Source organism: Exiguobacterium sp. s145 (genome assembly GCF_018618835.1).
Taxonomy (GTDB): domain Bacteria; phylum Bacillota; class Bacilli; order Exiguobacteriales; family Exiguobacteriaceae; genus Exiguobacterium_A; species Exiguobacterium_A artemiae.
In genome coordinates, this window is the sequence record NZ_JACSMV010000001.1 from 519045 (window position 1) to 565912 (window position 46868).

The 46868-nt window shown below is 46.9% G+C and carries 49 protein-coding genes and 1 tRNA gene (1 of these 50 only partly in view); 30 read left to right on the forward strand and 20 right to left on the reverse strand.

Annotated elements, in window-relative coordinates:
- The 23 genes from gltB to KNQ07_RS02705 form a co-directional block, all read left to right on the forward strand.
- A protein-coding gene (gene gltB / locus KNQ07_RS02595; RefSeq protein ID WP_214764601.1) for a glutamate synthase large subunit crosses the window boundary here: on the forward strand, nt 1-1336 show its 3' portion. It extends 3143 nt beyond the left edge of the window; only the last 1336 of its 4479 coding nucleotides appear in the window; its start codon lies beyond the left edge, outside the window; the stop codon is at nt 1334-1336.
- Nucleotides 1333-2802, forward strand: a complete 1470-nt coding sequence (locus KNQ07_RS02600; protein WP_214764608.1) for a glutamate synthase subunit beta — start codon at nt 1333-1335, stop codon at nt 2800-2802. Before gltB ends, KNQ07_RS02600 begins: the two co-directional genes overlap by 4 nt.
- A 171-nt stretch (nt 2803-2973) precedes the next feature.
- Nucleotides 2974-3267, forward strand: a complete 294-nt coding sequence (locus tag KNQ07_RS02605) for a PTS sugar transporter subunit IIB (RefSeq protein WP_041261636.1) — start codon at nt 2974-2976, stop codon at nt 3265-3267.
- A complete protein-coding gene (locus KNQ07_RS16300) occupies nt 3260-5293 on the forward strand; it encodes a BglG family transcription antiterminator (RefSeq protein WP_214764622.1) in 2034 nt (677 codons plus the stop codon). The genes KNQ07_RS02605 and KNQ07_RS16300 overlap by 8 nt, the downstream gene beginning before the upstream one ends.
- Nucleotides 5294-5465: 172 nt before the next feature.
- Nucleotides 5466-6899, forward strand: coding sequence for a PTS mannitol transporter subunit IIBC (locus KNQ07_RS02615; RefSeq protein WP_214764630.1), 1434 nt, complete (start codon nt 5466-5468; stop codon nt 6897-6899).
- A 24-nt stretch (nt 6900-6923) separates the two neighbouring features.
- Nucleotides 6924-7361: a PTS mannitol transporter subunit IIA gene (locus tag KNQ07_RS02620; RefSeq protein ID WP_012370590.1), complete on the forward strand. Its 438-nt coding sequence runs from the start codon at nt 6924-6926 to the stop codon at nt 7359-7361.
- 3 nt (nt 7362-7364) lie between these two features.
- Nucleotides 7365-8510: a mannitol-1-phosphate 5-dehydrogenase gene (locus tag KNQ07_RS02625; protein ID WP_214764644.1), complete on the forward strand. Its 1146-nt coding sequence runs from the start codon at nt 7365-7367 to the stop codon at nt 8508-8510.
- 242 nt (nt 8511-8752) lie between these two features.
- Complete coding sequence (locus tag KNQ07_RS02630; protein ID WP_214764646.1) at nt 8753-9550, forward strand: hypothetical protein; 798 nt, start codon at nt 8753-8755, stop codon at nt 9548-9550.
- A gap of 85 nt (nt 9551-9635) precedes the next feature.
- Nucleotides 9636-10157, forward strand: a complete 522-nt coding sequence (locus KNQ07_RS02635; protein WP_214764657.1) for a TraR/DksA C4-type zinc finger protein — start codon at nt 9636-9638, stop codon at nt 10155-10157.
- A 210-nt stretch (nt 10158-10367) separates the two neighbouring features.
- Nucleotides 10368-11888 (forward strand): aldehyde dehydrogenase, encoded by a 1521-nt coding sequence (gene adh / locus KNQ07_RS02640; RefSeq protein ID WP_214764666.1) that lies wholly within the window; start codon nt 10368-10370, stop codon nt 11886-11888.
- A 21-nt stretch (nt 11889-11909) separates the two neighbouring features.
- Nucleotides 11910-12278 (forward strand): DUF779 domain-containing protein, encoded by a 369-nt coding sequence (locus KNQ07_RS02645; protein ID WP_214764668.1) that lies wholly within the window; start codon nt 11910-11912, stop codon nt 12276-12278.
- A gap of 130 nt (nt 12279-12408) precedes the next feature.
- The gene (locus KNQ07_RS02650) at nt 12409-12750 is read left to right on the forward strand and encodes a thioredoxin family protein (protein ID WP_214764675.1); all 342 of its coding nucleotides are present in this window, start codon (nt 12409-12411) and stop codon (nt 12748-12750) included.
- A 29-nt stretch (nt 12751-12779) separates the two neighbouring features.
- Nucleotides 12780-13796, forward strand: a complete 1017-nt coding sequence (locus KNQ07_RS02655) for a S66 family peptidase (protein WP_012370583.1) — start codon at nt 12780-12782, stop codon at nt 13794-13796.
- A gap of 20 nt (nt 13797-13816) precedes the next feature.
- The gene (locus KNQ07_RS02660) at nt 13817-14158 is read left to right on the forward strand and encodes a hypothetical protein (RefSeq protein ID WP_114595634.1); all 342 of its coding nucleotides are present in this window, start codon (nt 13817-13819) and stop codon (nt 14156-14158) included.
- Between the two features lie 22 nt (nt 14159-14180).
- Nucleotides 14181-15125, forward strand: coding sequence for an alpha/beta hydrolase (locus tag KNQ07_RS02665; protein WP_214764682.1), 945 nt, complete (start codon nt 14181-14183; stop codon nt 15123-15125).
- A gap of 62 nt (nt 15126-15187) precedes the next feature.
- Nucleotides 15188-15271: transfer RNA gene (locus tag KNQ07_RS02670), tRNA-Leu, on the forward strand.
- Between the two features lie 193 nt (nt 15272-15464).
- Nucleotides 15465-16229, forward strand: coding sequence for a transporter substrate-binding domain-containing protein (locus KNQ07_RS02675; protein ID WP_214764691.1), 765 nt, complete (start codon nt 15465-15467; stop codon nt 16227-16229).
- Between the two features lie 36 nt (nt 16230-16265).
- On the forward strand, nt 16266-16910 hold the full coding sequence (locus tag KNQ07_RS02680) for an amino acid ABC transporter permease (RefSeq protein ID WP_012370579.1): 645 nt from the start codon (nt 16266-16268) through the stop codon (nt 16908-16910).
- The gene (locus KNQ07_RS02685) at nt 16907-17635 is read left to right on the forward strand and encodes an amino acid ABC transporter ATP-binding protein (protein WP_012370578.1); all 729 of its coding nucleotides are present in this window, start codon (nt 16907-16909) and stop codon (nt 17633-17635) included. Before KNQ07_RS02680 ends, KNQ07_RS02685 begins: the two co-directional genes overlap by 4 nt.
- A 355-nt stretch (nt 17636-17990) precedes the next feature.
- Nucleotides 17991-20852, forward strand: coding sequence for a 2-oxoglutarate dehydrogenase E1 component (locus tag KNQ07_RS02690; RefSeq protein ID WP_214764698.1), 2862 nt, complete (start codon nt 17991-17993; stop codon nt 20850-20852).
- A 51-nt stretch (nt 20853-20903) separates the two neighbouring features.
- Nucleotides 20904-22169, forward strand: a complete 1266-nt coding sequence (gene odhB / locus KNQ07_RS02695; RefSeq protein WP_214764709.1) for a 2-oxoglutarate dehydrogenase complex dihydrolipoyllysine-residue succinyltransferase — start codon at nt 20904-20906, stop codon at nt 22167-22169.
- A gap of 177 nt (nt 22170-22346) precedes the next feature.
- The gene (locus KNQ07_RS02700; RefSeq protein WP_012370575.1) at nt 22347-23237 is read left to right on the forward strand and encodes a glycerophosphodiester phosphodiesterase; all 891 of its coding nucleotides are present in this window, start codon (nt 22347-22349) and stop codon (nt 23235-23237) included.
- Between the two features lie 190 nt (nt 23238-23427).
- Nucleotides 23428-23874, forward strand: coding sequence for an Rrf2 family transcriptional regulator (locus tag KNQ07_RS02705; RefSeq protein ID WP_214764710.1), 447 nt, complete (start codon nt 23428-23430; stop codon nt 23872-23874).
- Nucleotides 23875-23924: 50 nt separating this feature from the next.
- Here the strand turns inward: KNQ07_RS02705 and mnhG are convergent, their stop codons facing one another.
- The 7 genes from mnhG to KNQ07_RS02740 are packed head-to-tail and all read right to left on the reverse strand — an operon-like array spanning nt 23925 to nt 29717.
- On the reverse strand, nt 23925-24305 hold the full coding sequence (gene mnhG / locus KNQ07_RS02710; protein WP_012370573.1) for a monovalent cation/H(+) antiporter subunit G: 381 nt from the start codon (nt 24303-24305) through the stop codon (nt 23925-23927).
- Nucleotides 24289-24573: a Na(+)/H(+) antiporter subunit F1 gene (locus KNQ07_RS02715; RefSeq protein ID WP_012370572.1), complete on the reverse strand. Its 285-nt coding sequence runs from the start codon at nt 24571-24573 to the stop codon at nt 24289-24291. Before KNQ07_RS02715 ends, mnhG begins: the two co-directional genes overlap by 17 nt.
- The gene (locus tag KNQ07_RS02720; RefSeq protein ID WP_012370571.1) at nt 24573-25049 is read right to left on the reverse strand and encodes a Na+/H+ antiporter subunit E; all 477 of its coding nucleotides are present in this window, start codon (nt 25047-25049) and stop codon (nt 24573-24575) included. The genes KNQ07_RS02715 and KNQ07_RS02720 overlap by 1 nt, the downstream gene beginning before the upstream one ends.
- Before the next feature lie 3 nt (nt 25050-25052).
- Nucleotides 25053-26537 (reverse strand): Na+/H+ antiporter subunit D, encoded by a 1485-nt coding sequence (locus KNQ07_RS02725; RefSeq protein WP_214764711.1) that lies wholly within the window; start codon nt 26535-26537, stop codon nt 25053-25055.
- The gene (locus KNQ07_RS02730; RefSeq protein WP_012370569.1) at nt 26530-26871 is read right to left on the reverse strand and encodes a Na(+)/H(+) antiporter subunit C; all 342 of its coding nucleotides are present in this window, start codon (nt 26869-26871) and stop codon (nt 26530-26532) included. Before KNQ07_RS02730 ends, KNQ07_RS02725 begins: the two co-directional genes overlap by 8 nt.
- Before the next feature lie 3 nt (nt 26872-26874).
- Entirely contained in the window at nt 26875-27315 is a 441-nt protein-coding gene (locus KNQ07_RS02735) for a Na(+)/H(+) antiporter subunit B (RefSeq protein ID WP_012370568.1), read from the reverse strand.
- Nucleotides 27312-29717 (reverse strand): Na+/H+ antiporter subunit A, encoded by a 2406-nt coding sequence (locus KNQ07_RS02740; RefSeq protein ID WP_214764712.1) that lies wholly within the window; start codon nt 29715-29717, stop codon nt 27312-27314. Before KNQ07_RS02740 ends, KNQ07_RS02735 begins: the two co-directional genes overlap by 4 nt.
- Nucleotides 29718-30067: 350 nt before the next feature.
- On the opposite strand from KNQ07_RS02740, the gene KNQ07_RS02745 reads away from it, so the two are divergent.
- Nucleotides 30068-30340, forward strand: a complete 273-nt coding sequence (locus KNQ07_RS02745) for a hypothetical protein (protein ID WP_012370566.1) — start codon at nt 30068-30070, stop codon at nt 30338-30340.
- 45 nt (nt 30341-30385) lie between these two features.
- On the opposite strand, the gene KNQ07_RS02750 is transcribed toward KNQ07_RS02745, so the two are convergent.
- Both KNQ07_RS02750 and KNQ07_RS02755 read right to left on the reverse strand, forming a co-directional pair.
- A complete protein-coding gene (locus tag KNQ07_RS02750) occupies nt 30386-30679 on the reverse strand; it encodes a hypothetical protein (RefSeq protein WP_214764713.1) in 294 nt (97 codons plus the stop codon).
- A gap of 321 nt (nt 30680-31000) precedes the next feature.
- Complete coding sequence (locus tag KNQ07_RS02755; protein WP_012370564.1) at nt 31001-31714, reverse strand: YebC/PmpR family DNA-binding transcriptional regulator; 714 nt, start codon at nt 31712-31714, stop codon at nt 31001-31003.
- A gap of 203 nt (nt 31715-31917) precedes the next feature.
- Between KNQ07_RS02755 and KNQ07_RS02760 the strand changes: the two genes are divergently transcribed.
- The gene (locus KNQ07_RS02760) at nt 31918-33702 is read left to right on the forward strand and encodes a glycoside hydrolase family 13 protein (RefSeq protein WP_214764714.1); all 1785 of its coding nucleotides are present in this window, start codon (nt 31918-31920) and stop codon (nt 33700-33702) included.
- 68 nt (nt 33703-33770) lie between these two features.
- Here the strand turns inward: KNQ07_RS02760 and KNQ07_RS02765 are convergent, their stop codons facing one another.
- From KNQ07_RS02765 to KNQ07_RS02805, 9 genes are all read right to left on the reverse strand, one after another.
- Entirely contained in the window at nt 33771-34973 is a 1203-nt protein-coding gene (locus KNQ07_RS02765) for a DUF1015 domain-containing protein (protein WP_214764715.1), read from the reverse strand.
- 12 nt (nt 34974-34985) lie between these two features.
- On the reverse strand, nt 34986-36143 hold the full coding sequence (locus tag KNQ07_RS02770; protein WP_214764716.1) for a phosphoglycerate dehydrogenase: 1158 nt from the start codon (nt 36141-36143) through the stop codon (nt 34986-34988).
- The gene (gene serC, locus KNQ07_RS02775) at nt 36144-37208 is read right to left on the reverse strand and encodes a 3-phosphoserine/phosphohydroxythreonine transaminase (RefSeq protein WP_214764717.1); all 1065 of its coding nucleotides are present in this window, start codon (nt 37206-37208) and stop codon (nt 36144-36146) included. It lies immediately after the preceding gene.
- A 195-nt stretch (nt 37209-37403) separates the two neighbouring features.
- Nucleotides 37404-37790, reverse strand: a complete 387-nt coding sequence (locus KNQ07_RS02780) for a nuclear transport factor 2 family protein (protein WP_214764718.1) — start codon at nt 37788-37790, stop codon at nt 37404-37406.
- 88 nt (nt 37791-37878) lie between these two features.
- A complete protein-coding gene (locus tag KNQ07_RS02785) occupies nt 37879-38079 on the reverse strand; it encodes a cold-shock protein (protein WP_012370558.1) in 201 nt (66 codons plus the stop codon).
- Nucleotides 38080-38283: 204 nt separating this feature from the next.
- Entirely contained in the window at nt 38284-38484 is a 201-nt protein-coding gene (locus tag KNQ07_RS02790) for a cold-shock protein (protein ID WP_012370557.1), read from the reverse strand.
- A gap of 204 nt (nt 38485-38688) precedes the next feature.
- Nucleotides 38689-38889 carry a cold-shock protein gene (locus tag KNQ07_RS02795; RefSeq protein ID WP_012370558.1) on the reverse strand — a complete coding sequence of 67 codons (201 nt, stop codon included), beginning with the start codon at nt 38887-38889 and terminating at the stop codon, nt 38689-38691.
- A 376-nt stretch (nt 38890-39265) separates the two neighbouring features.
- Complete coding sequence (locus KNQ07_RS02800; RefSeq protein ID WP_012370557.1) at nt 39266-39466, reverse strand: cold-shock protein; 201 nt, start codon at nt 39464-39466, stop codon at nt 39266-39268.
- 283 nt (nt 39467-39749) lie between these two features.
- Entirely contained in the window at nt 39750-40004 is a 255-nt protein-coding gene (locus KNQ07_RS02805) for an RNA polymerase sigma factor (RefSeq protein WP_214764719.1), read from the reverse strand.
- Between the two features lie 157 nt (nt 40005-40161).
- On the opposite strand from KNQ07_RS02805, the gene KNQ07_RS02810 reads away from it, so the two are divergent.
- From KNQ07_RS02810 to egtD, 4 genes are all read left to right on the forward strand, one after another.
- Nucleotides 40162-40704 carry a GNAT family N-acetyltransferase gene (locus tag KNQ07_RS02810; RefSeq protein WP_214764720.1) on the forward strand — a complete coding sequence of 181 codons (543 nt, stop codon included), beginning with the start codon at nt 40162-40164 and terminating at the stop codon, nt 40702-40704.
- Nucleotides 40705-40957: 253 nt separating this feature from the next.
- Nucleotides 40958-41941, forward strand: coding sequence for a GMP reductase (gene guaC, locus KNQ07_RS02815; protein WP_285801089.1), 984 nt, complete (start codon nt 40958-40960; stop codon nt 41939-41941).
- A 135-nt stretch (nt 41942-42076) separates the two neighbouring features.
- Nucleotides 42077-43348 carry an ergothioneine biosynthesis protein EgtB gene (gene egtB, locus KNQ07_RS02820; protein ID WP_214764722.1) on the forward strand — a complete coding sequence of 424 codons (1272 nt, stop codon included), beginning with the start codon at nt 42077-42079 and terminating at the stop codon, nt 43346-43348.
- Nucleotides 43349-44311: an L-histidine N(alpha)-methyltransferase gene (gene egtD / locus KNQ07_RS02825; protein WP_214764723.1), complete on the forward strand. Its 963-nt coding sequence runs from the start codon at nt 43349-43351 to the stop codon at nt 44309-44311.
- A 95-nt stretch (nt 44312-44406) separates the two neighbouring features.
- On the opposite strand, the gene KNQ07_RS02830 is transcribed toward egtD, so the two are convergent.
- Together KNQ07_RS02830 and KNQ07_RS02835 are read right to left on the reverse strand one after the other, a co-directional pair.
- The gene (locus KNQ07_RS02830) at nt 44407-44745 is read right to left on the reverse strand and encodes a hypothetical protein (RefSeq protein WP_214764724.1); all 339 of its coding nucleotides are present in this window, start codon (nt 44743-44745) and stop codon (nt 44407-44409) included.
- A 100-nt stretch (nt 44746-44845) separates the two neighbouring features.
- On the reverse strand, nt 44846-45946 hold the full coding sequence (locus KNQ07_RS02835) for an NAD(P)/FAD-dependent oxidoreductase (protein WP_251139428.1): 1101 nt from the start codon (nt 45944-45946) through the stop codon (nt 44846-44848).
- Between the two features lie 270 nt (nt 45947-46216).
- On the opposite strand from KNQ07_RS02835, the gene KNQ07_RS02840 reads away from it, so the two are divergent.
- Entirely contained in the window at nt 46217-46765 is a 549-nt protein-coding gene (locus KNQ07_RS02840) for a hypothetical protein (protein WP_214764726.1), read from the forward strand.
- Nucleotides 46766-46868: the final 103 nt, after the last annotated feature.

Here is a 46868-nt window from a genome sequence, read left to right on the forward strand (position 1 = left end):
ACTGGCCTTAAACGGATTACGGGACCGTGTCGTTTTGGAAACGGACGGAAAGTTATTGACGGGACGCGATGTCGTCATCGCTGCGATGCTCGGTGCCAATGAATACGGCTTTGCAACGGCACCGTTAATTGCCGTCGGTTGCATCATGATGCGGGCCTGCCATCTCGATACATGTCCGGTCGGCGTGGCAACACAAGATCCGAAGCTTCGTGAGAAATTTACAGGGTCAGCGGATCATGTCGTTCACTTCATGGAATTTGTCGCCGAAGAAGTCCGCGAATATTTAGCGCAACTCGGTGTAAGACGGTTAGCCGATTTAGTCGGCCGGACGGATCTGTTGCAATCATCGGACCGGTTAAAGACGCACTGGAAAGCAGCCAGTCTCGATTTATCCCGCCTGTTCGTCATGCCGGGATATTCACCCGAAAACCGGCAGTACCAGGAGCATCACGTCTCAGCTTCTTTTGACGGGCGTGAACTGGAAACGCTCATCACGGATCAATCGTTTACAGAACAACAAACCTTTACCTTCCCGGTCACCAATACGGACCGGGCAATCGGAACGAATACCGGATCCCGTTTGACACGGCTGTATGGAGCGATGGGGCTTCCGACGGATCGGTTAACGCTCAATCTGACGGGTTCAGCCGGTCAAAGTCTTGGTGCATATATCCCGCGTGGTATGACATTAAATGTGTCGGGAGATGCCAACGATTATGTCGGTAAAGGATTATCCGGCGGGGTCATTGCCGTGCGCCCGCAGGCAAAATCCAGTTTCGTCTCCTCGGATCAGGTCATCATCGGAAATGTGGCACTGTACGGGGCAACGAGTGGAGAGCTTTACGTCAACGGTCAGGCCGGGGAACGATTCGCTGTCCGGAACAGCGGAGCGACAGCAGTCGTCGAAGGAATCGGCAACCACGGTCTCGAGTATATGACGGGCGGAAGTGTCGTCATATTAGGAGATGTCGGACTGAACTTTGCCGCCGGAATGTCCGGCGGCGTCGCGTACGTCTTACCGAAAGATGTCACCCGTTTTGAGGCCCGGATCAACCGGGAGCTTGTCGTAACGGGAGCCGTTTCGGACCCTGAAGAGGCAACCCGCTTAAAAACATTCATCGAGCGGCATGTCGCCCGGACGAACAGTGAACAAGGTCATGCGATTTTAGCAAACTGGGATCATGTCCTCAGCTCATTCATTCGTGTCATTCCGTCGACATATCAAGCGGTGACGACTTTAATGGCGGGATATGCGCAACAGGGACACAATACGGAAGAAGCGATGCTGTTGGCATTTGAAACGCATATCGGACGCGGAACAGGAGGGAAACAATGAAGAGACGGGATCAATTCATGAACGTTCCCCGCCAGGCAGGCAAGGAACGTGACAGCAGTGAACGAATTGGTGATTTTAACGAGTATAAAGAACGTTTTTCTGAAACGGAAGCTTCGGAACAGGCGAGCCGTTGTATGGATTGCGGGACACCGTTTTGCCATGTCGGTGAGACGTATGGTCAAGTCAAAATCGGTTGTCCGGTCTACAACTTAATTCCTGAGTGGAACGTACTGGTCGAACAGGGCAACTTCCAGGAAGCCCTTGAACGGCTGCAGGAAACGAATAATTTTCCTGAATTCACGGGCCGGGTCTGTCCCGCGCCCTGTGAAGGATCGTGTACGCTGTCCATCAATGAACCTGCTGTCACCATTAAACAGATCGAACGGACCATTATCGATATCGGTTTTGAGAACGGGTGGGTCCAACCGCGTATTCCGTCAGTCAGAAGCCAGCACCGGATTGCGATTGTCGGTTCTGGTCCGGCCGGCTTAGCGGCAGCCGATCAATTGAATCAAGCAGGGCATCACGTGACCGTCTTTGAACGGGAAGATCAAGTCGGCGGTCTGTTGACGTACGGGATTCCGGCGATGAAGCTTTCAAAAGATATCGTCGCCCGCCGTGTCCGGTTGCTTGAAACGGAAGGCATCACATTTAAAACCGGCGTCACGATTGGTCTCGACGTCTCACTGGATCAACTGGAAGCCGATTACGATGCCGTCATCCTCTGTGTCGGTGCAACCGAGCCCCGCAAAATACCGGACGCACCGGGTCAGGGCGTCGGATACGCGATGGACTATTTGACGAGTGTGACACGGCAACTCCTGACCGGACAATCTTTGATTGACCTGCATGATACACGGGGGAAAGATGTCCTTGTCATCGGAGGCGGAGATACAGGCGCCGACTGTGTGGCGACGGCACTGCGGCAAGGTTGCCGCTCCGTCGTTCAGTTCGGCAAACACGAGATGCCGGGCTCAACACGGACAGCGGACAATATGTGGCCGGATACACCGAACCTGTTCACTCTCGATTACGGGTATGAGGAAGCACACGTGCAGTTTGGTCGCGATCCCCGGGAATACTTGATTGCGATCGAGCGTTATACGACGGATGAAGCAGGCCGATTGACCGGTGTCTGGACGATTTATAATGACAAAATCCGTCATGCCGACGGACGGGTGGAGTTTCAGAAGCTTCCCGGAACCGAAAAATATTATCCGGTTGATACAATGTTGATTGCCATCGGCTTCAGCGGCGTCGAGCAGGATGTTCTGCGGCACCTACCGGTTGCGTCACAAAACGGTAAGATTAAAACGATGGCATATGCGACCGACCGATCGGGGGTCTTTGCCGCCGGCGACGCCCGTCGTGGTCAGTCCTTGATTGTTTGGGCGATCCGCGAAGGACGGGAAGTCGCTGAAAAAGTCGAACAACATCTTTTAACCGTGCATAAACAAACCGGGTGACCCGGATTAGACATGGAAAACGTTCGAACCTCCTCAGGCGGGAGATTCGAACGTTTTTTTGATCTGTCAGGAATTTTGGACAAGATTAAAAAAAGAAATTAAATAAACCGGTTTATCATCGCCCCGTTTTTAAGCGCTTTCAGATAGGATAAAAGGGAAGGGGTGAATAGGATGGATATGATGACCATTATCTTTGTCTGCGACTCGGGCCTAGTCAGCAGTGTCATGGGGGCAAAAGTCTTACGGGATCGATTACAAAAAGAGCGATTATCTGTCACGGTTGAAACGTGCCGGGCCAAAGAAATTCCGGCAGATGTCAGCTTTCTGGTCGGTCCCCGGCAAATCGTTGTAAATCTTCCGGTTAATGCCTCGTGTCGGGTATTTGCCATTGATCATTTGTTGGCAACGGCATCCTATGATTTTTTAATTGAGACCATTAGAAATGAGTTGATGCAAAGTGACTGATTTTACGGCCCGTGAGCGAGAAATCTTGTTTTATTTACTGACGAAATCAGAACCGGTTCAGATTCAGGAAATCGCAGAAGCACTCGAAACTTCGGAACGGACGATTCAACGGGAACGAGACCGGCTTGGGCAAACCGTAGCACCGTTTCAGTTGGAACTGGTTTATGTACGGGGGCGCGGTTTACAGCTGAATGGGGATGAGGGACAGAAGCGGGAACTGCGTGAAGCGCTATTGTTATCCCATCGTCAGTTACCCTCAGCGGAAGACCGGCAAGTCGAACTCGCATACCGCCTTTTGCAGGAACAAGGAATGATCAAACTGCAGGCTTTGGCACATGCCATGTACATCGCGCCAAGTACGATCAGTCAAGATTTAGAACGGATTGATGAATGGTTCTGTCAGTATGCACTGGAATTAAAACGTAAAAAGGGGTTAGGGGCTGAAGTCATCGGCGAAGAAATCAACAAACGACGGTTGCTGGTCTCGTTGATTTTTACGCAATGGGATGTCTTGTCCTTTTACCGGTTCCTGCAAGGTCATGTCGATCAACTGCCGCATCTGCTTCAGATTCAGCAGCGGGAGTGGATTGAAGCGATTAACCAATCGTATGCCGTGATTGCTCCTTTGACGAAACAGCAGGATATCAGTGATCGACTTCTCATGCGGGCGACGCTGAGTTTAGCCGTTCAAGCGATTCGGATGGACCAGTTTCCGATGGTCTATGAATTAAAAGCATATCCGCTCGAAGTCTTGCATCACGTCGATACGCTACAGCAACGGTTGCCGTACCCCTTATCGATTGCCGAGCGGCAATGGATTTCTGAAGAGTTGCGGAATTTTCAACAAGATCAGCTGGAGACCGGCGAAGAACTGGTTATTCGTCTGCGTGTCAAACGACTGATCGAACAGGTCTCCTTATTGTACGGAGAAGGTTTCACAGAGGACCGGGCGCTCGAACACGGGTTGGTCAGTCACATCATGTCGTATACGAAACAAAACATCGTGAATCCGTCTTATGTCATTAAACAGATCGAACGGGAGTACCCGCGTTTGTTTGACGCTGTTAAACAAGCCGCTGAATTCGTCTTCAACGATCAAACGTTTGCGGATTATGACTTAGCCTTTTGGGTGATGCACTTTGGCGCTGTTTTAAGTAAACCGTTGCCGAAAACACCCTACCGTGTACTCGTCGTCTGTTCGGCGGGACTCGGATCGTCGAAATTACTGATGAACCGGTTACGGCAGGAATTTACCGAACTCGAGCAAGTCGAAAGTTCGTCTCTCTTTGGCATTGGACGTCTCCAACTGAAGGATTATGACTTTGTGTTATCGACGGTGCCGTTGCCGGACATTAGTCAACCGCATCTGCTCGTCAATCCGTTACTGCCGAAAGAAGAAGTTGACCGAATCCGGAAATTACTTGTCTCCCTACCGAAATCGTTCCAATCTCCCGTCCGTCAGGAGTCATCGGGATGGCTGGATTTAGTTCGATTGGAAGAATTGGTCAAGACGGCCCGCCAATTGAGTGACGCGTTTTCCATTGAAACGATTGCTTCGCAAACGGAAGGGTTGGAAGAAATCCTTCTTGAAATCAGCAATGGGCTGGTCGAAAAAAACGTCACCTCGTCGGCCGTCCAATTATCGGCGCAATTGTTACGGCGTCACGAGATGTCTGGACTCGGCATTCCCGGGACACGGTTGGCTTTATTCCATGGTCGCGACGAATCGATTCATCGTGGAGGGTTCTTCATCTATGAGCTGGATCAACCGATTGATCTTTTGGGGATGGATCAGCTCATTCAACCGGTCGAACGGATTTTAGTACTCGCGGCACCAGAAGAATCGACGGATCAACTGCTGCAACTGCTCAGCTCAATCAGTGGTGCGATCATCGAAAATGATGAACAAACCCATCAATTTGAATACGGGGATGTTCATCAACTGCAACAGATTTTGAACCGGACATTCCGGAAGGTCATCGAAAGAGAGCTCGAGGCGGTCGAGCAACCGATTAATTTCTCATGAGGACAACAAATCAGAAGAACCATTCGTTGATACGGATGGTTCTTTTGGTCTTGTCCAAGTAATCTGACAAAACGTGAACTAGGAAAGATTGAGTAAGCGTTTCCATAGCGCATACAATAAGGGCATAGCAAAGCACTTATCATACAATGCAAACGAAATGGAGGGTACACCAATGACAACAACACAAGAAGGAAAACGTGGACTCCGTGTCCAGGTACAACGGTTTGGAAGTTTCCTCAGCGGGATGGTCATGCCGAACATCGGTGCATTCATCGCCTGGGGGATCATCACGGCGTTATTCATTCCGACCGGGTGGGCACCGAATAAAAGTCTGGCGGAGTTAGTCGGTCCGACGATTACGTATCTGTTGCCGCTACTGATTGGGTTTACCGGCGGGAAATTGATGCATGACGTTCGCGGGGGAGTCGTCGGGGCACTGGCGACGATGGGGGTCATCGTCGGAACAGAAATTCCGATGTTCCTCGGCGCAATGGTCATGGGACCACTCGGCGGATTTACCATCAAGAAATTTGATCAACTAATTGAAGGCAAAGTTAAACCGGGTCTTGAGATGCTCGTTAACAATTTCTCGGTCGGGATTATCGGTGGTTTGTTGATGATCGGTGGCTTTAAACTGTTTGGTCCGCTGATGACGGGACTGGACGATATCATGGCAGCGGCTGTTGGAGCGATCGTCAGTGCTCATTTGCTGCCACTTGCGAGTCTGTTCATCGAACCGGCTAAAATCTTGTTCCTCAACAATGCCATTAACCACGGCATCTTAAGTCCGCTCGGTTTGGACCAAGTTAGTGAAGCCGGAAAATCGGTTCTGTTTTTACTCGAAGCGAATCCGGGACCGGGTCTCGGCTTGTTACTCGCTTATTCGGTCTTCGGTTCAGGTGCAGCGAAAAAGACAGCACCAGGGGCAGCCTTTATCCAGTTCATCGGCGGGATTCATGAAATCTACTTCCCGTATGTGCTGATGAAACCGGTTCTCTTGCTCGCCATGATTGCCGGCGGTATGAGCGGTATCCTCACTTTCGTCTTATTTGATGTCGGTCTGGTCGCACCGGCTTCACCAGGAAGTATCATTGCTGTCCTTGCGATGGCATCTCGCGGTTCATATGTCGGTCTTGTTGCCGGTATCCTGATTTCTGCATCCGTTACGTTTGTTGTTTCGTCTGTCTTGCTCAAAACGAGTAAAGCAAAAGAGACATCGCTTGAAGAAGCAACGGCTAATGTCAGCGCGATGAAAGGTAAAAATTCGATTGCTTCCTCGCTTGTTTCAGCGGAATCTGCAACTTCATTAGCAGAAGTCGAACACATCATTTTTGCCTGCGACGCCGGAATGGGATCGAGTGCAATGGGCGCATCCGTCTTACGCAACAAAATTAATAAAGCCGGACTGCCGATTAAAGTAACGAACACGTCGATCAGTCAACTCCCGACAGATGCCGAATTCATCATCACGCACCAGGATTTGACGCAACGGGCGAAGGAACGAGTACCGCAAGCTGAACATCGGTCCGTCGAAAACTTCTTGAATGCAGGTTACTATGATCAACTGGTTCACGAAATCGAAACAGCACGCAATAAAATTTCTTAAAAAATAGACAGGAGTGAATGAAGGATGGCAACTGCGATGAAACTGGAAAAAGAAATGGTGTTACTGAATCAACAGTTTAATACGGACGAGGAAGCGATTGAAGCAGCAGGAACATTGCTCGTCGATCATGGATATGTCCGTCCGAACTATATCGAATCGATGAAAACCCGTCACCGGTTATCGACGGTCTACATCGGAAACCATGTCGCGATTCCTCATGGGACGGAAGAGTCAAAAGAAGAAGTCTTAAAAACAGGATTATCCATTCTACAGGTTCCGAACGGTGTGTCGTTCGGAACCGAACAGGCAAAGCTGATCATCGGGATTGCCGGCATTGGTGACGAACACCTGGAACTGCTGTCGCACATTGCCATTATTTGTTCGGATGAAGAGAATGTCGAGCAGTTGGTCAAAGCGCAAACAGCCGAAGACATTATTCAGCTGTTATCTGTGGAGGTGTAAGCTATGAAAGCCGTTCATTTTGGTGCAGGAAATATCGGTCGGGGCTTCATCGGCTTACAATTGGTTAAATCAGGTTATGATGTCTGTTTCATTGACGTGAATGCCGAAGTCGTCGAAGCGTTGAAAACGCGCGGGGCGTATACGGTCGGTTATGCGGCGGAAGAAGCAGCGGTGGAAGAGGTGTCGCGCGTCACAGCATTGAACAGTCAGACTGAAGCCGAGCGGGTAGTCGAAGCCATCGCGACAGCCGATGTCGTGACGACAGCTGTCGGACCGACGTTGCTTGCGAGAATTGCTCCCTTGCTTGCGGAAGGACTCAAACAACGGACGACAACCCAAAACGTCTTTGTGATCGCATGTGAAAACATGATCGAAGGATCCAGTCATTTGCAGCAAGAAGTGATGCATTATCTTGAGTCAACGCCAGGCAATGTCTTTTTCCCGAATGCCGCCGTCGACCGGATTGTCCCGTTGCAACACCATGACGATCCGTTATACGTCGAAGTCGAACCGTTTTTCGAGTGGGTTATTGAGACAAAGGCGTTACCGGATGATTATCCGGTGTTCGAAGGTGTAACATACGTGGCAGACATCACACCGTTCATCGAACGGAAATTATTCACCGTCAACACCGGACATGCGATCGCCTCTTACCTCGGTGCATTGTTTGGAAAAGAGACGATTGCTGAAAGTCTGCAGGATGTCCGTGTCCGGCGCGGCGTACAAAGTGCCTTGTATGAAACCGGATGGTTACTGCTTGAAAAATACGGCTTTGATCCGAAAGATCACAGCGCCTATATTCAAAAAAACATTAAACGATTTGAAAATCCGCGGATCCATGATGAAATCGTCCGTGTTGCCCGTTCACCGATCCGGAAGCTCGGGCCACGCGACCGGTTGGTCAAACCGGCCCGCGAATTAATGGACCGTGGTATCGAGGCGAATGGATTAGCTCTGGGGATTGCTGCGGCTTTAACCTACTCCGATCCAAATGATTTAGAATCTTCTGAATTAAATACCTTTATTGAACAAAACGGCATCCGAAAAACCGTCGCGACTTATCTGGGACTGGAAGCAGACGAACGTCTCAGTCAACTGATTGTCAGTCAGTATGAACAGATGCACCCGATGAGTGATTCCATTGCCTGATCCCGTTTGACCTGAACCAGTTCCGGTGTTTGCCGGAGACTGGTTTTTTTGTCTTTAAATCCAATTGTTTTAGGAAAAGCACCCAAGTTTTCTAATTTCCAAATCTTTAACATAAATTCATAGTCTTGTGTATAACAGATTTAGAATATTCGTTATCGAATATTTTTAACGGTTTTTGCAATGTACGCTATAGAAACGGAACTATTCTCCGATCCGATTCTTAGTTAAGAGAAGGTGGAATTATGCTGAATTATAAAGTGAACGTATATATGGCTAAAGGAACACGATTAAAATCAAACCATTCGATGGCAGCAAAACACTTGATTTACACGAGTCAATTTTCATCTCATACACCGGTCGAACTGATTCATCAATTGCTGTTGAACCGCCTGACCCTCGAACAAGAACAGAACCCGCACTTGATGTATACACTCGAAGTCAATACTGTCGTCGACCAATACGTGATTGATGTCCGTCTTTCCTCTGAAGGGAACGTGTCGGACACAGTGGAACGCGGATTGATCGAATTGATTGAACGGGAAGAAGTGAGACATATTCAGGCACTTGAAATCGGAAAACCGGATTACGCCGAATTTGCGCATCTGGTCTTACATGTCAAACCGGGAGCTCTTCGCGTCGATCAAGAGAAAATGCAACATGTCTTTGATGGATCCGGCGTTCAAGGACAAATCATCCTGCAAAAAGAGCGGATCGACAGCCGGGAAACGTGTCACTCGATTCAATTGTTGATCGGCGGGATGGAGAAGAGTTTATACAGCCTCTCGCATTACCAGCTGGATCCGCTGTTCCGGAAATACGGTTTAGTCATCCAGTCCTTAAATCTGTTGCCGTTTGATCTGTTCTTGATTCGTGACAAAGTAGCGATGTTATCCTCCGCTGACGCTACCCGGCTGTGGATCGATGATATTACGACTTCTAAAAATGGCAGAAGTCATCAAATCTGCTTCAAGGATGGTCAGGAATTCATGACGGTCATCTGTGATTTACACGGCTCGATCCGCTCCTATAAATGCTCTTAAGACAGTCTTTGACGTTTAACATGGTTTCATTTCGGTTAAATCCTTTAGAGAAGAAGCTGAAGCTAAAGAATTGGAGATGAAGGCTATGTTATCAGAAAAGCAAATCGAGACATTCAAAACACGTTTGTTAAAGGAAAAAGATAAAACGGAAACAAATATTGAAAATCGCGAAGTCGACTATGATACAGGGGAACTGTCGAGCTACGACAACCACCCGGGCGATTCGGGAGACGAATTGTTTTTACGGGAACGCGATCAAGCAATGACAGATATGCAGGAAGAAATGTTATCGGATGTCGATGTCGCGTTAAAAGCGATTGAAGATGGCACGTACGGAATCTGTAAAGTCTGCGGCAAAGAGATTGAAATCGAACGTCTTGACATCATTCCGGAAACGTTATTATGTATTGAAGACGCGAAAAAAGAAGAAGAGCAGCTTGGAAACGATCCGATGTCGCGCCCGAGTGAAGAGGCGGTCCTTGATCCATCCGTTACGGCAACCGGTAAAGACATCGACGGGGCAACTGACGGATTCAGTAAAGTCGGTGAGTTCGGGAACTCGGATACACCTTCAGATAAAGAAGACGGCATCGATCCGACACGCTAATTCGACCAATCCACACGTCAATCCATTTTTTGGAGATGACGTGTTTTTTTTGTGAAAAAAATCGTAAAAAAAATACCGGAAAATTTTGACTTTTATAAAACATTTGGTACGATAGAAACGAGAAGACATTTCGATAGGGGTAAAATGAAAGCGCATACATGAGATACCTTCTCGTCGGTTGACCATTTTATTTGAGGGAGGAACAATCAGATGATTTATGAGATTCCAAACACGCAAGGGTCAAAGGTACAATACAAGGATCGTTATGAAAATTTCATTAACGGAAAATGGACGGCACCGGTCGGTGGAGAATATTTTGATAACGTGACGCCGATTACCGGGAAAGTATTATGTCAAGTCGCCCGTTCCGGTAAAGAAGATATTGAACTCGCCCTCGACGCGGCACATGCGGCAAAGGATGCCTGGGGCAAGACGTCAGTCGCAGAGCGGTCAAACATCTTAAATAAAATCGCGAATCGGATGGAAGAAAATCTTGAGATGCTTGCCTATGCGGAAACGCTCGAAAACGGGAAAGCGGTCCGTGAGACACTGAATGCCGATCTTCCGCTTGCGATTGATCATTTCCGTTACTTTGCAGGAGTCATCCGCGCGCAGGAAGGTTCAATCGGAGAACTCGACAACGATACGGTCGCTTATCATTTCCATGAGCCGCTTGGAGTCGTCGGTCAGATCATCCCGTGGAACTTCCCGATTTTAATGGCTGTCTGGAAACTCGCACCGGCACTCGCGGCAGGAAACTGTGTCGTCCTGAAACCGGCGGAACAAACACCGGCAAGTATTTTACTGATGACGGAACTGATTGAAGACCTATTACCTCCGGGTGTCCTGAATATCGTCAACGGTTTCGGACTGGAAGCCGGAAAACCGCTCGCCTCAAGCAAGCGGATTGCGAAAATCGCCTTTACGGGTGAGACGACGACGGGACGACTCATCATGCAGTATGCGTCACAAAACATCATTCCGGTTACACTCGAGCTCGGCGGGAAATCACCAAACATCTTCTTCGCTGATATCATGGATGCCGATGATGCCTTTTTCGATAAAGCAATCGAAGGATTACTGATGTTTGCCCTGAACCAAGGGGAAGTCTGTACGTGTCCATCACGTGCCTTGATTGAAGAATCCATCTATGAGCCATTCATGGAACGGGTCCTCGAACGCGTCAAAGCGATCAAGCTCGGTAATCCGCTGGATGCTGACGTCATGATGGGGGCTCAAGCTTCGAGTGAACAGATGGAGAAAATCCTGTCGTATCTCGAAATCGGAAAATCGGAAGGGGCCGAGTGTCTGATTGGCGGCGAACGGAACCATCTTGACGGTGACCTCGCAGACGGTTATTACATTCAACCGACGATTTTCAAAGGAAACAACAAGATGCGGATTTTCCAAGAAGAGATTTTTGGGCCGGTCCTGTCCGTCACGACATTCAAAACAGAAGAGGAAGCACTGCAAATTGCCAATGACACGCTGTACGGCTTAGGTGCCGGTGTCTGGACGCGTGACATGAACCGGGCATACCGTTTCGGACGGGCGATTGAAGCAGGACGCGTCTGGACAAACTGTTACCACCAATATCCGGCCCACGCTGCGTTCGGCGGTTACAAGATGTCGGGAATCGGCCGTGAAAATCATAAAATGATGCTTAACCATTACCAGCGGACAAAAAATCTTCTCGTCAGCTACAGCCCGGATAAACTTGGTTTCTTCTAATCGAAGAAAGGATGTGGCGACATGGTCGAACGTGTACTTGCGACCGATGCCGGCTTGGAATTGATTGAACTGCTAAAAGCAAAACACGGACCGTTAATGTTTCATCAATCAGGTGGATGCTGTGACGGAAGTTCCCCGATGTGTTTTGCGGAAGGCGATTTATTTTTAGGCGATCAAGATTTATTGATCGGTACAATCGGCGGCTGTCCGTTTTATATTCATGAGGATCAATACGCCTACTGGAAACATACGCAACTGATCATTGATGTCGTTGATGGTCGAGGCGGAATGTTTTCCTTGGAAGGCGTCGAGGGGAAACGGTTTTTAACACGTTCTCGTGCTTTTACGTCTGAAGAATATGCGGAGCTCGCAGCTACTGCCAAACCATAGAACAATCAAAAGAAGATACCTCGCCCGAGTATTTAAGTGCTTGTGACTTAGATACACCGGGTGGAAGGTGTTTTTTTTGTGGCATCACGTTATAATTAAAAGATATTTTACAAAAAGAGGAGGACGAAACATGGCGACTTTTCAAGAGTTGACGTCCATTGAAGCCGTAAGGGATTTTTATCTCGTGCAGCGGGCGAGTTTTATTTATGTTTCTAGTCCGGGCTGCGGTGTCTGCGCTTCGTTGTTTCCGCAGATTGAGCCGATATTAGCAAGTCATCCCGAATTTCGGTCGGGACATGTCGATTTAGGAAGCGTCCCGGAAATTGCCGGAGAATTTTCCGTGTTTACTGCTCCGGCTTTGCTGTTTTTTGCGAACGGGAAAGAAATTCACCGGGAAGTACGAATCGTTCCCATTGAACCGTTTACTAAAAAAGTCGAACAGCTCAGCCGATTGGTGGCATCACTCGATTAACAATATCACATCGTCAGGAGGAAACAGACATGCGTTATCCTTATTTAGGTTGGACCGGACAAACAATCGGTGTGACGGCTCCGTCTTCCGGATTATCGGAAGAACTGCATCCGATGATTGAAGAGGCGACGAATCGATTACGGGATCGGCAAATGACTGTTCAAGTCGGACAAACCGTTTGGACACAACAGCAGGCGGCAAGTGCGCCGGTTCAAACGCGGGCGGACGAGCTGAATGCAATGCTGCAAAATCCGGAAATTGATGCAATCATTCCACCATTTGGAGGGGAACGGGCGATTGATGTGTTACCATTCCTGGATTTTGAACGAATTCCGGCAAAGTGGTTGCTCGGGTATTCGGATATCAGTACATTACTGTTTGCGATTACGCTCAAGACCGGCATTGCGACGGCGCACGGACCAAACTTCGTCGACATGCGCAGTGAAGAATGGGATGAAACGACGACAGCTTGGCGACGAGTTCTCGCGACGCCTGCCGGAGCAACCGTGACGCAGTGGACATCTGATTTGTATCAGACGAATTGGAATCATGCGGAACGGCCCGAACGTTATATGTACCACCTCGACGCGGCAACAGAGTGGAAAACAATCGATCCGGCCCAAAAACAGGTATCCGGCCGGTTGCTTGGCGGATGTCTTGAAACGATTCGTCATCTCATCGGAACACCGTACGGAGATGTGGTCACGTTTCAGACGGATCAGCTGAATGAAGAACCGATTCTTTGGTACTTTGAAGTATCGGAAGCGAGTGCCACCGACGTTCACCGTTCGCTGATGCAGATGTATCTCGCGGGGTGGTTCGAGCGGGCATCGGGCATCGTGTTCGGACGAACAGCCGGCGGGCGGACAGTTGAGGAGTATACCATCCTCGACGTGTATGAGACGTTTAATGAACTGCTGGACATTCCGGTGTTTTACGATCTCGATATCGGTCACCAACCGCCGCAAATGACACTCGTCAACGGAGCATCAGCAACTATCATGATTCAAGGAAAAGACTCTAGATTAGACATGACATTTCAGTAATCTAGAAGAGGAGGACAGATATGGCGAGTCGGAAGTTTCAATCGTTAGCAGCGTACAAGCGGGTGCACATCAATCCGGAAACACGGCGGATGACCCTGCCTGAACCGTTTTATGATGCGTTACAGGTAAAAGATGAACTGATGTTAGCACAGGTCGGTCAAGTGCTGATTATTCGGAACCCACAGGAAATCGTCACGACGGAAACGGATTTGCTGTCGGACATCGTCGAAGAAGGGTTCACGGGACAAGAATTGGTTCAGGAATTTGCTTACCGAAAGGCACAACACGAACATCGTCTGCGGCAACAAATTTTACAAGAAGAGGATGCCGAGTCCTCAGCACAACTACAAATTGATCTTTAAGAGCAGATGAGGAGTGGGAGCAATGCGAACACGAACGAAAATCGGTTTAGGTGTAATCGGTTCCGGGATGCTTGCAGCGAGTTATTACTTTTATGAAATGGCGATCGCAACCAATCCGAAACCCTTTTTATCCAATAACCGTGATTTGAGTGACGAAATGGTCCGTCTGATGCAACCGGGGCAGACGTGGATTAAAGAACAGCCGCTGGAATTGATTGAAGTCAAGGCGCATGACGGATTAATGTTACGCGGGCATTACTTGCCGCCGCTTGTACCATCGGATCGGATTGTGATTTTAGTGCATGGATACGGCGGTGTCGGAACGGATTTGGCCGGATTTGCGTATCTGTATCACCAAGCCGGTTTCCACGTCATGATGCCGGATAACCGTGGACACGGAAAAAGTGACGGGAACTATATTGGTTTCGGATGGCATGACCGGGAAGATTGTCTCCGGTGGACCGAATATCTGGTAGCTCGTCTTGGCCGAGAAAGTGCAATCTTTTTGCACGGTGTTTCGATGGGAGGAGCAACCGTTCTGATGACCAGTGGGGAACTGTTGCCGCCGCAAATCAAAGGCATCATTTCCGATTGTGCGTATACGTCGGTCAACGCCGTTCTCGCCTATCAAATGAAGCGGATGTATCGTCTGCCGCATTTCCCGTTCCTGACGATGACAAGTATCTTGACGAAATTAAAAGCGGGCTATTTTTTCAGTGAAGCCTCGGCCATTAAGCAAGTCCAGCGGGCGACGGTTCCGATTCTGTTTATTCACGGCGGAGCCGATACATTTGTTCCGACTTCAATGGTCTATGAATTGTATCAAGCCTGTCCGACGGAAAAAGAATTGGTGGTCATTCCGAATGCAGCCCACGCGATGGCTTATTTCGAGGATCCGGACACATACGATACGGTCGTGGAACGATTCGTCCGGCGGATTTTAGACGAACCGACAGAAAAAGTATAAAAAAATGCATGAAACCGTTGACACGAAAAAAACTATTTAGTATTCTAATAACATAAATAGAAGTCGTCGTGGCGGAACTGGTAGACGCGCTAGACTCAGAATCTAGTGGTGGCAACACCGTGGAGGTTCAAGTCCTCTCGGCGGCATTTTAAAGTGAAAATAGGAGTACTCTTCGTCAGAAGGGTGCTCCTATTTTTTTTATTTTGAAAAATTTTGATTCATGCTCTTAACAAGTTTGTTCGTAAAATTTGAATTTTTCTGATAAAATATGTGTTAAGGAAAAGTTTTTGAGGAAAATACATGAAAGAAGGCATTTGTCTTCAAGAGAGGAGTAACAACATGAAAAAGCATTTATCGGTATTATTTTTATTGCTCAGCTGTCTCGTGGTATTAAGCGCATGTAGTATCGGTTCACAGGACGAGGTCTCAAAAGACAAGACGTACAAGGTTGGCATCGATGTTACGTATCCGCCGTTCGAATATAAAGACGGGGACACATACAAGGGAATCGATATCGACCTCATCAAAGCGATTGCCAAAGATCAAGGATTTAAAATCAAGTTTGAAGCGATGGATTTCAGCGGAATCATTCCCGCTCTTCAAGCGAACCAACTGGATGTAGCGATTGCCGGAATGAGTATCACACCGGAACGGAAAAAGGTTGTTACGTTCTCAGACCCGTACTTTAAAGCCGGGCTGATCCTGGTCGTCAAAGAAGATGAAAACAAAATCAAATCAGTCGATGATTTGAAAGGCAAGAAAGTTGCGGTTAAAAAGGGAACAACAGGTGCAAAATATGCAACTGACAATGCAGACAAACTCGGAATCACCGTCACTCAATTCAATGACAGCCCGGCCATGTTCCAGGAAGTCAAAAACGGAAATGCTGCCGCATTGATTGAAGATTATCCGGTCATCTCCTATGCAAACAAACAGCAAAACCTTGGTCTGAAACTTGTCGGAGACCGTTTGAATGGTGATAATTACGGAATTGCCGTCCTCAAAGGTGAAAACGAAGAGTTGATGAAAAAAATCAACAAAGGACTCGCAAACCTGAAAGAAAACGGGGAGTACGACAAAATCGTCGATACGTATTTAAAATAAGCCATTTGAACGAATGACAAGGGAGTTGAGTCACTGATGGAAGTCGCAAAAACGGCGTTTCCGTTTTTTCTAGAAGGGTTACAGATCACCCTCTATATCTTTATCATCGCGGTCATCGTCGGATTTTTAATCGGCTTGATCGTCGCCTTGATGCGTTTATCACCACTTAAGATTTTAAACGGGATTGCCATCGTCTACATCGATGTCATCCGGGGAACGCCCTTTATCGTCCAATTGTTCTTCATTTATTTTGGACTCAATTCACTTGAGTGGCTGTCGATGGACCGGATGTATGCCGGGATTCTCACTGTCGCCATCAATGCCGGAGCCTATTTCGCCGAGATCATCCGGGCCGGGATTCAATCGATTGATAAAGGGCAGACAGAAGCGGCACGTTCTCTCGGTATGACGGGGCGTCAAACGATGACACAAATCGTTTTACCGCAAGCCTTCCGCCGTATGCTGCCGACGATTACGAACCAATCGATCATCAGTTTAAAAGATACGTCGTTGCTATCGATCATCGGTATCGCGGATTTGACGCAACAGGGACAAGTGCAACAAGCAACGACATTTGAACCGTTCATCGTCTGGACGGTCGTCGGTCTGATGTACTTCGTCGTCATCTATCTCCTTTCACTATTAGGGAAATTCTTGGAGCGGAGGTTTACACTGCGATGAGTATCATTGAAGTCAAACAATTAAAAAAATCATTTGGTTCGAACGAAGTCTTAAAGGATATTTCGGTCGAGATTGAAGAAAAAGAAGTCGTGTGTGTCATTGGACCTTCGGGATCGGGGAAAAGTACGTTTCTCCGTTGCTTGAACCGGCTCGAAGATATCACGGGCGGTACAGTAATCGTCGATACCCATGACATCACAGATCCGAAAGTCGATATCAATAAAGTCCGTGAAGAAGTCGGAATGGTGTTTCAACATTTCAACTTGTTTCCCCACAAGACCGTGCTTGAGAACGTCACACTTGCACCGATGAAAGTCCGGAAAACGGACAAAACGCAAGCGAAACAGCGGGCGCTCGAATTGTTGGATAAAGTCGGATTGCGGGAGAAAGCCGATAACTATCCGGGGGAACTGTCCGGCGGTCAAAAACAACGGGTTGCCATTGCCCGTGCCCTGGCCATGAATCCGAAAATCATGTTGTTCGACGAGCCGACATCCGCGCTCGACCCGGAAATGGTCGGCGATGTGCTTGCTGTCATGAAACAGTTGGCACTTGAAGGGATGACGATGATTGTCGTCACGCACGAGATGGGATTTGCGCGTGAAGTCGGGGATCGGGTTCTTTTTATGGATGGTGGTTTCATCGTCGAAGAAAACATTCCGAGTCTATTGTTTGATTCTCCACAACACGAACGGACACAATCGTTTTTAAGTAAAGTGTTATAACACAAGACATTGAGCAGGAATGGCCTTCAGGGAGGTCGTTTCTGCTCTTTTTTTGACGAATACAGCTGTTTTCCCCTAGAGAGGTTTCATTCATAAACAACACAGGGTACAGTCATAAGAAAAACTTATACATTTATGACTGAGAAATTGGGAATTCGAAACGCACTGACCTAAAAGAAGTAGTAATATAATAACTAAGGCAAACACTTTTGACATACAGGCCATCGTTAAGGGTTATGTTCGGCCTCGTTGCAAGGAACGTGACGATTATCGAATTTTTATGTCATATGATTTGAAAGCGCTAACAGGTAGAGAGCTGGAAATGTACTGATTTTCAGTACAATGAGTGGAATGAATGAAACGGGGGGAACCGTACATGGCAAGCCGGGAACAGGAACAGCAAACATTTTATGGACCAAACCTTGGATACATCATTGAATTGTATGAACGCTTTTTAGAAGATGCTTCTTCTGTTGATGAAGAAACACGGACCTATTTCGAACAAAATGGTGCTCCGGTCGCAGAATCAGTAACTCAGCAACCGATCGAAACGGGAGATTTCGAAAAGTACTTGGCAGCGAGTCGCTTAGCGGATCAAATTCGAGCGAAAGGTCACCTTGCGGCTGACATCTATCCGCTGAAAGATCATCCGCGGGAAACGGAATTGCTGGAGCTTCGTCAGTTCGGATTGACGGAAGCCGATTTACGCGGCATGCCGGTCACGCTTGTTTGTCCGGAACCGCCGGGACATCTGAAGGATGCCTATGAAGGGATCGAACATTTAAAAGCACAGTATACAGGTGCCGCAGCCGTTGAATTCCAACACGTCGATGATTTGGAAGAAAAGAAATGGTTACGCCAAAAAATTGAACAAGGTGCATTGACGGCACGTTTATCAGTCGAACAGAAAAAGCAGTTATTCAAACGGCTCGCCGAGACGGAGTTATTCGAAAAATATCTTCATAAAACGTACGTCGGACAGAAGCGGTTCTCGATTGAAGGTCTTGACGCGATGGTTCCATTGCTCGACACGATCGTTGGACATCTGATTGCCAATGGGTCGGAAACAATCAATATCGGAATGGCGCACCGGGGACGATTAAACGTCTTGGCACATGTATTAGGCAAACCGTATGAAATGATTTTCGCGGAATTCCAACATGCACCGAACCATGATCTTGTCCCTTCCGAAGGATCAATCGGCATCACGTACGGTTGGACGGGTGATGTGAAGTATCATTTAGGGTTAAACCGAAAAATGGAACAACAGTCAAGTAACGTCCGGATGACGCTTGCCAACAATCCGTCTCACCTCGAGTTCGTCGATCCTGTTGTCGAAGGATTCACACGGGCAGCGCAAGATGACCGTTCACAAAAAGGGGCACCACGTCAGGAACAAGGGAAGGCTGCCGCTATCCTCATTCATGGAGATGCTGCTTTCCCTGGACAAGGAATTGTTGCTGAAACGTTGAACCTGACGAATTTGAAAGGTTATAACACAGGCGGAACGATTCATATCATTGCCAATAACACAATCGGCTTTACGACGGAACCGACGGATTCCCGTTCGACCCGTTATTCAAGTGACTTGGCAAAAGGGTATGAGATTCCGATTTTCCACGTCAATGCAGATGAGCCGGAAAGTTGTTTGGCAGTCGCCTTGCTTGCCAGCGAATACCGCGCGACATTCAACAAAGACGTCTTGATTGATTTGATCGGATACCGTCGTTTCGGACATAACGAGATGGACGAGCCGATGAATACGAATCCTGTCCTTTACGATTTGATCCATAAACATGACTCAGCCCGTGTCTTATATGCGAAGCAACTGGTGGAACAAAATGATGTCACGAAAGAAGATGTCACGACGATTGAAACGGACATCAATGACATGATGAAAGCGGCTCGCGAGAAAGTTCCGAATGTCGAAAAAGAATACGGCGGCATCATGCCGGATGTTGTCTTCAAAGGTGTCCCGCACATCGAGACCGGTGTCGCAGTTGAAAAATTGACGGCTTACAATGAGCAGTTGCTCGAATGGCCAAGCGGATTCAATGTCTTCCACAAACTTGAAAAAGTGTTGAAACGCCGGACCGACGCGTTGACGACTAAAAACGGCATCGACTGGGGACATGCGGAAACGTTGGCATTCGCCTCGATTCTTTCCGACGGTACACCGATTCGACTCAGTGGTCAGGATTCAGAACGGGGAACATTTGCCCAGCGGAACATCAATTTAAATGACGTGAAGACAGGCAAAGCGTTTTCACCGATGCACAGCTTGAAGTCAGCAACAGCATCATTTGCTGTCTACAACAGTCCGTTGTCGGAAGCAGGCGTTCTCGGATTCGAATACGGCTATAATGTTTTCGCACCGGAAACACTGGTGCTGTGGGAAGCCCAATACGGCGACTTTGCCAACTCGGGTCAAGTCATCTTTGACCAGTTCATTTCGGCAAGCCGTGCTAAATGGGGGCAGACGTCCGGACTTGTCATGCTGTTACCTCACGGATATGAAGGACAAGGACCGGAGCACTCGAGTGCCCGCCTGGAACGTTTTCTGACCCTGTCAGGCGAAAAGAACTGGACGGTCGCCAATGTATCGAGTGCGGCCCAGTATTTCCATCTGCTACGCCGTCAAGCTGCGATTCTTGGAAAAGAAGAAGTACGTCCGCTTGTCGTCATGACACCAAAAAGTTTACTCCGCCATCCACTGGCGACGTCCGATTTGTCGGAACTGACAGACAGTTCATTTAAACGGATTGTCGAACAGGACGGTCTCGGGCAATCACCGGAACAAGTGGAACGAATCGTCTTCTGTAGCGGAAAAGTGGCCATTGATTTGGCGGAAGCCGTTTCGAAATCAGATGATGATTTCAACTGGTTGCACATTGTCCGGATTGAAGAAATTTATCCATTCCCGGCCAAACAGTTAAATGCTTTGCTTGAACGTTATCCGAATGTCAGTGAGTTTGTCTGGGTTCAGGAAGAACCGAAAAACATGGGGGCTTGGACATACATCGAGCCGCGTCTTGAATCGGTTGCCGTTAATGGCATTACAACGGTCCGTTATATCGGCCGTCGTCGACGTTCGAGTACGGCGGAAGGTGATCCGACAGGACATAAAGTCGAACAGGCGCGGATTCTGACAGATGCCTTAACACGGACGACAGTCGATCAACCGAGCACATCAGCTACTTCCGAAACAAATGTCTAAGCTAGAATTAAGTGGGGTCAAACACGAAAAGTCTTAGGGGGACGAATTAACATGGAAATCAAAGTGCCAGAACTTGCAGAATCGATTACAGAAGGTACGGTCGCATCGTGGTTAAAACAACCCGGCGATCAGGTAGAAAAAGGGGAAGCCATCGTCGAGCTGGAGACAGATAAAGTTAACATCGAAGTCCCATCTGATGAAGCGGGCATCCTGTCCGAAGTAATGGCAGCCGAAGGGGATACAGTCCGTGTCGGAGAGACGATTGCCATCATCACGGCAGGCGGAGAAGCGGCACAACCGGCAGCAACAACGCCGGCACCGGAGCAAAAAGAAGCACCGGTTGCACAGGAAGCGAAAAAAGAACAGCCGGCACCAGTTGCTGCGACAGAAGCGACGTCGGTTGCCGATCGTCCGATCGCATCACCGGCTGCTCGGAAAATGGCTCGTGAAAAAGGAATCGATTTAGCACAAGTCGCGACACAAGATCCACTCGGACGGATTCGTGTACAGGATGTCGCGACGTTTGAAGTCGCGCCACGTGAACAAGCAAAAGCACCGCAAGCGCCGGCACCACAAGCGCCGGCACCACAAGCAGCACCGTCTGCAGCTCCGGGTAAACCGGAAGAACGGATTAAAATGTCACGTCGCCGTAAAACGATTGCCAACCGTTTAGTAGAGGTTCAACAAACGGCAGCGATGTTGACGACGTTCAACGAAATCGATATGTTGGCTGTCATGTCATTACGGAAGCGCCGCCAGGAAAAGTTCGTCAAGGACAATGAAGTTAAGCTCGGCTTCATGTCATTCTTCACGAAAGCAGCTGTTGCCGCATTGAAAAAAATGCCGTATTTGAACGCAGAAATTCAAGGGGACGAAATCGTTCTCAAGAAATTCTACGATATCGGAATCGCAGTTTCTGCTCCAGACGGCTTGGTTGTACCAGTCGTTCGTGACGCCGACAAAAAGAACTTCGGTGAAATTGAAAAAGATATCATCAATCTGGCTGTCAAAGCCCGGGACAACAAACTCGGCTTATCTGATTTGACAGGTGGGACATTTACGATCACAAACGGCGGAACGTTTGGATCATTGATGTCGACACCAATCCTGAACGGACCGCAAGTCGCGATTCTCGGGATGCATGCGATTAACCTGCGTCCGGTCGCCATCGACGCCGAGCGGATGGAAAATCGTCCAATGATGTACGTTGCACTTTCCTATGACCACCGAATCGTTGACGGGAAAGAAGCCGTCACGTTCCTGAAGCACATCAAAGACTTGCTTGAAGATCCGGAGTCATTGATTTTTGAAGCTTGATTCAATCATTTTTACTCCCTGTTTCGGTCGCGGAAGCAGGGAGTTTTTATGCATCTGTTCAAGTGGATGTGACAACTTTGTCACGGAATCTATACGGGAGATTACATGGAGTTCATAAATCCTTCATCAACAGCCTATAAGATACATCTGTACGTTACTTCGAAGGGGGAACTAGAAATGTTGAAACAAATCGGTGTCACGGTAGTCGCAGGAATGATCGTCGCAAGCGGTACAACGAGTATTGAAGCAGCGGGGAAAGCGAAAGGGTTGCTTGATCCAAATCGAGTTGTCAACATCGCTCACCGCGGAGCATCCGGTTATGCACCGGAACATACGATGCTTGCCTACGATATGAGCCATAAAAAGTTTAAAGCGGATTATATTGAAATTGATTTACAAATGACGAAGGACGGTCAACTGATTGCGATGCACGACGAGACGGTTGACCGGACGACGAATGGTACCGGAGCCGTCAAGGATAAAACGCTTGCGCAAATCAAGCGTCTCGATGCGGGCAGCTGGTTTAACGAAACCTATCCGGCATATGCCAACGCGAAGTATAAAGGACTGAAAGTACCGACATTAAATGAAATTTTCGACCGGTACGGCAAACAGGCAAACTACTATATCGAAACGAAATCTCCGGAAGTTTACCCGGGGATGGAGAAAAAACTGTTGGATACGTTACGACGTCACGGATTATCGAGCAACCGGATTAAACCGGGACAAGTCATGATTCAATCGTTCAGCCGGGACAGTTTACTGAAGGTCAAGCAGTTAGATCCGAAACTTCCGCTCGTTCAACTTCTTGAGGCACCGCAAATGACGGATGTTACGAACCAGGAATTAAAGACGATTAAATCGTATGCTGTCGGTGTCGGACCATCATTTAAATCGTTGACACGACAAAATACGAAACAAATCCGGAATGCTGGATTGTTGCTTCATCCGTATACAGTCAATGAAAAAGTAGATATGCAACGGATGCTCGATTACGGTGTGACCGGCGTCTTTACGAACTTCGCCGACCGGTTCAATGAAGTTCTGAAACATACAAAAAAGAAATGATTCCTTAAAAAGTCAGTTTCCGGATCCGGAAACTGACTTTTTTTGTTCGGATGGCATCCAAATCTCTTTCCGTTACGTATACTGTTAAAAGCACATCCTTTATTTTCGATTAGGATCGAACATGATACGATGAAACAGCAGTGTGAAGTGGGATTTAAATGGGTTCCATGAACAGAAAGAGAGGAAAAACATGCGAATCACTCAATATACAGACTATGGACTTCGCGTCCTGATTTATTTAGGTCTTCACCGAGATGAAGTAACACCGATGCCGGCGATTGCCAATCACTACAGTATTTCTTCCAATCACTTGATGAAAGTGACACAACAATTGACGAAACTCGGATACGTGGAGTCGACACGCGGGCGGACCGGGGGACTTCGGCTGATCCGTGATCCGGAAGAAATCAATATCGGAAAAGTCGTTCGCGAGATGGAGCCGATGGATATCGTCGAATGTTTTGCGGCAGATGGTCATTGTGTCATTGAACCCCAGTGTCAGCTCAAAGGGATTCTTGCCCGTGCCTTGCGTGCTTTCATTCGGGAACTGGAACAACATACATTAGCCGAATTACTCAAAAATCCATATGAACTGAATTTGTTATTCGCAAAAACGGATGCGAACCCTTCACGTTAAGTGAACGGTCGCATCCGTTTTTTTGTGCTCGTAGAGAAAAAGAACTGGGCTCATTTTAATTTAGGAGCAGGTCGTTTTTTAGGGGTGACATGCTCCGGATTTTTGGCAAGGTCATCCTGAACCGAACCTTTCCAAAGCGGAACATCACTGTAATAGGCGGCACGGGCAATTAAATGTCCGCCAATCGGTGCTGTGATTAAGACAAACAGGATGCCGAGTACGACTCGGGACGAGAAAAATCCGTCTTCAGCGACGAAATAGATGATGACGCTGATAAGAATACTCATGACGCCGAGTGTTGCACTCTTGGAGGCGGCATGCGCACGTGTATAGAGGTCAGGTAACCGGATAAGGCCAAGTGCCGTCACGAGGCTAAAAAATGCTCCGATCAATGCAAAGGCAGCTACAAAAAAATCACTGATTGCGGTCACGTTCGATGATCTCTCCTTTCTCGATGAATTTCGAGAAGGCGACCGTCCCGATAAAGGCTAAAATCCCGATCAACAAAATGACTTCGAGGTAGTTACTCGTCCGAAGAATAATTGAGACGAGACCGACGACGGAAATCAGGCTGATTCCGATCGAGTCAAGGGCGATGACCCGGTCGGCTACGGACGGTCCTTTAATGACCCGGTAAAATAAACCGAGCATGGATAGGAAGACGCCTCCTAAGGCAATGAATAAAATCGTCTCTAACATCAGCGGCTCACCTCCAGGATGGCTTTCTCAAAACTGTTTCGGATCGAGGCCACTGCATCATCCGCTTCCGGCATGTGCAGAGCATGGATGTACAATGTCTTGTTATCGTCCGAGATATCGACGACCAACGTTCCGGGGGTCAACGTAATCAACAGTGACAGCAATGTAATCTGCCAATTGTGTTCGAGTTCTGTCTCATAGGCGAAAATCCCCGGTTTAATGTCGAGGCGTGGCTTTAAAATGATGGACAACACTTCCAAATTCGCGACGACCAGTTCATACAAAAACCGAATGAACAATCGGATCAAGGCGATGAACGGTCCAATATAAAACCGGGTGCTGAACCCTCGCCGCATCGCGAACATCGCAATCAAACCGAGTAAGTAGCCGATGATGAACGATGAGGCGGAGAAGGAGTTAGCAAGAAACATCCAGAGGAATGCAAGCAAGATATTGAGTAATAACTGAAACGGCATAGGTTAATCCTCCTTCAGTACAGCTTGGATATAGAGTGTCGGATCAACTAGCGGATCGACAGCTTGCGAGATGAGCGGACGGACGGCTTCCGTTCCGATTCCATATAAAACGGTCATTGCGACTAAAGCGAGTGCAGGAGCCAGCAACTGTTTGGTCAGATGGCGTTTTGGACCGCTGTAAGTTTTCGGTGTCCCCCAGAAGCCGCGGATGAAAATCTGCATCACGGAATAAAGCACAAGCAGACTCGAAATCAAGACGACGAACGGACCAACGAGATCGCCGGCTTCAAAACCACCGCGGACGATCAACAGTTTCCCGATGAATCCGCTGAGCGGTGGAATGCCGGCAAGTGATAATGCCGCAATGAAATACGTCCAGCCAAGCAACGGATAGTCCTTGATCATACCACCCATATCTTTTAAGCGGCTGGATCCGGCAATACCAATCATCACACCAATCAACAGGAATAACGCAGCTTTGATCAGCATGTCGTGAATCAGGTAGAAGACGGCACCTTCAAGCGACTGCCGGGTCATGACAGAGACGCCGTACAAGATGACACCCACCGCAACGATGATGTTGTAAATCAGAATCTGTTTCACATCACGTGTCGCAAGTGCCCCGATGACACCGATGACGATCGTTGCGAGCGCCAGCCAACCGAGCAGTTGATGCGTGAACTGTTGCTGGTGTGAGAAGAACAGACTGTATGTCCGTAAGATACCGTAGACACCAACTTTTGTCAGCAAGGCACCAAACAGGGCAAGAACAGGTGTCGGCGGCACTTGATACGAACCGGGAAGCCAAAAGTACAACGGGAAGATGGCGCCCTTTAAGCCAAAGACAATTAAAAACAGAACCGCGATGACGCTTAGGATACCGGGTTGATTGATTTCAGTGATCTTTTGTGAAATATCAGCCATGCTGAGTGAACCGATGACCCCGTATAAAAAGGCGACGGTCATGACGAACAAGGCGGACGAAATGACGTTAATCAACAAATACTTCAACGACTCCCGAAGTTGAGCCGGCTTGCCGCCGAGAACAATCAGTACGTAAGACGAGATCAGAAATACTTCGAAAAAGACGAACATGTTGAAAATATCACCTGTCGTGAAGGCACCGTTGACACCGAGCAATAAAAATTGGACGGCGATGTAATAATAAAACCGTTGGTGCAAGTCGGACAAATAATACATTGAATACCAGATGACAAAAAAGACGAGCAGACTGGTCGTTAAGACAAGCAGGGCGGACAACATGTCCGACACGAGCGTAATACCAAACGGAGCCGGCCAGCTGCCGAGTGTCACGGTCAGAATGCCGTCTTTTCGGACACTGTACACGAGATAGATTGTTGCAACGATCGTCAAGAAAGTCGAAACAAGCGACACCGATCGTTGCAGGCGGAGTCGGTTTGGAAACAGCATCAAGATGACTCCGGTAATCAGCGGAATTAACAGCGGTAGTAATGGTAAATTAATCATGCGTATCGGTTCCTTTCATTTCCTCCAGATTATCTGTTCCCAGTTCCTGATAAGCCCGATAAGCAAGTACAAGGAAAAATGCAGTCACACCAAAGCTGATGACGATCGCTGTCAAGACTAAGGCTTGTGGCAGCGGATCCGTATACTGGGTGATGCCGTCCTTGATGACAGGAGCGGCACCGGTCTTCAGACCACCCATCGTCATGACGAGCAGATGAGCAGCATGACTGAGTAAACCGGTTCCGATGATGATTCGTAAGACACTTTTTGAAAGAATGAGATAGACGGCACACATCGTCAAGATGCCTGCTGCAATCGCCATGATGATTTCCATGCGTTAATCACTCTCCCCAATCGTTTGAATAATTGTCATTGTCACACCAACGACCACAAGATAAACACCTAAATCGAATAACATCGCTGTATGCAAAGATGTTTTTCCAAACAGCGGTAAATTGAAGTAACCGTGGGCATGTGTGAAAAACGGTTTGTTGAACAGCAGGGCACCAGACGCTGTCAGCACGGAAATCAACATGCCGACTGCCGTCATCTGTTTGTAATCAATCGGAAGAATCTGCCGAAGTGTCTTGATGTCAAAAGCCAATAGGACGAGAACCAGTGCCGATGCGGTCACAAGACCGCCGATAAATCCGCCGCCCGGTGTGTAGTGACCGGCGAAAAACAGGTAGACAGCAAACAAAAAGATGATAAAGGTGATGAATGTCGTCGAAGATTCCAATATGACGTCATTCGTATGCTTTTTGATTGGATTTTTCATTTGTCGATTCCTCCTGTCTTTCGGAAATTAATCATCGCGTAAATTCCGAGCCCGGCAATCGCAAGCACACTGATTTCAAACAACGTATCAAAACCACGGAAGTCGACGAGAATGACATTGACCATGTTTCCGCCGGCAGCAAGGTCCGCCACGTTGTCGATGTAATACTGGGCAATCGAAGCAAATGACCGTTGGCTGAGCGAAGCGAGCGCAACCAGTGTGACACTTAGGCCGACTAGTGCGGAAATCGCCGCGTTTCCGAGTTTAAATTTAATCCGTTCCTCTTTCCGGCTGATTTCCGGCATGTGATAAAACACAAGCAGGAACAAAGCGACGGAGACGGTCTCGATGACGAGCTGGGTCAACGCCAAGTCAGGTGCCCGGAATAAGACGAAGAACAGAGCGACCGTATAACCGACGACACCGAGTAGGATGATCGATGTCAAACGCGACCGGGCAAAGGTAATTGATAAGGCACTTCCGACAAGGACAAGGACCAAGACGACTTCATAGGCATGAACCGTACTGAGTGGGTTCACATCAAACCGGAAGGCATCGAGGAAATAAAGACTCGATAATACCAGAATGACGATAAAACCAAAGATATACACGAGGTATGAACGCATATAGCCGGTCATGACCGTATCATGGATAGCAGTCGAGGTCCGTTCACCACGGCGCAACAGGGCATCATATTGATGATTAAGTGAAACCTGTTTCGGCATCCGGTGGTACAAAGACCGCCATTTCGGCAAGGTCAGGAATAAAATGGTTCCGGCTGAGATGATCAGGACAGTTAAGAACAATTCCAGATTAAATCCGTGCCAGAGTTTGATCTCGACCGGAATTGTCCCGCCATTTGCGATGACTTTCGGTAAAATCGCTTCCGCCGCCGGACGAATCAAGGTGTTTGACAGTATGTTCGGGAACAGACCAATCAAAACGACCAAGGAAACAAGGAAGAGTGGCGGAATCAACATGCCAATCGGTGCTTCATGCGGTTTTTTTGGAAGTTGATCCAATTGTTTTGGTCCAAGGAACGTCCGATAAACAATCAGGATGCTGTAGACAAACGTAAAGATACTGCCGATGACAGCAAAGAACGGGAACAACAGACCGAATGTATCGAGATGAAATAAGCCGGACTCTGATACTTGAAGGACACCGGTCAAAAACATTTCCTTACTTAAGAAGCCGTTGAATGGCGGTACACCCGCCATCGATAACGTACCGATCGTCGCAATTGTGAACGTCACCGGCATCAGTTGTGATAAACCGCCGAGTTTCCGAATATCCCGTGTGCCGGTCTCATGATCGACGATTCCTGCCATCATGAACAGACTTCCTTTGAAGGTGGCATGGTTAATCAAGTGGAAGACGGCAGCGACGGTCGCAACCGTATAGAGGCTGTCCGGTATGATGTCGACCTGCAATGCAGCTGCTCCAAGTCCGAGCAATGACATGATCAGACCGAGTTGTGAAATCGTTGAATAGGCTAAAATCGCTTTTAAATCAACCTGTTTGACGGCGTTCAATGATCCCCAGAAGAGTGTGAACATTCCGACAGACGACACCAGGTAAAACCAGAGCGGTGTTTCCGCAAAGATCGGACTCATCCGGGCTACTAGGTAGAGACCGGCCTTGACCATCGTGGCCGAGTGCAGATAGGCACTGACGGGGGTCGGCGCTTCCATCGCATCCGGTAACCAGATATGAAACGGAAACTGAGCAGATTTCGTAAAAGCCGCCAGTAAAAACAGAACAAGCGACACGGTGAAGAGCGGATCACCGGAATAGCTTCCGACCGTCGCAAGTGATTCGCGGATGCTGAATGATCCGGACAGGAGTGACAGCAGGGAAATCCCGCCAAGCATCGACAAACCACCGAAAACGGTGATGAGCATCGACTTTTGGGCGCCGTAACGGGAGCGTTCCCGTTCGTACCAATAACCGATTAAGAGGAAGGACGAAATCGATGTTAATTCCCAGAACAGATACATGACGATCATATTGTCGGACAAGACGATTCCGAGCATCGCCGTCATGAACAGGAGCAGGTACACATAAAAATTATGAAGAGCTTCTTTTTTGGCATCGAGATAATAGATGGAATACAGCACGACGAGCGAACCGATTCCGGTAATCAATAACGCGAACAGTAAACCAAGACCGTCGACGTAAGCCACGAAATTGATATCGAGCGAAGGAATCCATTTCATCGTCGCAACGACTGTTTTTCCGGCCATCGTCTGGCTGAGAAATTGACTGAAGTAAGCGACGAGCGTCAGCGGAACAAGCAGGACGAACCAGCCTGTGTGCACCGAACGAATTTTTTTATACAGCAATGGAATGAAGAGACTGACGAGTAGCGGCAACAAGATTGCCAAATGAAGCAATGACACATGATTCCCTCCTTTTCATATCGTTCATTTCATCGAAAAAATGAAAGAAGGACGCAGTACGCAAGCGAGCAGTCGTGCTTGTGACGAGTCCTTTTTTATCCAATCATTCGATTCTCATGAAGCATCTGTTAAAAGTATAACGTAGATTTCGGCTCTCTGCATGACCCGAACCTTCTTGAGGTAGTGCAGGAAAGCGGTTTTTGAATAAATTATTAAATATGTAGGAACACGGCAGAAAAACAGGAAAAAAAGTTCGAAAAATTTTTTGAAGACGGCGGAAATTTGATTACAATAGTCTTTTTCAGGGAAAACCAATAAAGTCTAAAAATTCAGCGAACAGAGGTGCCGTCATGAAAAAGTCATTTAAACAAGGTTTGGTTATTGGTGGACTCGCAGCCTTATCTGCGTTAGCCATCAAACGTTATAAGCAAGCAGGGAATTCGTCGCAAGGATTCAGTGATCCGACTGCACTCGACCGTCAGCAAAGCGTCGACGCAAAGAAAGATGAAACGGAAGTCGGATTAACACAACTCGATTCCATTCATCGTGCGGATTGGCAAGCCAATGGGTTTCCGCAAACACATGCTGAACTGGAACGCCTCGAAAAAGAAGAAAACCAGTAAAAAAAACACGCTCTCCAATTGGGGAGCGTGTTGTCATATAAAGAATTAAGCACTTGTCGAAACGAGCGCTTGAATCCGCTCGCTGTGTGCAGCATAGGAAGAGAGATGTTCGAATTGATGTAAAGTCAGTGTCGTCATCCGACTGTGACCGGTACTCGATTCAAGGAACAGATACGCTTCATTTTGATCTTGACCACCGCCGTCAAAACGAATTTTGGCCGTGATCGTTCGTCCGTCATTTGCTTGCATATAGATATCATAACCGCCGAAATCAACCCGGTTGAAGCGATTGGCTTCACTTACGATTCGTTTAAAAGTTTCAATCAATGAATAAGACATACCATTTCCTCCTTATGTGAAAAGCACGTGATTTAAAAAACCATCACCTATCAGTATCGAGTATGTCTTTTCCCATTATATTCAAAAATTAAACCTTTAAAAAGAATCTTTTTTTAGGTTGATATGAAACGCGTTTCATACTTTATCATTAATCCTGACAGCGCGTGACCATCCGGACGATGGGCGTCAGCTGAGTCAGGAAACGGAACTGTTCATCTATACGGACGAACGGAAGTTACACAAAAAGGAATCGGATGTGCATCCGATTCCTTTTTGTGTATAAAAGCCGGTATGAGAACCGGCTGATGGATGAATCGACGATCAAAGTTCGACGTTGTGATAGACCTGTTGGACGTCTTCGAGGTCTTCGAGCGCATCAATCATTTTTTCGAACTGTTGGACGTCTTCGTCAGATAACGTCACTTCGTTTTGCGCAAGCATGACGAGTTCAGCAACTGAGAAGTCAGTGATTCCTGCCTCTTTTAATGTCTCTTGAACCGCATGGAACTGTTCCGGCTCGGCATAGATGATGACCGATTCCTCTTCTTCCAAGATGTCACGGACATCGATATCCGCTTCCATCATCAGCTCTAAAATATCGTCTGCCGTCTTGCCTTCAAACGCAAAGATGGCTGTCGCATCAAACATGTAAGCGACTGATCCGCTGACCCCCATGTTCCCGCCGTTCTTACCAAAAGCAGCCCGGACGTCAGATGCTGTTCGGTTGACGTTGTTCGTCAGTGTCTCGACGATGACCATGGAACCGCTTGGTCCAAATCCTTCATACCGCAAGACGTCAAAGTTTTCTTCCGCGCCGCCTTTTGCTTTTTCGATGGCGCGATCAACGATGGCGCGAGGGACACTATACGTCTTCGCACGCTCGAGAACCACTTTTAATGCCTGATTGGATTCCGGATCCGGCTCACCTTGTTTAGCGGCCACATAAATCTCCCGGCCGAACTTCGCATAGACGCGACTAGTGTTTTTGTCTTTCGACGCCTTTTTTTCTTTAATGTTATTCCATTTACGACCCATCAGAATCCACTCGCTTTCACATGACTTCGAATTAGTTAGGAACTGCTTGGTTCCTTCTGCTTCATCAGTATACCGCATAAGTTGTTGATTGCTAAACTGAAAAGATAGCAAATCAGCTGTTTTTTCGCGATTGACGTTTACATACAGTCTGAAATCGGGAAGTAAAAGAAGATGAAATGAAGAGGATGAAAGGGGAGGGACTTATGAATAAAGCAGCTGTGTTTCACCGGGCCCTGTCTCCGTATGTCTATACATACGATCAAGAAACGGTTCATATCCGCTTGATGTCGGCCAAAGGGGACGTGGACCGTGTTGAATTGATCCAGGGGGATCCTTATGAATGGGATGCAGAAAAAGAGGAAGATCGGGACTGGAATTTTGATCCGGATAAAGAAAAATTTTGGAAAACGGAGACGGCAGAAATGACGTTTGCCGGATCGGATGCGACACATGATTTTTGGTTTGTTGCCATCCGTCCGAAAAAGAAGCGGGTCCGCTACGGCTTTAACGTTCATGCGAACGGTGAATCCGCCGTCTATACAGAACGCGGCTGGTACGATGAAGTACCGCTCGATCATCCGGGCTACTACTTTGCCGTCCCATATATGAATGCGGTCGATGTATTTAATGCGCCGTCATGGGTCAAAGACACCGTCTGGTATCAAATCTTTCCGGATCGGTTCGCGAACGGAGATTTGACGAATGATCGTCCGGATACCATCGCGTGGGGTGCCGAGGCACCTGCGTTTGACAATCATTTCGGAGGCGATTTCCAAGGGGTGATTGATCATATCGATTACTTAAAAGACCTGGGGATTACCGGAATTTATTTTTGTCCGGTCTTCGTCGCACCGTCGAATCATAAATATGATACGTTAGATTATTTACGTCTCGATCCGGCCTTTGGGACAGAAGAGACGTTCCGGGAAATGATTCAGTTGCTCCACCAAAATGGGATTCGGATTTTACTGGACGCTGTCTTTAATCACGTCAGCGTGGATCATCCGGCCTTCCAAGACGTCATTGCGCATGGCAAAGAGTCGCAGTATGCGAATTGGTTTATGATGGACTCGTTCCCGGTCCAATCGACACCGGTGCCGAATTATGAAGTATTTGCCTTCGAAGGAAATATGCCGAAACTTAATACGGCGCACCCTGATGTAAAAGAGTACTTGTTAAAAGTCGGGCGTTACTGGGTGGAAGAATTCGACGTCGACGGATGGCGACTGGATGTCGCGAGTGAAGTGGATCATGCTTTTTGGCGTGAGTTCCGGCGTGAAGTCCGGGCAGCGAATCCGGAAGCCTATATCGTCGGCGAGTGTTGGACAGATTCGCAACCGTGGTTACTTGGCGATCAGTTCGATGCGGTCATGAACTACGGATTGACGGAAGCTTTCTTAACATTTTTTGCGACGAACGAAAGTACGGCGTCTGAGTTCAGTCATGCAATCGTTCGGAATCTGAACAGCAATACGATGAACGTCAACGAAGTGATGTTCAATCTGGTGGATTCGCATGATACACCTCGTGCCTTGACGCGGGCGAATGGGGACCGTGACCGGATGAAACTGTTGATGCTGTCCCTGCTGACGTTCACGGGAAGTCCGGTCATTTATTACGGAGATGAAATCGGTATGACAGGCGGTCAGGATCCGGATAACCGGAAGTGTATGGTCTGGGATCCGGCGGAACAGGACAGGGATCTCTTGGCGTATATCACAAAGTTGGTTGATTTACGGAAATCGCACCCCGGTCTCGCCAACGCGAGCGGCTATCAATTCGAACAAATGGATGATGAGACGGCGAGTTTCCTCGTTCGTCGTCAGTCTGATGAAGCGACCTATTTGATTGGATTTAACAATGGTTCAGAAGAAATCCGCTTCGAATTGTGCGAAGCAGCGGTTGATTTAATGGACGGACAACGGTACTTGGGAACCGTCACAGTACGTCCGCTGTCCGGAAAAATTCTACGGGTGGAAACAACATAACCAAATCAAAAACATCCGTTCAGGAAAAATTAATTTCTTGAACGGATGTTTTTGTTATTTGGAAAAAATCAGAAAAACGGGTGAATCAGCAAACCGCTTCTTAGTTTAGGTTCAAACCACGTCGATTTCGGCGGCATGACTTCACCTGCGTCAGCGACCGCCATCAGTTCGTTTAAGCTCGTCGGATGAAGGTGGAATGCGACGGCCATCGTTCCCTGATCGACCAGTTGCTCGAGTCCGTCATATCCGCGGACGCCGCCGACGAACTGAATCCGTGCATCTGTTCGAGGGTCTTCAATTCCGAGGAATGGCGTCAATAATTCGTCCTGCAGAATTGCGACATCGAGATCTTCCTTGACGGACCCACGATTTTTCTCGTAATCCAATGTATACCATTTTTGTTTGACATACATTTCGAAACGGTGTTTTTTGGTTTCCGTCGCACGTCCTTCGGTCACGTTGAACCGGCTACTGATTCTTTCGAGCAAGTCATCAACCGACTGACCGTATAAATCTTCGACGACACGATGATAGCCTTGAATGTTCAATTGATCACTTGAAAAGGAAACGGCGAGAAACAAACCGGCATCTTCATGAGGATTCAGCCGGGCAACTTGTGAAGCGGCTTCAGCCCGGTGATGACCGTCAGCAATATACAGGTGATCGTGACGGGCAAACTGGCTGCCGATCGTCATCATCGCATCGCGGTCCGTAATTTTATAGATGGTATGCTCAATCCCGTCTTCAGCGGTGAAGTGATAAAGCGGGGATTGATTCGTCTGTTCCGAGACGATGCGATTCAGTTCCTCATCCGGATGATGGGCCAGTAAAATCGGGCCGGTATGGGCAGCGAGCGACTGAACGTGACGGACGCGGTCCCGTTCTTTATCCGGTCGCGTGAATTCGTGTTTCCGAATGATACCTTGGTCATAGTCCGCGACAGAGACACAACCGACAAAGCCGGTCTGCGTATGCGTCCCGTCGGTCAGGCGATAGAGATAATAACTTTCGACGTCATCGGTCAGGAGAATTCCGCGTTCAATCGCTTCCTTGAAATGAAGGGCTGCTTGTTGATATACACGCGAATCATGATCATCAATCAAGTCCGGTAACGTCACTTCGGCCTTGTCGATTCGTAAAAAAGACAATGGACGACGGCGGACTTCCAACCGTCCCTCCGCCCGATTGAAGACATCGTACGGGAGAGACGAGAACGCTTCTGCATATTTCGGATCAGGTCGCAAGGCATGGAAAGGTTCAAACGTAGGCATGGTCATCGCTCCTTAAAGTAGTCTTGTTTTCAGTACACCGGGGATGGCGTTTAATTGTTCCAGTGAAATCGTTTCATCCAGATGGTTATCGATATCGATGATCGTATAGGCGATGCCATCCTTACTGCCGTTGATCATATTGGCGATATTGATTTGTTCGGTCGCAAGGACAGAGGCGATTTGACCGACCATGTTCGGAATATTTTGATGGGCAATCGTCAGGCGACGTTTACCGGCATACGGCAATTCGACGGACGGGAAGTTCACCGCATTCCGGATGTTGCCGGTCTCAAGGAACAGCTTCAATTGATCGACAGCCATGATGGCACAATTTTCTTCTGCTTCCGCCGTTGAGGCGCCGATATGCGGCAACGGAATGACACGGGGAAGAGAAAGAATAAAGGCATTCGGAAAATCAGTCACATAGTTAGACAACCGGCCTGATTTCAACACCGTTGCCAAAGCCTGTTCTTCAATTAATTCACCACGGGAAAAATTGAGTAATGTTGCCCCTTGTTTGACTTTTCCGAGTAACCGTTCATCGAGCAGATGTTGGGTGGAATCAATCAACGGCAAGTGGAGTGTAATGTAATCACTTGTCGCAAGCAATTCTTCAAGATTGGTAACGCGGTGAACCTGATTTGAGACACGCCATGCGGATTCGACGGACATATGTGGATCGTAGCCGGAAACCGTCATCCCGAGTTCGTGCAGTGTATTCGCTAAACTCGCTCCAATCGCACCGAGTCCGACGATGCCGATTCGTTTTCCGAGTAACTCCGTACCAGCAAATTGTTTTTTGTTCGCTTCAATCCGTTCCGGGATGTCCGGTCCACGCAGGTTGTTGGTCCATAAGATGCTTGGGATTAATTTCCGGGCAGTCAGGAACAAGCTTGCGATGACCAGTTCTTTCACGGCGTTGGCATTTGCGCCAGGGGTCGAGAAAACAGGAATTCCCCGATTCGCCAATTGGTCGAGCGGGATGTTGTTGACACCGACACCGGCGCGGGCGACCGCTTTTAAGGAAGGCGGGAACTTCATGCCGTGTAAATCTTTGCTGCGGACGAGAAAAGCGTCAGCGGCTTCGATGTCTTGTTTGACGACATAGTGGTCGGTGAAGCGTTTTAAACCTTTTTCCGACACGTCATTCCATAGTTGTACATGATGCATTTACCGTTCCCCCTGTTCAAATCGTTCTAATATGGCAATCAGGGCATCGACGCCCGCCGTCGGCATTGCGTTATAAAGACTGGCACGCATTCCTCCGACAGAACGATGTCCTTTTAAATTCACGAGCTGATGACGTTCTGCAAATTGCAGGAATTGTTCATCTAACTCCGTTTGACCGGTTGTAAAAGGAATATTCATTCGGCTTCGATCCTGTACAGCAACAGGATTTGAGAATAAGGCAGATTGGTCCAAGTAAGCATACAGGGAAGCGGCCTGCTTGCGGTTACGCTCGACGATTGTGTCGAATCCCTGTTCTTTGATCCATTCGAGGACCAGTTTCGTCAAATAGATGCTGTATGTGGGTGGTGTATTGTATAAAGAATGATGAGCAGCATGCATGTCGTACCGTAAATAGGATCCTAAACGGTCCGGTGTTCGTTGTAACAGATCCTCCTTTATGATGACAAGCGTCATCCCGGCCGATCCCAGATTTTTTTGAGCCCCGGCATATATTACGTCAAACTGACTGACATCGATCGGTTCCGACAAGATGGAGGAGGAGAAATCTGCCACTAACGGGACATCGACTGTTGGAACCGAAGTAAACGTCGTTCCTTCGAGTGTATTATTCCAGGTGATATGCAGATAATCGGCGTCAGAACGGATTGTATCGGTCGGGATCGAACGATAGCGGTCCGCTTTTGAGGAGGCGACGATATTGGTCTGAACAAAAGCCTCGGCATCCTGCATCGCTTTTTGAGACCAACTTCCGGTATCGATAAAGTCGACGCGCTGACGGACGGTCGCTAAATTAAGCGGTAACATGGAAAATTGAAGGGTTGCACCGCCCTGTAAAAACAAGACACGGTAATGATCTGGAATTTGGAGAAGCTCCCGAAGCAGAGACTCTGTCTCCTGAATGATATGTTCAAATAAGCCGGAACGGTGACTCAATTCCAAAACGGATTGTCCAGACCCTTGATAATTCAGAAGCTCGGATTGAGCTTTAAGTAAGACCGGTACCGGTAGGACTGCCGGACCGGCTGAAAAGTTAAATACAGTCATCGCATTCCGCCTCCAATAATTTTCAGAAAATATTCACAACTAAAGTGTAACGGAATGAAAACAGTTTATCAAACTTCATTTCGAGTATAAGATGAAGTTTCCGAAAGGGGAGGACGAATCAATCCGTGCATCAAAAAAACCAGTCCTCCTGTGGAGTGACTGGTCCTATCGGGAAATCCGGACAGCATATTGTTCTTAAGAAGGGTCAAGAGGCGTTAGCTGGTGAAAATGCCATTTCCATCCTTCGTTTGTCCAGTGATAAAGTGAAGCACTTCGGAAGCGGCCGACGTACATGCTGCGACCGTATGAAAAATGATCTTCGACGATTTCCTGGACGAGAGCCGTCGTCTCGAAGACTTCGACAACCATCGACTCACTGACTTGATTACTCCATTGGATTTGGTCCGAATCGACATAATGATCGAGATACGTCTCAGCATCAAACTGCCGTCCCTGACCGTCAATGAATGAGAAATCACTTGAAAGCAGCTGGTGCATCGCTTCTCGGTTTCCTTCCATCAAGTAAGCATGGCGCTCGCTCAAGAGTGTTTGCAGTTGAAGGTGTTTAGCTGATGGTTCCATGAATATCATCCTTTCGGTCTTAGAATGAACAGTCCGTTCAAAGAAAAATCAAACAAAAAAGACCCTGCAACAGCAGAGTCTTGGAAAATTAAAGTTTAGTAACGTTAGTTGCTTGTGGTCCGCGTTGGCCTTCTTCAACTTCAAACGAAACTTCTTGACCTTCGTCAAGTGATTTGAAACCGTCTGTTTGAATAGCTGAGAAGTGAACGAAAACGTCGTCGCCGTTTTCACGTTCGATGAAGCCAAAACCTTTTTCTGCGTTAAACCATTTTACTGTACCTTGTTCCATGTGTGTTGCCTCCTGCGCATGACTGAGTCATACTGATTATTACTACCGTGATCAATTTCATCGAGTCAAAAGTGTAACCTTTGTATCTCCACCGAACAACAATAATTACTTAATAATATACCATGTTCAGTTTAAAAAAGATAGGGGAGATTAAAAGAAAATTAAAAAAAAGAGGAAACGCAGCTGCGCTTCCTCTCAGGAAAATTAAAGTTTAGTAACGTTAGTTGCTTGTGGTCCGCGTTGGCCTTCTTCAACTTCAAACGAAACTTCTTGACCTTCGTCAAGTGATTTGAAACCGTCTGTTTGAATAGCTGAGAAGTGAACGAAAACGTCGTCGCCGCTTTCACGTTCGATGAAGCCAAAACCTTTTTCTGCGTTAAACCATTTTACTTTACCTTGTTCCATGTGTGTTGCCTCCTGCGCATGACTGAGTCATACTGATTATTACTACCGTGATCAATTTCATCGAGTCAAAAGTGTAACCTTTGTATCTCCACCGAACAACAATAATTACTTAATAATATACCATGTTCAGTTTAAAAAAGATAGGGGAGATTAAAAGAAAATTAAAAAAAAGAGGAAACGCAGCTGCGCTTCCTCTCAGGAAAATTAAAGTTTAGTAACGTTAGTTGCTTGTGGTCCGCGTTGGCCTTCTTCAACTTCAAACGAAACTTCTTGACCTTCGTCAAGTGATTTGAAACCGTCTGTTTGAATAGCTGAGAAGTGAACGAAAACGTCGTCGCCGTTTTCACGTTCGATGAAGCCAAAACCTTTTTCTGCGTTAAACCATTTTACTGTACCTTGTTCCATGTGTGTTACCTCCTGCGTATGACTAAGTCACACTGATTATTACTACCGTGATCAATTTCATCGAGTCAAAAGTGTAACCTTCATATCTCCACCGAACAACAATAATTGTTCATAATATACCATGACGAGATATAAAAAGATAGGGATAGGCAAAAAAGATTGAATTAACTCTACTTACGCTTCATTAAGAGGTAGTAGATTCCTGAGTTATCCAACCGAGCGGTCGAAAATTGATGTGTCGCAAGACACGCTTTGCCCGAAGACGAGAATACTCCCACTCGCACTAGGGCTTCGACCTGAATGTTAAAAAGTGGGAGTATTCTCGTCTAATTTTGATAAAAAAAGAGGATCCGCATCAGCGAATCCTCTAAGAAAATTAAAGTTTAGTAACGTTAGTTGCTTGCGGTCCGCGTTGGCCTTCTTCAACTTCAAACGAAACTTCTTGACCTTCGTCAAGTGATTTGAAACCGTCTGTTTGGATAGCTGAGAAGTGAACGAAAACGTCGTCGCCGCTTTCACGTTCGATGAAGCCAAAACCTTTTTCTGCGTTAAACCATTTTACTTTACCTTGTTCCATGTGTGTTGCCTCCTGCGTATGACTAAGTCACACTAAATTATTACTACTGTGATCAATTTCATCGAGTCGAAAGTGTAAACTTTGCATCTCCACCGAACAACAATAATTGATTATAATGTACCATAACTAAATAGAAAAAGGAAGTAATAAACAAAAAAAGTAGAAGTTCTCCCTAAAATTATCAAACTGATCTTTAAAAGATAAAGGGATTTATTTAAATTTTTCGAATATCTATAACATCAATCATCTTCTTCTATAGAAGAGATACATCGTAAAAGAAGAATTAATGAATCGGTTCGCGTTGCGATCGAGCTTGTTTCACGGCTTTGATCAAATAACCGTGAATGGATGGGTATTGATTAGGACTTGTCCAAACATCCTGAAAGATTTGTCTTAAAGTAAGTTGGACTCTGTTTTCGTCATTTAACATACGTGTAAGGAATAAGTATAAGGATTTCTCGTAACGGTCGTACAACGCTTCGAGAGCTTGCTTATTTTTTAATTCGATTTGTTTGAATAATTCTGTATCTGTACGCATGCTCTCCTCCTTTTCATGGTTTACATCCCCTCTGTAAACACTTTGTTACTTATTCAGGTTTTTATATTTTTCCCGAAAAACGAATTGTCAAACGCTTTAACTGTCTAAAGTTGAAGAATTATGAATTTATACTATTTTTTAATGGAGGAAATTAATCATGGGAACTATTTTTCTTCGCCCGTACCAGCTGTCTGATGCAGAACAGCTGCTCGAGTTAAACGTAAAAAATCAATTACATTTTGAATACTGGATGCCGGTGAAACCGCAAGCAAATGCTTACACGTTGACAAAACAACAAGAACGAATCGAACAGATGATGGAAAACAGCTTGTCGGACTGCTCGTATGCCTTTGGAGTGTTTTTAACGGAAAACAATCAACTGATCGGTGATGTATCTGCTGTATTCGTCGAACGGTTTCCGGCAGAGACCTGTATGATCGGATACCAATTGGACCGGGAACATAACGGGAAAGGGATCATGGCAGAAGCGGTCCGACAAGCCGCAAGAATTTTGTTCGAGACGCATCAGTTTCACCGGTTGCGGGCAGAGGTCATGCCGGAAAATATTGGTTCCATCCGTGTGTTGGAAAAAGTAGGGTTCAGAAGAGAAGGCCTTGCTAAAAAAAGTTTGTATATTAACGGAGCATGGGAAGATTTTATTTTATTTGCATTGTTGAAAGAAGAATTTCTATTCGATTGAACCAATATCGGTTAAGTTTTTTTCTGAACATGTTGAAAAAAAGGAATAGATTCTATTTTTATGAAAAACACCTCTTAAATTGTTCTCTGAGGGGTTTTTTGATTTAAAAGACGAACATTAAATAAATTTAAAGGTAAAAAGTATGCTTTTTAGCAAAATATTTTTGACAAACCTTTAATCGTTCGTTATAGTATTATAGTGCGAACATTAAGAAACTATTTATAAAAAATATTCGTTATTTGGGGTGTTAATGATGGATGTAGTATTTGATTATGAAGATATTCAATTGATTCCAGCTAAATCGATCGTCGGAAGTCGTTCAGAGTGTGATACGACGGTTGAATTTGGAGGACGACGCTTTAAATTACCTGTCGTTCCAGCCAATATGCAAACAATCATCGATGAAAAAATCGCAACTTTTCTGGCTGAAAACGGCTATTTTTATATCATGCACCGGTTCGAGCCGGAAACGCGACTGAACTTCGTTCGCGAGATGCAACAGCGGGGATTGATTGCTTCGATCAGTGTCGGTGTGAAAACAGAAGAATATATGTTCATCGAAACGTTGGCGCAAGAAGGATTGACACCGGAATATATCACGATTGATATTGCCCACGGACACTCAGAAGCAGTCATCCGGATGATTCAACATATCAAACAAATACTACCGGAAAGTTTTGTCATCGCAGGTAATGTCGGTACTCCGGAAGCGGTCCGCGAACTGGAACATGCCGGCGCAGACGCTACAAAAGTCGGGATCGGACCGGGGAAAGTCTGTATTACGAAAATCAAAACAGGTTTCGGTACCGGCGGCTGGCAATTAGCCGCATTAAGATGGTGTGCGAAGGCCGCCAGCAAACCAATCATCGCAGATGGTGGAATCCGGACACATGGAGATATTGCCAAATCAGTCCGGTTCGGGGCAACGATGGTGATGATCGGTTCCTTATTTGCCGGACACGAAGAGTCACCGGGTGAAATGCAGGAAGTTGACGGTCTTCAAGTGAAGGAATATTTTGGTTCGGCTTCGGAATTTCAAAAAGGTGAAAAGAAAAACGTTGAAGGTAAAAAAATGTTCGTTGAATTCAAAGGCAGTTTATCTGATACGTTAACTGAGATGGAACAAGATTTACAATCGGCGATTTCATATGCCGGCGGTAATAAATTGCAAGCCATTCGAACAGTTGATTATGTAGTGGTTAAAAATTCAATCTTTAATGGTGATAAAGTTTACTAAAGAGATCGGAGTAAGGCCTATCCCAGGTCTTGTTCCGTTTTTTTTATATTTATGAGAGCGCTTACTTTGACTGATAAGGGGTAAAGATAATAGTGTATATTTTCAGAATATTTCATAATAAAGGGAGTGAAAGCGTTGAGTCAGGAAACAACAACCTACTTAGCAGACAAATTTTATACAGTCAGGAACCAGACACTTACGTTGATTGAACCGTTAGAGCAAGAGGATTTTGTGATTCAGGCAAGTTCTGACGTCAGTCCGCCAAAATGGCATATTGCCCATACGACTTGGTTCTTTGAACGAATGATTCTTCAAGAATATGCTGATACGTATCAAGTTTTTCATCCCGCATATAACTATTTATTTAACTCATACTATAATTCAATTGGTCCTTATCAACCCCGTCATCAGCGGGGTGTGTTGTCCCGTCCGACAGTTAAGGATGTCATTGCTTATCGTAAACACGTCGATCAGGCTGTCCTGACATTTTTACAGGAAGAACGGGACACATCGCTTCAACAGAAGATCGAGCAATTGATTGAAATGGGGTTGCAACATGAACAGCAGCATCAAGAGTTGATTCTGATGGATGTAAAATATAATTTCTTTACCAATCCGTTGTTACCGGCTTATCAGACGCGACAAGTCGAGCGTACTGAAACTGATCATTCTCTGTCACTTGAGTTTACACGATTTGAGGGTGGACTCGTTGAAATTGGTCATGACGGTCGCGGATTTGCTTTTGATAATGAAAGTCCGGTGCATAAAGTCTGGCTCGAACCCTTTGAATTGGGGACACGCCCCGTCACCAATCGTGAGTTTTTAGCCTTCATCGAGGCGGGAGGATATGAACAGTCCGAATATTGGCTGTCGGACGGTTTCCAAGTCGTCAAGCAACAACAATGGAAGGCACCTCTGTACTGGATGAAAGATCAACAGGAAGACTGGTCGATCTTTACCTTAAACGGTGTTGAACCGTTGCAATGGGATGAACCGGTATGCCATGTCAGTTTTTATGAAGCAGATGCATACAGCCGGTGGTGCGGTAAACGTCTGCCGACAGAAGCCGAATGGGAATATGTCGGACGGCAAGTCGCTCAACAAGGAAACTTCATGGAACAGGGATCCTTTCATCCGCGTTCGGTTTCGGATACGGACCACGCGATACACGGTATGTTTGGTGACGTCTGGGAGTGGACGGCGAGCGCCTATGCCCCGTATCCGAAGAGCCGCCCGCTCGAAGGCGCGCTCGGAGAATACAATGCCAAGTTCATGTGTAACCAAATGGTTCTTCGCGGCGGAGCATGTGTGACCCCGGGTGACCATATCCGAGCGACGTACCGGAACTTTTTCCCGCCGGATAAACGTTGGCAGTTCAGCGGCTTCCGATTGGCGGGTGATCTTTAAATGCGGCAACGGATCGAAAGTTTTGATATGTATACGGATCAGCAGAACATGCTGCAGGAAGTGTTGCACGGTTTGGCACAACCTCAAAAGGTATTGCAGGCAAAATATTTTTATGACCAAACCGGTTCCGAATTGTTCGAACAGATTACACAACAGCCGGAGTATTATTTGACACGGACGGAAATCGACATTTTATCCGAGTACCAATCCGCTATCGCAGATTGTATCGGACCCGTTCATACCTTGATTGAGTATGGGAGCGGCAGCAGCCGTAAAATCAAAAGTTTACTCAGCTCCCTTCATCAGTTGGAACAATATATGCCGATTGATATTTCCAAAGATTTTTTAATTCAATCCGCGCATCAATTGTCGAAAGATTATCCGTCACTCCGGATTAAAGCGGTTTGCGGCGATTATTCCGCGCCTTTACTTCTACCCGTCGAGGAAAAACAGAAAAAGGTAATTTTCTTTCCCGGTTCGACCATCGGGAACTTCCATCCGCAGGAAGCAGCCGACTTTTTACAACAGTCCAGTCAATTACTGGAGAAGGGAGACGGCTTCCTGATTGGAATTGATACAAAAAAAGAAGCCAGTGTGCTTCATGCGGCTTATAACGATCAAGCAGGCATCACGGCTCAGTTTAACTTAAACATTTTACGGCATATCAACGGATCGCTCAATGGAACGTTTGACGTCGACCTATTCGAGCATGTCGCTTTTTATAATGAACAGCAGGGACGGATTGAAATGCATCTGAAAAGTCGAATCGATCAAATCGTCACGATTGCCGATCAGCGGTTTACCTTTAAAAAGGACGAAACAATTCATACGGAAAATTCTTATAAGTACAGTCAGGAAGAGTTTCAATGGTTGGCCAAGCAAAACGGATTTACACCAATCAGATGTTTCACGGATCCGCAGCATCATTTCAGCGTGCACTACTTGGAAAAAACACGGGTCTGACTTATCTTTCCGTTCGTAAACGAAAAAAGAGGGAATTGCGCATCTTTGATGGCGATTCCTTCTTTTTTTAAGTCAGACCGGAGGTTCAGACAGTGTTAACTTAAGCGACTGCCGTCAGGGATCGGATGTTCCGGACAGGCGAGTACCGGCATCAGATGATCCCGTGTCCCGAGTTCCAATACACGACCGGTCGTACCGGCGACGATGCCGGGAACGTTGAGCAGGATCAAAGCTTGTTTCCCGATGATTTCTTCGTACTCGAAACGTGTTTCTTTCCAATCCAGAAAGACGGATTGCTGAAAATCTTCAAACACAACCGACAGAACTAATAAGTTTGCTTGAGTGTCTGAAAAGCTGAGGGAACGGATAGTGCCGACACGAATGTCCAACGCTTCAAATTGTTTAAGGGTCACCATAGCTTTTATCGGATGCACATCCAGAACTCCTTCATACGTCAAATTAAAAGAACGTTTGTTCTTGTTTTGTAAAGGGTATATCTACTATACAGATGATAATACGTAAACCGTGAACAGGTTACTGTAAAAGATAATCGTTCAAATCAATTTCTAACTCCTGATCGAGTGCCAGTTTCGCCAACTCTTGACCGAGATACGGACCAATCGTTAGGCCGGAGGCTCCGAGACCGTTAGCGATTAAAACATTCGGATGATTCGCCAGCCTGCCGATGACAGGTAAGGAATTACTTGTATACGGGCGGAGACCAACACGCATCTCATTAATGTTGGCTTCTTCGAGTACCGGTGCAACGGGAATGGCGCGAGTCAACAAGGCGTACATGCCTTTGACGGTCGGCTGAAGGTTATAATCGAGTTGTTTTTCATGTGTCGAACCGAGTGCGAGTTTGCCGTCCTCGATCGAGACGAGATATAAACCGCGCTGTCCCATGATGACGGGCCATTCTTTCGACTGGTCACTCGAGATATCCAGATGAAGAATCTGTCCTTTTTCGGCACGAATATCAAGTTTTGTTTGCAACGGTTCAAGTAACTCGTTGACCCAGACACCTGCAGTCAAGATGACCTGATCGGCATAGTGGATGTCCTGACCGATTTGAACCCCTTGAACGTGACCGTCGACGACGACCAGCGAGGCGTCCGCTTCAAGGACGGTAGCCGCGTGTTTGATCGCTCCGCGTTCCATGGCAGCCCGTAAGGCACGACCGTCGACACGGGCGCCTCCTGAGACGAACAGAGCATCTTCGACGAACTCAATCAAAGGAAACATCGACCGGACCTGATCAGCCGTCAATCGTTCGATGCGTTGAATGGCCGGTGCTTCCGGGAAACGATTTTCCGCAATCATCTGCATTTTTTCGATTTTTGATGTTTCATGCAAGGCGATGGTTCCGACTTTTTGATAGCCTGTCGTTGTTTCGCCGAGCGCCTCCAGTTCCGGGATCAACTTATCGTAGTAATGGGCTCCGTTATTGGCGAGGCGGTACCAGGCTTTATTTCGTCGCTGTGTCATCCAGGGACAGATGATACCGGCTGCGACATGTGTGGCACGTCCGGCTTCTTTCCGGTCGACGAGGAGGACATTTGCTCCTTGTTTTGCTAAATGATAAGCGGTCGATGTTCCGAGGATTCCGGCACCGACAATGATGTGGCTGTACATGTTTTTCATCTCATTTCCAAAGTGATCTTTATCAAGTGTAAAGAAAAAAATCAAAATCGACAAATTTTGATGAGGCAGCACATTATAAATATGGGGAATGATGGGAAAGTAAAACTTTTTATCAAAATATTTCGTATACTGAATATAAACCGATATTTCACACGAAATATACGATTAGAAACGCTTCAATGAGGAAACATACCCTTATAGGCATCAGAACCCGACATCATCGACTCGAACATGTAGTCATCACTGAAGGAGGGGAAGGCAATGAACATTAGTCGCGCCATCGTACGCAAACGCTACACGGATCACACTTTGTTTTATTCCGCCATCCTAATTTGGAAGTTGCTCTTCTTCCTGCCCTTGCTCATGTATGTCAATAGTGGGTCGGACAACATTTTTCGTCTTTATTTTGTACCATATTTGACGGTCATTGTTTTATTTCGTGTCATGACGTACTTTGCCACGTATAAAGCTTCCTTTATGGAAATGACCGAGATGGGATTATCCGTCTTTTTAATCGTTGCTGATTTTTATTTAATTGCGTTGTTTGATGTACCGTTACCGTTCGGTATGATCATCATGCTGTTATCGATCCTACACTTTACAGCTGCGTTTAGTCGGTTCCGTTGGTTCCGTCGCCGGTTGTGGTTGAATCGTCATCTAGAGATTCTAAACTTCTTGACGGATCACGGGGAAACGCCGGTTAAGATTGCTGTCGTCTCGGAAGATGAAATGCTCGTGACGACAAAAAGCGGTAAAGAATTTACGTATCGTCATGTTTACTGGAGTGGCTTTTACTTCGAACGAGGATAAAGGAAGGGACTGTATAGACTGACCTAGCAATATGAGACACATATAAAACACCTTGATTAGGCTGCCAGTACACCGTATTTTTTCGGTGTCAGGTAGCCTAATT

Coding starts and splice junctions, on each gene's coding strand:
- KNQ07_RS02755 (WP_012370564.1), bottom strand. CDS start 31,714: ATGGGTCGTAAATGGAATAACATTAAAGAAAAAAAGGCGTCGAAAGAC.
- KNQ07_RS02780 (WP_214764718.1), bottom strand. CDS start 37,790: ATGGAACCATCAGCTAAACACCTTCAACTGCAAACACTCTTGAGCGAG.
- KNQ07_RS02705 (WP_214764710.1), top strand. CDS start 23,428: ATGCGAATCACTCAATATACAGACTATGGACTTCGCGTCCTGATTTAT.
- KNQ07_RS02630 (WP_214764646.1), top strand. CDS start 8,753: ATGCTGAATTATAAAGTGAACGTATATATGGCTAAAGGAACACGATTA.
- KNQ07_RS02715 (WP_012370572.1), bottom strand. CDS start 24,573: ATGTTAGAGACGATTTTATTCATTGCCTTAGGAGGCGTCTTCCTATCC.
- KNQ07_RS02785 (WP_012370558.1), bottom strand. CDS start 38,079: ATGGAACAAGGTACAGTAAAATGGTTTAACGCAGAAAAAGGTTTTGGC.
- KNQ07_RS02745 (WP_012370566.1), top strand. CDS start 30,068: ATGAAAAAGTCATTTAAACAAGGTTTGGTTATTGGTGGACTCGCAGCC.
- KNQ07_RS02810 (WP_214764720.1), top strand. CDS start 40,162: ATGGGAACTATTTTTCTTCGCCCGTACCAGCTGTCTGATGCAGAACAG.
- odhB (WP_214764709.1), top strand. CDS start 20,904: ATGGAAATCAAAGTGCCAGAACTTGCAGAATCGATTACAGAAGGTACG.
- KNQ07_RS02835 (WP_251139428.1), bottom strand. CDS start 45,946: ATGTACAGCCACATCATTGTCGGTGCCGGAATCCTCGGAACATCGACC.
- KNQ07_RS02680 (WP_012370579.1), top strand. CDS start 16,266: ATGGAAGTCGCAAAAACGGCGTTTCCGTTTTTTCTAGAAGGGTTACAG.
- KNQ07_RS02700 (WP_012370575.1), top strand. CDS start 22,347: ATGTTGAAACAAATCGGTGTCACGGTAGTCGCAGGAATGATCGTCGCA.
- KNQ07_RS02645 (WP_214764668.1), top strand. CDS start 11,910: ATGGTCGAACGTGTACTTGCGACCGATGCCGGCTTGGAATTGATTGAA.
- serC (WP_214764717.1), bottom strand. CDS start 37,208: ATGACTGTATTTAACTTTTCAGCCGGTCCGGCAGTCCTACCGGTACCG.
- KNQ07_RS02615 (WP_214764630.1), top strand. CDS start 5,466: ATGACAACAACACAAGAAGGAAAACGTGGACTCCGTGTCCAGGTACAA.
- KNQ07_RS02735 (WP_012370568.1), bottom strand. CDS start 27,315: ATGAAAAATCCAATCAAAAAGCATACGAATGACGTCATATTGGAATCT.
- KNQ07_RS02795 (WP_012370558.1), bottom strand. CDS start 38,889: ATGGAACAAGGTACAGTAAAATGGTTTAACGCAGAAAAAGGTTTTGGC.
- KNQ07_RS02730 (WP_012370569.1), bottom strand. CDS start 26,871: ATGGAAATCATCATGGCGATTGCAGCAGGCATCTTGACGATGTGTGCC.
- KNQ07_RS02600 (WP_214764608.1), top strand. CDS start 1,333: ATGAAGAGACGGGATCAATTCATGAACGTTCCCCGCCAGGCAGGCAAG.
- KNQ07_RS02685 (WP_012370578.1), top strand. CDS start 16,907: ATGAGTATCATTGAAGTCAAACAATTAAAAAAATCATTTGGTTCGAAC.
- KNQ07_RS02725 (WP_214764711.1), bottom strand. CDS start 26,537: ATGATTAATTTACCATTACTACCGCTGTTAATTCCGCTGATTACCGGA.
- KNQ07_RS02665 (WP_214764682.1), top strand. CDS start 14,181: ATGCGAACACGAACGAAAATCGGTTTAGGTGTAATCGGTTCCGGGATG.
- egtD (WP_214764723.1), top strand. CDS start 43,349: ATGCGGCAACGGATCGAAAGTTTTGATATGTATACGGATCAGCAGAAC.
- KNQ07_RS02760 (WP_214764714.1), top strand. CDS start 31,918: ATGAATAAAGCAGCTGTGTTTCACCGGGCCCTGTCTCCGTATGTCTAT.
- KNQ07_RS02660 (WP_114595634.1), top strand. CDS start 13,817: ATGGCGAGTCGGAAGTTTCAATCGTTAGCAGCGTACAAGCGGGTGCAC.
- KNQ07_RS02720 (WP_012370571.1), bottom strand. CDS start 25,049: ATGCCGTTTCAGTTATTACTCAATATCTTGCTTGCATTCCTCTGGATG.
- KNQ07_RS02800 (WP_012370557.1), bottom strand. CDS start 39,466: ATGGAACAAGGTAAAGTAAAATGGTTTAACGCAGAAAAAGGTTTTGGC.
- KNQ07_RS02650 (WP_214764675.1), top strand. CDS start 12,409: ATGGCGACTTTTCAAGAGTTGACGTCCATTGAAGCCGTAAGGGATTTT.
- guaC (WP_285801089.1), top strand. CDS start 40,958: ATGGATGTAGTATTTGATTATGAAGATATTCAATTGATTCCAGCTAAA.
- adh (WP_214764666.1), top strand. CDS start 10,368: ATGATTTATGAGATTCCAAACACGCAAGGGTCAAAGGTACAATACAAG.
- KNQ07_RS02840 (WP_214764726.1), top strand. CDS start 46,217: ATGAACATTAGTCGCGCCATCGTACGCAAACGCTACACGGATCACACT.
- KNQ07_RS02655 (WP_012370583.1), top strand. CDS start 12,780: ATGCGTTATCCTTATTTAGGTTGGACCGGACAAACAATCGGTGTGACG.
- KNQ07_RS02750 (WP_214764713.1), bottom strand. CDS start 30,679: ATGTCTTATTCATTGATTGAAACTTTTAAACGAATCGTAAGTGAAGCC.
- KNQ07_RS02805 (WP_214764719.1), bottom strand. CDS start 40,004: ATGCGTACAGATACAGAATTATTCAAACAAATCGAATTAAAAAATAAG.
- KNQ07_RS02770 (WP_214764716.1), bottom strand. CDS start 36,143: ATGCATCATGTACAACTATGGAATGACGTGTCGGAAAAAGGTTTAAAA.
- KNQ07_RS02620 (WP_012370590.1), top strand. CDS start 6,924: ATGGCAACTGCGATGAAACTGGAAAAAGAAATGGTGTTACTGAATCAA.
- KNQ07_RS02675 (WP_214764691.1), top strand. CDS start 15,465: ATGAAAAAGCATTTATCGGTATTATTTTTATTGCTCAGCTGTCTCGTG.
- KNQ07_RS02765 (WP_214764715.1), bottom strand. CDS start 34,973: ATGCCTACGTTTGAACCTTTCCATGCCTTGCGACCTGATCCGAAATAT.
- KNQ07_RS02625 (WP_214764644.1), top strand. CDS start 7,365: ATGAAAGCCGTTCATTTTGGTGCAGGAAATATCGGTCGGGGCTTCATC.
- KNQ07_RS02635 (WP_214764657.1), top strand. CDS start 9,636: ATGTTATCAGAAAAGCAAATCGAGACATTCAAAACACGTTTGTTAAAG.
- KNQ07_RS02790 (WP_012370557.1), bottom strand. CDS start 38,484: ATGGAACAAGGTAAAGTAAAATGGTTTAACGCAGAAAAAGGTTTTGGC.
- KNQ07_RS02605 (WP_041261636.1), top strand. CDS start 2,974: ATGGATATGATGACCATTATCTTTGTCTGCGACTCGGGCCTAGTCAGC.
- KNQ07_RS02690 (WP_214764698.1), top strand. CDS start 17,991: ATGAAACGGGGGGAACCGTACATGGCAAGCCGGGAACAGGAACAGCAA.